Origin of the sequence: Bacillus sp. FJAT-29790 (genome assembly GCF_019039215.1) — a bacterium.
Classification (GTDB): Bacteria; Bacillota; Bacilli; order Bacillales; family Cytobacillaceae; genus Cytobacillus.
Window position 1 is genome coordinate 1843543 of sequence record NZ_JAHNZZ010000001.1, and the last position, 57671, is coordinate 1901213.

The 57671-nt window shown below is 39.6% G+C and carries 61 protein-coding genes (1 of these 61 running past the window's edge); 6 read left to right on the plus strand and 55 right to left on the minus strand.

Features of this window, described 5'->3' with window-relative positions; all coding sequences use genetic code 11:
* Positions 1–247 precede the first annotated feature (247 nt).
* The 11 genes from dinG to BGM26_RS08790 form a co-directional block, all read right to left on the minus strand.
* The gene (dinG, locus tag BGM26_RS08740; RefSeq protein ID WP_217039434.1) at positions 248–3052 is read right to left on the minus strand and encodes an ATP-dependent DNA helicase DinG; all 2805 of its coding nucleotides are present in this window, start codon (positions 3050–3052) and stop codon (positions 248–250) included.
* A 264-nt stretch (positions 3053–3316) separates the two neighbouring features.
* Positions 3317–3700 (minus strand): aspartate 1-decarboxylase, encoded by a 384-nt coding sequence (gene panD / locus BGM26_RS08745; RefSeq protein WP_217039435.1) that lies wholly within the window; start codon positions 3698–3700, stop codon positions 3317–3319.
* Between the two features lie 15 nt (positions 3701–3715).
* Positions 3716–4567, minus strand: coding sequence for a pantoate--beta-alanine ligase (panC, locus tag BGM26_RS08750; RefSeq protein ID WP_217039437.1), 852 nt, complete (start codon positions 4565–4567; stop codon positions 3716–3718).
* On the minus strand, positions 4564–5400 hold the full coding sequence (gene panB / locus BGM26_RS08755) for a 3-methyl-2-oxobutanoate hydroxymethyltransferase (RefSeq protein WP_217039438.1): 837 nt from the start codon (positions 5398–5400) through the stop codon (positions 4564–4566). Before panB ends, panC begins: the two co-directional genes overlap by 4 nt.
* 315 nt (positions 5401–5715) lie before the next feature.
* Positions 5716–6699: a biotin--[acetyl-CoA-carboxylase] ligase gene (locus BGM26_RS08760; protein WP_217039439.1), complete on the minus strand. Its 984-nt coding sequence runs from the start codon at positions 6697–6699 to the stop codon at positions 5716–5718.
* Entirely contained in the window at positions 6684–7883 is a 1200-nt protein-coding gene (locus BGM26_RS08765; protein WP_217039441.1) for a CCA tRNA nucleotidyltransferase, read from the minus strand. The genes BGM26_RS08760 and BGM26_RS08765 overlap by 16 nt, the downstream gene beginning before the upstream one ends.
* On the minus strand, positions 7880–9025 hold the full coding sequence (gene bshA / locus BGM26_RS08770; protein ID WP_217039443.1) for an N-acetyl-alpha-D-glucosaminyl L-malate synthase BshA: 1146 nt from the start codon (positions 9023–9025) through the stop codon (positions 7880–7882). The genes BGM26_RS08765 and bshA overlap by 4 nt, the downstream gene beginning before the upstream one ends.
* Positions 9022–9738, minus strand: coding sequence for a bacillithiol biosynthesis deacetylase BshB1 (gene bshB1 / locus BGM26_RS08775; RefSeq protein WP_217040717.1), 717 nt, complete (start codon positions 9736–9738; stop codon positions 9022–9024). The genes bshA and bshB1 overlap by 4 nt, the downstream gene beginning before the upstream one ends.
* Positions 9725–10150, minus strand: coding sequence for a methylglyoxal synthase (gene mgsA, locus BGM26_RS08780; protein WP_217039446.1), 426 nt, complete (start codon positions 10148–10150; stop codon positions 9725–9727). Before mgsA ends, bshB1 begins: the two co-directional genes overlap by 14 nt.
* Positions 10151–10164: 14 nt before the next feature.
* Positions 10165–10965: a 4-hydroxy-tetrahydrodipicolinate reductase gene (gene dapB / locus BGM26_RS08785; protein WP_217039448.1), complete on the minus strand. Its 801-nt coding sequence runs from the start codon at positions 10963–10965 to the stop codon at positions 10165–10167.
* A 13-nt stretch (positions 10966–10978) separates the two neighbouring features.
* Positions 10979–11308: a nucleotide pyrophosphohydrolase gene (locus BGM26_RS08790; protein WP_217039450.1), complete on the minus strand. Its 330-nt coding sequence runs from the start codon at positions 11306–11308 to the stop codon at positions 10979–10981.
* Positions 11309–11682: 374 nt separating this feature from the next.
* Between BGM26_RS08790 and BGM26_RS08795 the strand changes: the two genes are divergently transcribed.
* Positions 11683–12555, plus strand: coding sequence for a YitT family protein (locus BGM26_RS08795; protein ID WP_217039451.1), 873 nt, complete (start codon positions 11683–11685; stop codon positions 12553–12555).
* An 84-nt stretch (positions 12556–12639) separates the two neighbouring features.
* Here BGM26_RS08795 and BGM26_RS08800 read toward each other — a convergent pair whose 3' ends face one another.
* The 30 genes from BGM26_RS08800 to BGM26_RS08945 all read right to left on the minus strand — a co-directional run bounded on the left by BGM26_RS08800 (position 12640) and on the right by BGM26_RS08945 (position 41647).
* Positions 12640–13320 carry a zinc metallopeptidase gene (locus BGM26_RS08800; RefSeq protein WP_217039453.1) on the minus strand — a complete coding sequence of 227 codons (681 nt, stop codon included), beginning with the start codon at positions 13318–13320 and terminating at the stop codon, positions 12640–12642.
* 76 nt (positions 13321–13396) lie between these two features.
* On the minus strand, positions 13397–14191 hold the full coding sequence (gene ypjB, locus BGM26_RS08805; RefSeq protein WP_217039454.1) for a sporulation protein YpjB: 795 nt from the start codon (positions 14189–14191) through the stop codon (positions 13397–13399).
* A gap of 342 nt (positions 14192–14533) precedes the next feature.
* Positions 14534–15124, minus strand: a complete 591-nt coding sequence (gene lhaT / locus BGM26_RS08810; RefSeq protein ID WP_217039455.1) for a lipoprotein heptaprenylglyceryl N-acetyltransferase LhaT — start codon at positions 15122–15124, stop codon at positions 14534–14536.
* A gap of 139 nt (positions 15125–15263) precedes the next feature.
* On the minus strand, positions 15264–16031 hold the full coding sequence (locus tag BGM26_RS08815) for a menaquinol-cytochrome c reductase cytochrome b/c subunit (RefSeq protein WP_217039456.1): 768 nt from the start codon (positions 16029–16031) through the stop codon (positions 15264–15266).
* A gap of 48 nt (positions 16032–16079) precedes the next feature.
* The gene (qcrB, locus tag BGM26_RS08820; protein ID WP_217039457.1) at positions 16080–16754 is read right to left on the minus strand and encodes a menaquinol-cytochrome c reductase cytochrome b subunit; all 675 of its coding nucleotides are present in this window, start codon (positions 16752–16754) and stop codon (positions 16080–16082) included.
* Between the two features lie 3 nt (positions 16755–16757).
* Entirely contained in the window at positions 16758–17264 is a 507-nt protein-coding gene (locus BGM26_RS08825) for a Rieske (2Fe-2S) protein (protein ID WP_217039458.1), read from the minus strand.
* Positions 17265–17413: 149 nt separating this feature from the next.
* Complete coding sequence (locus BGM26_RS08830; protein WP_217039460.1) at positions 17414–17878, minus strand: YpiF family protein; 465 nt, start codon at positions 17876–17878, stop codon at positions 17414–17416.
* 127 nt (positions 17879–18005) lie between these two features.
* Positions 18006–18551 (minus strand): ReoY family proteolytic degradation factor, encoded by a 546-nt coding sequence (locus BGM26_RS08835; RefSeq protein WP_217039462.1) that lies wholly within the window; start codon positions 18549–18551, stop codon positions 18006–18008.
* Between the two features lie 180 nt (positions 18552–18731).
* On the minus strand, positions 18732–19988 hold the full coding sequence (locus BGM26_RS08840) for a tetratricopeptide repeat protein (protein WP_217039464.1): 1257 nt from the start codon (positions 19986–19988) through the stop codon (positions 18732–18734).
* A 26-nt stretch (positions 19989–20014) separates the two neighbouring features.
* Positions 20015–20914: a hypothetical protein gene (locus BGM26_RS08845; protein WP_217039465.1), complete on the minus strand. Its 900-nt coding sequence runs from the start codon at positions 20912–20914 to the stop codon at positions 20015–20017.
* A gap of 234 nt (positions 20915–21148) precedes the next feature.
* Positions 21149–22438: a 3-phosphoshikimate 1-carboxyvinyltransferase gene (gene aroA, locus BGM26_RS08850; protein WP_217039466.1), complete on the minus strand. Its 1290-nt coding sequence runs from the start codon at positions 22436–22438 to the stop codon at positions 21149–21151.
* Between the two features lie 325 nt (positions 22439–22763).
* The gene (locus BGM26_RS08855; RefSeq protein ID WP_217039467.1) at positions 22764–23870 is read right to left on the minus strand and encodes a prephenate dehydrogenase; all 1107 of its coding nucleotides are present in this window, start codon (positions 23868–23870) and stop codon (positions 22764–22766) included.
* Between the two features lie 261 nt (positions 23871–24131).
* Positions 24132–25232: a histidinol-phosphate transaminase gene (hisC, locus tag BGM26_RS08860; protein WP_217039468.1), complete on the minus strand. Its 1101-nt coding sequence runs from the start codon at positions 25230–25232 to the stop codon at positions 24132–24134.
* 300 nt (positions 25233–25532) lie between these two features.
* Positions 25533–25910, minus strand: a complete 378-nt coding sequence (gene aroH / locus BGM26_RS08865; protein WP_217039469.1) for a chorismate mutase — start codon at positions 25908–25910, stop codon at positions 25533–25535.
* Between the two features lie 57 nt (positions 25911–25967).
* The gene (gene aroB / locus BGM26_RS08870; protein ID WP_217039471.1) at positions 25968–27053 is read right to left on the minus strand and encodes a 3-dehydroquinate synthase; all 1086 of its coding nucleotides are present in this window, start codon (positions 27051–27053) and stop codon (positions 25968–25970) included.
* A complete protein-coding gene (aroC, locus tag BGM26_RS08875) occupies positions 27053–28225 on the minus strand; it encodes a chorismate synthase (protein ID WP_217039474.1) in 1173 nt (390 codons plus the stop codon). The genes aroB and aroC overlap by 1 nt, the downstream gene beginning before the upstream one ends.
* A 471-nt stretch (positions 28226–28696) precedes the next feature.
* Complete coding sequence (locus BGM26_RS08880; RefSeq protein WP_217039475.1) at positions 28697–29470, minus strand: CheR family methyltransferase; 774 nt, start codon at positions 29468–29470, stop codon at positions 28697–28699.
* Positions 29471–29656: 186 nt separating this feature from the next.
* Positions 29657–30103, minus strand: coding sequence for a nucleoside-diphosphate kinase (gene ndk / locus BGM26_RS08885; protein ID WP_217039476.1), 447 nt, complete (start codon positions 30101–30103; stop codon positions 29657–29659).
* Between the two features lie 190 nt (positions 30104–30293).
* Positions 30294–31256: a heptaprenyl diphosphate synthase component II gene (gene hepT, locus BGM26_RS08890; protein WP_217039477.1), complete on the minus strand. Its 963-nt coding sequence runs from the start codon at positions 31254–31256 to the stop codon at positions 30294–30296.
* An 82-nt stretch (positions 31257–31338) separates the two neighbouring features.
* Positions 31339–32046, minus strand: coding sequence for a demethylmenaquinone methyltransferase (locus BGM26_RS08895; protein WP_217039478.1), 708 nt, complete (start codon positions 32044–32046; stop codon positions 31339–31341).
* Positions 32047–32051: 5 nt separating this feature from the next.
* On the minus strand, positions 32052–32864 hold the full coding sequence (locus tag BGM26_RS08900) for a heptaprenyl diphosphate synthase component 1 (RefSeq protein WP_254119163.1): 813 nt from the start codon (positions 32862–32864) through the stop codon (positions 32052–32054).
* A 255-nt stretch (positions 32865–33119) separates the two neighbouring features.
* Positions 33120–33338 (minus strand): trp RNA-binding attenuation protein MtrB, encoded by a 219-nt coding sequence (gene mtrB / locus BGM26_RS08905; RefSeq protein ID WP_254119489.1) that lies wholly within the window; start codon positions 33336–33338, stop codon positions 33120–33122.
* A gap of 232 nt (positions 33339–33570) precedes the next feature.
* Positions 33571–34137, minus strand: a complete 567-nt coding sequence (folE, locus tag BGM26_RS08910) for a GTP cyclohydrolase I FolE (RefSeq protein ID WP_217039481.1) — start codon at positions 34135–34137, stop codon at positions 33571–33573.
* A 189-nt stretch (positions 34138–34326) separates the two neighbouring features.
* Entirely contained in the window at positions 34327–34599 is a 273-nt protein-coding gene (locus BGM26_RS08915; protein ID WP_217039482.1) for an HU family DNA-binding protein, read from the minus strand.
* Positions 34600–34994: 395 nt separating this feature from the next.
* Positions 34995–36473: a stage IV sporulation protein A gene (gene spoIVA / locus BGM26_RS08920; RefSeq protein ID WP_217039483.1), complete on the minus strand. Its 1479-nt coding sequence runs from the start codon at positions 36471–36473 to the stop codon at positions 34995–34997.
* A gap of 494 nt (positions 36474–36967) precedes the next feature.
* On the minus strand, positions 36968–37681 hold the full coding sequence (locus BGM26_RS08925; RefSeq protein WP_217039484.1) for a hypothetical protein: 714 nt from the start codon (positions 37679–37681) through the stop codon (positions 36968–36970).
* 32 nt (positions 37682–37713) lie between these two features.
* Positions 37714–37914, minus strand: a complete 201-nt coding sequence (locus BGM26_RS08930) for a DUF2768 domain-containing protein (RefSeq protein WP_217039485.1) — start codon at positions 37912–37914, stop codon at positions 37714–37716.
* 323 nt (positions 37915–38237) lie between these two features.
* Positions 38238–39308, minus strand: coding sequence for an NAD(P)H-dependent glycerol-3-phosphate dehydrogenase (locus BGM26_RS08935; RefSeq protein WP_217039486.1), 1071 nt, complete (start codon positions 39306–39308; stop codon positions 38238–38240).
* Between the two features lie 118 nt (positions 39309–39426).
* Positions 39427–40737 (minus strand): ribosome biogenesis GTPase Der, encoded by a 1311-nt coding sequence (gene der, locus BGM26_RS08940; protein WP_217039487.1) that lies wholly within the window; start codon positions 40735–40737, stop codon positions 39427–39429.
* Positions 40738–41035: 298 nt separating this feature from the next.
* Positions 41036–41647, minus strand: coding sequence for a YphA family membrane protein (locus tag BGM26_RS08945; protein ID WP_254119166.1), 612 nt, complete (start codon positions 41645–41647; stop codon positions 41036–41038).
* 107 nt (positions 41648–41754) lie between these two features.
* On the opposite strand from BGM26_RS08945, the gene BGM26_RS08950 reads away from it, so the two are divergent.
* The gene (locus BGM26_RS08950) at positions 41755–41892 is read left to right on the plus strand and encodes a YpzI family protein (RefSeq protein WP_217039488.1); all 138 of its coding nucleotides are present in this window, start codon (positions 41755–41757) and stop codon (positions 41890–41892) included.
* Positions 41893–41961: 69 nt separating this feature from the next.
* Here BGM26_RS08950 and fni read toward each other — a convergent pair whose 3' ends face one another.
* From fni to prsW, 9 genes are all read right to left on the minus strand, one after another.
* Complete coding sequence (gene fni / locus BGM26_RS08955; RefSeq protein ID WP_217039489.1) at positions 41962–43020, minus strand: type 2 isopentenyl-diphosphate Delta-isomerase; 1059 nt, start codon at positions 43018–43020, stop codon at positions 41962–41964.
* Between the two features lie 12 nt (positions 43021–43032).
* Positions 43033–44172 carry a 30S ribosomal protein S1 gene (rpsA, locus tag BGM26_RS08960; RefSeq protein WP_217039490.1) on the minus strand — a complete coding sequence of 380 codons (1140 nt, stop codon included), beginning with the start codon at positions 44170–44172 and terminating at the stop codon, positions 43033–43035.
* A gap of 207 nt (positions 44173–44379) precedes the next feature.
* On the minus strand, positions 44380–44967 hold the full coding sequence (locus BGM26_RS08965; RefSeq protein ID WP_483297775.1) for a lysophospholipid acyltransferase family protein: 588 nt from the start codon (positions 44965–44967) through the stop codon (positions 44380–44382).
* Positions 44964–45638, minus strand: a complete 675-nt coding sequence (gene cmk / locus BGM26_RS08970; RefSeq protein WP_217039492.1) for a (d)CMP kinase — start codon at positions 45636–45638, stop codon at positions 44964–44966. The genes BGM26_RS08965 and cmk overlap by 4 nt, the downstream gene beginning before the upstream one ends.
* Before the next feature lie 131 nt (positions 45639–45769).
* Complete coding sequence (locus BGM26_RS08975) at positions 45770–45949, minus strand: YpfB family protein (protein ID WP_217039493.1); 180 nt, start codon at positions 45947–45949, stop codon at positions 45770–45772.
* Between the two features lie 69 nt (positions 45950–46018).
* Positions 46019–46675: a flagellar brake protein gene (locus BGM26_RS08980; RefSeq protein WP_217039494.1), complete on the minus strand. Its 657-nt coding sequence runs from the start codon at positions 46673–46675 to the stop codon at positions 46019–46021.
* Positions 46676–46926: 251 nt separating this feature from the next.
* Positions 46927–48276 carry a germination protein YpeB gene (gene ypeB / locus BGM26_RS08985; RefSeq protein ID WP_217039495.1) on the minus strand — a complete coding sequence of 450 codons (1350 nt, stop codon included), beginning with the start codon at positions 48274–48276 and terminating at the stop codon, positions 46927–46929.
* Between the two features lie 14 nt (positions 48277–48290).
* Positions 48291–49133, minus strand: coding sequence for a spore cortex-lytic enzyme (gene sleB / locus BGM26_RS08990; protein ID WP_217039496.1), 843 nt, complete (start codon positions 49131–49133; stop codon positions 48291–48293).
* Positions 49134–49268: 135 nt separating this feature from the next.
* A complete protein-coding gene (gene prsW, locus BGM26_RS08995) occupies positions 49269–49940 on the minus strand; it encodes a glutamic-type intramembrane protease PrsW (protein WP_217039497.1) in 672 nt (223 codons plus the stop codon).
* A 146-nt stretch (positions 49941–50086) separates the two neighbouring features.
* On the opposite strand from prsW, the gene BGM26_RS09000 reads away from it, so the two are divergent.
* Positions 50087–51064: an asparaginase gene (locus tag BGM26_RS09000; protein WP_217039498.1), complete on the plus strand. Its 978-nt coding sequence runs from the start codon at positions 50087–50089 to the stop codon at positions 51062–51064.
* Between the two features lie 91 nt (positions 51065–51155).
* On the opposite strand, the gene BGM26_RS09005 is transcribed toward BGM26_RS09000, so the two are convergent.
* From BGM26_RS09005 to BGM26_RS09025, 5 genes are all read right to left on the minus strand, one after another.
* Entirely contained in the window at positions 51156–52136 is a 981-nt protein-coding gene (locus BGM26_RS09005) for a YpdA family putative bacillithiol disulfide reductase (protein WP_217039499.1), read from the minus strand.
* Between the two features lie 375 nt (positions 52137–52511).
* Positions 52512–53789 carry a Glu/Leu/Phe/Val family dehydrogenase gene (locus BGM26_RS09010; protein WP_217039500.1) on the minus strand — a complete coding sequence of 426 codons (1278 nt, stop codon included), beginning with the start codon at positions 53787–53789 and terminating at the stop codon, positions 52512–52514.
* Positions 53790–54296: 507 nt separating this feature from the next.
* On the minus strand, positions 54297–54875 hold the full coding sequence (locus BGM26_RS09015; RefSeq protein ID WP_217039501.1) for a genetic competence negative regulator: 579 nt from the start codon (positions 54873–54875) through the stop codon (positions 54297–54299).
* A gap of 265 nt (positions 54876–55140) precedes the next feature.
* The gene (locus tag BGM26_RS09020; RefSeq protein ID WP_217039502.1) at positions 55141–55911 is read right to left on the minus strand and encodes a metallophosphoesterase; all 771 of its coding nucleotides are present in this window, start codon (positions 55909–55911) and stop codon (positions 55141–55143) included.
* An 18-nt stretch (positions 55912–55929) separates the two neighbouring features.
* The gene (locus BGM26_RS09025; RefSeq protein WP_217039503.1) at positions 55930–56322 is read right to left on the minus strand and encodes a hypothetical protein; all 393 of its coding nucleotides are present in this window, start codon (positions 56320–56322) and stop codon (positions 55930–55932) included.
* A 153-nt stretch (positions 56323–56475) separates the two neighbouring features.
* Between BGM26_RS09025 and BGM26_RS09030 the strand changes: the two genes are divergently transcribed.
* From BGM26_RS09030 to BGM26_RS09040, 3 genes are all read left to right on the plus strand, one after another.
* Complete coding sequence (locus tag BGM26_RS09030; protein ID WP_217039504.1) at positions 56476–56706, plus strand: spore coat associated protein CotJA; 231 nt, start codon at positions 56476–56478, stop codon at positions 56704–56706.
* A complete protein-coding gene (locus BGM26_RS09035; RefSeq protein ID WP_217039505.1) occupies positions 56703–56963 on the plus strand; it encodes a spore coat protein CotJB in 261 nt (86 codons plus the stop codon). The genes BGM26_RS09030 and BGM26_RS09035 overlap by 4 nt, the downstream gene beginning before the upstream one ends.
* Positions 56964–57130: 167 nt before the next feature.
* Positions 57131–57671, plus strand: the 5' portion of a protein-coding gene (locus BGM26_RS09040; protein ID WP_217039506.1) for a manganese catalase family protein. Its footprint extends 29 nt past the window's final position; only the first 541 of its 570 coding nucleotides appear in the window; its start codon is at positions 57131–57133; its stop codon lies beyond the right edge, outside the window.

Here is a 57671-nt window from a genome sequence, read left to right on the forward strand (position 1 = left end):
AGTTGATTTCCGCTCCAGGAGCTCGCTTTCCGCGGGGCGGGCGGTGAGCCTCCTCGGCGCTCAGCGCCTGTGGGGTCTCACCTGTCCCGCTACTCCCGCAGGACATTGAATAAGCTTCCTTGAATTATCAACGCACGAAGGAAATGCGATAGCATTTTCGAGGATCTCGCACCTTCCGCTCCAAACAATTTTATCCAAAACCCATTTAAAAACAACAATCATTTAGAAAACAGCCTCTATATAAAGTTTAAAGCCACTTATTTATTAGGTCGACCATTTCATCAATTTTGCTTTTTTCCACTGGGATTGATGGAATTGATTCTAAAAAGGCCTTCCCGTATTTTGTCGTCACCATCCTGCGATCAAAAACAAAAATAAAACCCCGGTCGTTTTTCGTTCTGATTAATCTACCGAAGCCTTGTTTAAAACGAATGACCGCTTCAGGCAAGGAATAATCTGAGAATGGATTTCCCCCATTCTCCTTTATTTGGCTGCATTTCGCCTCTGTCAAAGGTTCATCTGGGGGTGAAAACGGCAATCTGACAATAATTAAGCATGTCAAATCTTCTCCTGGAATATCTACACCTTCCCAAAAGCTGCTTGTGCCAAGTAAAATCGCTTTTTCAAAACGCTGAAAATTCCTTGTTAATCTAGAACGGCTTCCGCTCGATATCCCTTGGGCGATGATGGCGAAATCGTGAAGAAATCCGGACTCTTTAATGAGATCATACGTTTTTCGGAGCATTTCATGGGAGGTAAATAAAATCAGCATCCTCCCTTTTGTTGCTTCCGCGATTGTGATGATATGTTCGCTGATCGAAGCGACGTATTCTTCCAATGGAACGGCGTTTACTTCTGGCAAATCTTCCGGAATAATCAACTTTACTTGTTCCTTGTAATTAAAAGGAGATTGGATTTTCTGGGTCGAACATTCTGACGTTTGCAGTCCAAGCTCATTGAGCATATAGCTGAACGAATTTTTTACGGATAAGGTAGCAGATGTAATGATCGCACTTTCCTTTTTCTTGAAAAAATGCTCCTTTAAATAATCTGCAACTGCAACCGGCTGTGCATAAACAGTCGTCGCATTTTGCATCGATCTTACATCCATTTCAATCCACGAGACAAACCCATCTTCAGGTCGCAAAAATATATTTCTAATAATGACAATGATGTCTTTTAAATCCTCAAGCAATGAAAAGAGTTCTTCCATAAAAGATTTTTCACGGGCTGTTAATGATTCCTGAACCTTCCCAATCAAATCTAACCTTTTACTTATTGCTTGAATGAAATCTTTCAAAAGGAACATAAACCGTTCCGCACCTGTTTCAACCGCTCGCCATTCGGCGCTTGATTCCGCTGCTGTGAAACGGCAGCTTACACGGTTAAATCCCTTTTTCGATTTCGATTTCTTTTTGGCATACATCCCGATAACTTTGAACAGTTCGTCCATTTCGTATAAAAGCTCTGTCATCATTTGATTGACTTCAAATGAATGAAGCAAGTCATTTCCGTCGAGCCCGTCTTTTTCTAATATATGCTCCAGTTTGTAAAGCAATTGTTTTTGCTCGATCAGTCCAATTTGGCCAAGAATGAAACGAATCGTTACATAATCAAAAGTATAGCCAAAATGTTTGCCTGACACTTTCACGAAATGATGGCCTTCATCGATCACAACATGGCTATAGTCTGGCAATATTTTATTTTCGGCAACGAGATCGGTTAATAAAAAAGAATGGTTGGTGATAATGATGTCAGCCTTTGAAGCTTCTTTTCTCGTTCGCAAATAAAAATCTCTTGAAAGCCATGCTTTATTTTGCCGAAAGGCCGTCTCATCATTTTTAACTTTATTCCAATAAATCATGCCACCGCTCGACAAATTTAACTCGTCAATGTCTCCTGTACTCGTTTCTGTAAGCCAAACAAGGATTTGCATTTTCGACAAAATGGTATCGTAATTATCATCTTGATCTTTTAATGTCTGCTCAAACTTAGCCAGGCTTAAATAATGACTTCTACCCTTCAGCAATACAGCTTTCACCGGAAAGGGAAGCATTTTTTGCAGTTTTGGCATATCATTGGATAGCAATTGTTCCTGCAGCTGTGTCGTATAAGTACTAATCACCACTGTTTGCCCATTTTCTTTACTGAATAATGCGGCCGGAATTAAATAAGCTAACGATTTGCCGACACCCGTGCCAGCTTCAATCATCGCATGCCTCTTTTCGTTGAAAGCATGATAAACAGAGTCCATCATCATAAATTGACCTGATCTGATTTCAAAGGAGGTAAAGGACTTTTTAAAAAGAGCAGTTTTTTCGGATTCGTCAATCGGATAATCCATTTTTTCTTTATTGGAAATTAATTCGTCTTGAATAAGTGCTTTTTTCAATGTAATGCCACGATGAATTTCGAGAAAATCAGGAATCGTTTCAATTGTCGCTTCTTTTTTTAAAATAATATTGTCGATGAGTTGTGCTAAATCACTTTTCAAGCCGCCTGAAAGCTTCTGAAGCTGTTGAACTGTATTCAGAGGCAATCGTTCAAGACGCGCCAAAAGAAGCAATAACAGCTCTGCAGTCACATATGCATCACTATCTGCCTGATGCGGGCGTTCATGGTTTAGCCCTTCCCTTAAAGCCAATTCCGATAATTGAAAGCTGTCTGCTGTTGGCATCAGTGCTCTCGACATTTCAACTGTATCTAAAATTGGGCCGTAAAAGCCGTTATATCCTGCCTCAATTAATTCTTCCTGTAAAAATAAAAGATCAAAAAGGACGTTATGTGCGACAAAATAACCGCCATCTAATAAGGTTAAAACTTTCGGCGCTATTTCAGAAAATATTGGCGCATCCTTTACCATATCATCATTTAAACCCGTTAATTCCTCAATAAAAGGTGGAATAGGCTGACCAGGATTGACAAAAGAAGAATATTCTTCAACTATTTTTCCATTTTCAATCACTGCAGCAGCAAACTGTATTATTTTATCACCCTTTTTCGGGGCGTTTCCAGTTGTTTCTAAATCGATCACAACATATTTATTACTCATGCTACACACCTCTAACATTCAGTCAATCAAACGGTATCATAAAAACGGAAAAAGAAAAAGGCATACAGCTTCCTAATCATTAATTTTCTTCGACTTACGGGCACTTTCCCGATTCTATCGAGCACTTTATGAGCGGTCCTTGCTCATGCGAGGCGGTTGATCACCTCACAATTAAGCTTACCTGAACAATTCCTTACACATAATAAAAGGCCTGACCGGTTCTATATCCGGTCGGCCTAAAGATCTTGGTTCAATCATATTCGCTTAAAAGATTGTTCTTTCCGGCTCTTTATCAACCATTTCTTTAATTTTATTGTTTTCATCCATAATGGCCACCCTCGGTTGATGGTTCACTACGTTTTCCTCTGGAATCATCGCATACGAAATGATAATGACAATATCCCCTTCTTGCACAAGTCGAGCAGCTGCACCGTTCACACAGATAACGCCACTTCCTCGTTCCCCTGAGATGATATACGTTTCAAATCTTGCTCCGTTGTTGTTGTTGACAATTTGGACCTTTTCATTTGGAACCATCCCAACAGCATCAAGGATATTCGCATCAATTGTAATGCTTCCTACATAATTTAAATTAGCTTCAGTTATGACAGCACGGTGAATTTTGCCGTTCATCATGGTGCGAAACATGATAGTCCCCCTCAATCAATTATCAATAGTGATGATCAAATTATCAATTAGCCTTGCCTTTGAAAATTTCACCGCTAAGGCAACAATAATCGTTCCCTCTAATCTAGCTATTTCTTTTAAGCTTGGATAGGAATAGATTTCAACGTAATCAATGATCCCATCGGTCTTTTCTTCGATAAGCGTTTTGATAAAAGCGATGATTGTTTTCGGATTTTTTTCCCCTTCTTCGATCATTGCCTTTGCTTCATTCAGGCTTTGATATAGGACAGGCGCCTGTTCTCGTTCTTTCTTGTTCAAGTTTACATTTCTTGAGCTTTTCGCAAGGCCATCATGTTCTCGAACCGTTTCAACCGGAACGATTTCTAAAGGGAAGTTAAGATCCTTTACAAGGCCGTCGATGACAGCGATTTGCTGTGCATCTTTCATCCCAAAATATGCTTTCGTAGGCTGAACAATATTAAAAAGTTTTGTCACTACTGTTGCAACGCCATCAAAATGCCCTGGGCGAGATTTTCCGCATAATACTTCCGTTCTATCTTCAACTTTAATAATGACTGAAGAAGGCCCTTGATACATTTCCTCTACTGTTGGAAAAAATACCATGTCAACATTTTGCTGTTCTGCAAGCTTCTGATCACGTTCGAAGTCACGCGGATACGAACTAAGGTCTTCTTTCGGGCCAAATTGAAGAGGATTGACGAATATGCTTACGACAACAAGATCGTTTTCTTCTCTTGCTTTTTTCATCAGTGTCAAATGACCTTCATGCAAAAAGCCCATTGTCGGAACAAAACCGATTGATTTTCCTGCTTTTTTTTCCTGCTGGATCGTTGTTTGCATTTCATTAATCGTGGTAATAATTTTCATGCTTTTCCTCCATATAAACTAAGAAGTTCTTCTTCTTTCATTGAAAAGCTATGCTGGTCTTCTGGAAAATTCCCTTTTTTCACTTCTGAAATATAATTGTTTATTCCTTGTTCAATGATGTCATCCACGTTAGCAAATGATTTGACAAACTTTGGTACCCGATCAACCCCATAAGTAAGGATATCATGATAGACAAGTACTTGTCCGTCTGTATTTGCTCCGGCACCGATACCGATCGTTGGGATCGTTAATGAGGATGAAAGTTCCTTGGCTAGTTGCTTTGGTACGCATTCGAGCACAATTGCACAAGCCCCTGCTTGTTCACATTTTTTCGCATCCGCCAATAACTTCCCAGCCGCCGCGGCATTTTTCCCTTGGACTTTATACCCTCCTAATACACCAACTGATTGCGGTGTAAGACCAAGATGAGCTACGACCGGGATTCCTGCTTTCGTTAAAGCTTCGATGTGATAAATCACTTCATCTGCGCCTTCAACTTTAACAGCATGTGCACCTGTTTCCTGAATGAGCTTCGCACCATTTATAAGCGTATCCCGGACAGATAAATGATAGCTCATAAATGGCATGTCGATGACAATAAATGTCTCTTTTGCTCCCCTTCTAACTGCCTTCCCATGGTGAATCATGTCATCCATCGTTACTGGAATGGTGGAATCATAGCCTAAAACGACCATTCCGAGAGAATCACCGACCAAAATCATGTCTACCTCTGATTTTTCAGCCTGTTTTGCACTAGGATAATCATAGGCCGTTAACATTACAATTTTCTCACCATTTTGTTTCATTCTCAAAAAATCCGTCGTTTGCTTCATCTTAAGTCCTCCCTTTTTTAAACGAAATAACTGAACACACCGGTTTTCTTCATCTTGTGTAGGTTATGCCGTCTACGTTCTTTTTAGGAAGAGGAGATAAAACATTCACAAATAAATAAAAAATCCTTCTGAAGGCAGAAGGATTCTGAATTTTAGCTCATTGTTGTGTCTCATCCCTCTGTCCCGGTCCAAAAATGGATCTAGGCAGATTATCATAAATTTATAAAATTCATAAAGGTGCAGTTCAACAAGAGGATACTGCCCAACAAAAGTATAACAAATATTTAATCCGATTGACTACATAAACTTTTTTACTTATGATTCAAGCTCTATATCAGCTGAATAGACATGGTGGATCTTACCCGATGGGTCCTCAATCATCAGAACCCCGTCTTCTGTTATTCCCAATGCTTTTCCGTAAATGCTACCTGTTAAAGTTCTTGCCGTAATATTTTTTCCGATGCTGACCGCATAACTTTCCCATAGAAGCTTGATTGGATAAAATCCTTTTTCTAGATAAAGCAGATACAACTGCTCTAATTTATGAAGAAGCATCTTAATCACTTCGGCCCGCTGAAGCTTTTCCCCTATTTCAATCGATAGTGAAGTTGCAATCGCTTTTAGTTCTTCCGGAAAGTCATCCTGCTGCTGATTCACATTCATGCCTAACCCAATAATGATGGATATGATCCGATCGGCATCAGCCTGAAGCTCCGTTAAGATGCCGGTTACCTTTTTCCCGTTTAACAAAATATCATTTGGCCATTTAATTTGCGGTGAAAGGGCAGTTAATTCTTCAATTGCTTGAACAACCGCGACTGCAGCGATAAGAGTAAGCTGGGGGGCTTTTGGAGGCGGAATATTTGGCCGTAGAATCACACTCATCCATATACCCGTAAATTTAGGCGAATGCCATGGACGATCCATTCTACCCCTGCCTGATAGTTGCTCTTCCGCAATAACGATCGTACCTTCCGGTGAATCTTCATTTACGAGGTGATGAGCAATTTTTTGCGTCGAATCCACACTTTCCTCGTAATGAATATGTCTGCCCAAAAACGCAGTCTTCAATCCGAGCCTAATTTCGTCTGCAGTCACTCGTTCAGGAGTACTGATAATCCGATACCCTTTTCTCCTTACAGCTTCAAGCTCAAAACCATCCTTCCGCAATTCTTCGATATGCTTCCAGACAGCTGTCCTTGAACAGCCGATGACATCAGCTAAATGCTGTCCGGATAGATAATCATCGGTATGGTTTGTAAAAGCATCAAGCAATTTCTTTCTCAGCTCTGATTGCACCTTATCAGCCACTCCCTTATCGATTCTTTACGATTGCTAATTTCTCTAGTAATAACTGCGTTTTCGGCCATTTCCAGTTTCTCTCTTATCCATGGACCAGGTTTCATTTGAAACCACTCCTGCAAATCAGTTCCTGTTACCTGCAGCTCACTACGCTGTTTAATGGGCAGGAATTCAAACATGGCTGATACATGATTTAATTCGTGATTAGCATTTTGGTTTTGCAAGACATTATAGAGTCTTTCCGTGCCTTTCGCTGTTTCGATACCTGCCTGAAATAGGGCACTGGCAGTCCAATCAGCTTTCAGCCTAAAGTCTAGCCCGATTAATATGGAAATAATCTTCTTTATTTTTTTTATAGGAAGTTTCCATTCTTTTAAAAATGGCTCTACTTCGCTTCGTTCCAATCCAAACACATGAATAAGAAATACCCACATTTCTACAACCGTCAGCTGGCAGCAGTTAAACTGAACAGAGCGATGTAAACCGTCTAAATAAGGAGCCATACCTGGCAAAAATTTATACAGCCCTGTGTCAGCAAGTGATTGAAGCGCGTTGATCCGATTTTTCCCCATTAATAACTTTTCAAATTCGATCAGCTTTCTTTCCACTGCAATTTTTTCAAGTAAATACCCTGAGGAAACTAAAGCATCCCAAGTTTGGGTTTCAATTTCAAAACCCAGTTGGCTATAAAATCTTACAGCCCGCATCATTCTTAAAGCATCTTCATTAAAACGATCCTCCGGCTTACCGACTGTTTTAATTATTTTTTCCTTAATCGATTGCCTGCCATGAAACGGATCTGTGAACCGCCCGGTTTTATCCATGGCAATCGCATTCATCGTAAAATCCCTTCGCTGCAAGTCTTCCCGTAAAGATCGAATAAACTGAACTTCTGACGGTCTTCTAAAGTCCATATATTCCGATTCCGTTCGAAAGGTTGTAACCTCGTATGGGGTTCCGTTGAAGAGAACGACAATCGTTCCATGTTCGATCCCGACATCGACCGTTTTTGGAAAGATCGCTTTTATTTCTTGAGGTGTAGCTGAAGTTGCAATATCAACATCAGCTATTTCCTCACCAAGTAGACAATCCCTGACAGAGCCGCCGACAAAATAAGCCTCATAGCCCGCATCCTCAATTTTTGTTAACAGAGGGATGGCTTTCAGAAATGGCTCTTTCATATTACCTCCCCATTCTTTAGGAGACCGTAGTAAATATCTTCATATTGTTCAACGATGATTTCCGCTCGAAACTTATTATAGGCTGTCGAAATTGCCTCCTTTGAAAACCTTTTGTGCAGAGTTACATCGGTCAGCAAAGAAATCCCTTTCTCCGCAATCGCTGGAATGTCACCTAGCTCACATAAAAATCCGTTTATTCCATTTGTGATTACCTCTGGAATCCCGCCGACATTTGTCCCAATGCAAGGGACGCCGCAGGCCATCGCTTCGAGTGCCACGAGACCAAAGCTTTCTTTTTCCGAAAGCAACAGCATGAGATCGCTAATGGAGTAGAGTTCTTCAAGATTATCCTGTTTACCAAGAAATCTCACCTTATCACTAATCCCTAAATGACTAACTAGACTACAAATAACAGTCATTTCAGGGCCGTCACCGACTAAAAGAAGCTTTGCTGGAACCTGTTCAGCAATTCGCACAAAGGCTTTGACAACATCCTTCACCCTTTTAACCCCACGGAAATTAGAAACATGGATGACAACCTTTTCCCCTTCGTTAATTCCGAGTTCTTTTCGCAGGTAGGAAGAGTTGGTTAATCGATATACCCGTTCGTCAATGAAATTATAAACGACCTCTATCTGTTTTTCTGGTTTTATCAATTCATATGTTTCCTCAATTAATGATTTTGAAACAGCCGTCACAGCATCTGATTTTTCGATGCCGAACCGGATAGCACCCGAAAGAGAGGGATCATGGCCAAGAATCGTAATATCTGTCCCATGGAGGGTTGTAACGATTTTGAAATCTTTTCCGCTCATTTGTTTAGCTAAAATGGCACAAACCGCATGCGGAATGGCGTAATGAACATGAAGGATGTCAAGATTTTCACGGTTGATCACCTCAGCCATCTTACTTGCAAGCGCAATATCATAAGGCGAATATTGAAAAACCGAATATTGATTTACCTCGACTTGATGGTAAAAAATATTAGTGTACATTTTATTCAATCGAAAAGGAAGGCTTGAGGAAATAAAATGAATTTCATGACCCTTCTCTGCGAGCATTTTACCTAATTCAGTTGCAATTGCTCCCGATCCCCCGATGGTCGGGTAACATGTAATACCAATTTTTAATTTTGCATTCATATTTCTTCTCCAAATAAATCAAGATTCATAATGAGGGGGTTCTTCGCTTTAAAACCTTCCGCATATGTAACACCTGCTTGTTTGCCGAATAAACTTTCCCGTGCCTGAATCGTTTCAATATAGCCGTTGACTAATGGCGTATCGAAGCTTTCGGCACTTTTTGTAAACTGGCTTTTATAAGCCTGCAAACTAGCTATTTTTTTATCCATGGTTGCTGAGACATCAATGACGAAATCAGGCTCATGAAACCCATTAATCATATAAAAATAGATATTTTTAACCCGGTGAGGAAGCAGATTATCCTCAGTTTGGTAGTTTTTAATGCCTGCCGAAAAAACAGCTTCCTCAACGAGGCGTGCACACCCGCCATGATCTGGATGGCGATCCTTAAAATAAGGGGCAAAAATAAGACTTGGCCGGTATTTTCGAATGATTGATACGATTTCTTTTATGTATTCCTGATTGATAAAAAGTCCTCGATCAGGCAAATTAAGCGTTTCTCTCATTTCTACGCCTAATATTTCAGCAGCATCCATTGCTTCTTTTTTCCGCATTTCAACGGTTCCATTTGAGGATAATTCAGCTTTAGTTAAATCACAAATGCCAATTTTCTTACCGAAGGCTGCATATTTTGCAATGGTCGCACCCATCCCAATTTCTACGTCATCTGCATGGGCACCGAATGCAAGGATATCAAGATTATTTTTGGCCATCCTCATCACCGCTTCTCCCATTCACAATTGTTCTCCATGATAAATCTCCACGTTCCAGCCCTTTGATGAGAATTTCTGCTGTACCCATATTCGTAGCTAATGGAACGGAATAAACATCACATAGACGTATTAACGCAGAAATATCAGGCTCATGTGGCTGAGCAGTCAATGGATCCCTGAAAAAAATAACGATATCCATTTTATTATTCGCAACTAATGCACCAATTTCTTGATCCCCTCCAAATGGACCGGATTGAAATCGGTGAACATTTAAGCCTGTTTCTTGCATGATTCGTGAGCCGGTTGTTCCGGTAGCAAAAAGACGATGTTCGGCTAACACCCCTTTATAGGCAGTTGCAAAGCCAACAATATCATCCTTTTTCTGATCGTGAGCAATCAATGCGATGTTCATTATATCATCACCTTCTATTCGATTATTTTTTCAAGCCCATACACTAATGAATCAATCTTCATTACTGTATCGACCGCAAGTTTGACTCCCGACATAAATGATGCACGGTTATACGAGTCATGGCGAATGGTCAATGTTTGTCCTTCAGAGCCAAACATCACCTGCTGATGGGCGATCAAACCGGGCAATCTTACGGAATGGATATGCATGCCATCATAGTTTGCCCCTCTAGCACCTGCGATTGTTTCCTTTTCGTCTGGATGACCTTGCGCTTTCTCATGTCTTACTTCTGCGATCATCTCTGCTGTTTTCACAGCTGTTCCAGACGGCGCATCTAGCTTTTGATCATGATGCAATTCAATAATTTCCACATCATGGAAATACTTACCTGTTAATTGAGCAAATTTCATCATTAAGACTGCACCTAGCGCAAAGTTTGGTGCAATAATACAACCAAGTCTCTTTTCTTCACATAATAATTCAAGTTCCTTTAAATCTTCTTTAGAAAATCCAGTCGTTCCGACAACGGGTCTGACGCCATATTCCAAGGCAGTTTTCGTATGTAACATCCCAAATTCTGGGGTCGTCAAGTCTATTAATACGTCGGTCTTCGTTTTCTGAAAACATTCTGACATATCTGTGAAAACAGGGATATCTAATCCGTGAAAGCCTTCTGAATCACTGAGAAGCCCACCTCCATTTTTATGGTCGACAACAGCAATTAAATGATAATTTTCTAAACTATGTACTAGCTGAACCGCTTCTCTGCCCATACGTCCGCGTGGGCCGGCTATAACAATATTTACTTTTTCCATCTGATTTTCTCCTTTACTCCTCTATTCTCGTCCAACGATCTTTGTCACGGGTATTAAATTTATTCATGACAAGATTATGTGCTTCCTCTAAGTCAATGTTTAGTGCGTTCGCAAAGCAGATGAGCACAAACAGCATATCGCCAAGCTCCTCTTCAATCGCTTTTTCTGCTTCCATCGTTTTCTTCGGTTTTTCCCCAAATTGATGATTAACTTCCCTAGCTAGCTCACCCAATTCTTCCGTCATTCTAGCTAGCATGGCAAGCGGGCTGAAATACCCTTCCTTGAATTGACCTATGTATGAATCTACTTCTGTTTGAAGCTCTTTCATCGTTTTACCCTTCACGCAATGATCCACCTTTTCTTAAAATACGGCTCTGTCAGAGAATGTTGTTGAGAGATCCGCGCCATTCCGCGTAGCAATTTTCCTTGTGCTTGAAAGGATAATCGCCCCGCTATCATTCAACACTATGAATTGAAAAGCCAAAAACGAAAAATGAAGACTATATAGTTTTTCTCCTTTCATGTTAGCTAAACAAATTGTGTTTTACAAATATTTTTTCCTTGAAGGATGAATACCCATTACTTCTTTGACTTTATCGCAGATTAACGGGCAGTAAAACCCCCACTGAGTGAAGTTTCACTTTATTGCTCTTAGATTTGGTATCTTATATAATTATATACGCTTTGAAGGGAAAATTCAGGAAGAGGAGGAACTTTATGCGATTAGGCTTAAAATTTAAAAATACTTTCTTTATCATTTTTGGAGCAGCCATTTTTTCGTTCGGACTCGTCCATTTTAATATGCAAAATAACTTATCGGAAGGCGGATTTACCGGGATTACATTACTTTTATATTTTCTCTTTAAATGGGACCCATCCTATACAAATTTATTGTTAAATATTCCGCTTTTCATTATCGGATGGAAATTACTCGGAAAAAATGCGTTTTTATATACACTCATTGGAACGGTTAGCGTGTCTGTTTTTTTATGGATTTTTCAGCGCAATCAAATTTATATGCCGCTTAATGAAGATTTAACGTTAGCCTCTCTGTTTGCAGGGGTTTCGATTGGAATCGGTCTCGGGATCATTTTCCGCTACGGCGGCACAACGGGTGGTGTCGATATCATCGCTCGGTTAGCACAAAAATATGCCGGGGTCAGCATGGGAAAAACAATGTTCCTTTTCGATGCGTCTGTCATCACCGTTTCGTTAATTTTCTATTTATCCTACAAAGAGGCGATGTATACACTCGTCGCTGTTTTTGTCGGAGCCCGGGTGATTGATTTCATGCAGGAAGGTGCGTATGCCGCAAGAGGAGCAATGATCATCTCTGAGTTAAACGAAGAAATCGCCACTAAAATTATGAACGAGATGGATCGAGGCGTAACTGTCTTAAAGGGGCATGGATCTTTTACAAAGAAAGAAAGGGAAGTGCTTTATTGTGTGGTTGGAAAAAATGAAATTGTCCGCTTAAAAAATGTAATAACTTCCGTTGATCCACATGCATTTGTCTCTGTCAGCGTAGTCCATGATGTCCTTGGCGAAGGCTTTACCTTGGATGAAAATAAGAAACCTCTTGAGCATTAAATAAGTGTTTGAAAACGGAAAACTGCTAAAATTTAAATTTAACATCTTCCATCGAAAGAAAAAAACCAGCCGCCGTGGCTGGTTTTAATCTTGTCTTTGCATGCCCGTGTAAATAAGAATAAGGCGAAGCAGTTCCATTACCGCGACTGCTGCCGCTGCAACATATGTCAATGCCGCTGCATTCAAGACTTTTTTTGTTTCCCTCTCTTCATCGTTTCGGATTACTCCTAGAGAAACAACCTCGTCCATCGCCCGGCTTGATGCGTTGAACTCAACCGGAAGCGTGACGAGCTGAAATACGACAGCTGCTGCCATAAAGATAATTCCTAATAATACGAATTTACTCATTCCTGCAAGGAAACCGATCATTATCAGTATCCAGGAAAAATTAGAGCCTATGTTCGCGACTGGGACAAGTGAATGGCGGAGGCGTAAAAACGCATAATCCTGCTGATCCTGAATGGCATGTCCCACCTCATGGGCTGCAATTGCTGCCGCTGCAACAGAATGGCCATGGTAGTTATCTGTTGACAAGCGAACCGTCTTCGTTCGAGGATCATAATGATCTGATAAATGGCCTCGCGTCTCTTCTATCCCTACTTCATATAAACCATTCGAATCTAATATTCTTCTAGCTACTTCAGCACCTCTCATCTGTGATGAAGCAGGAACTTGTGAGTACTTTTTATATGCTCCTTTAACTTTCATCTGTGCCCAAAGGGGAACTAAAATGATGATGGCAAAATAAATAAGAAATCCTCCCATTTTGCATCTCCTTTTCAAGCATAATTCTTGGTAAATTGTATTTATACTCTCATTGTATTTTTTCCGAATATTACTGTCAATCTTTATGCTCTCTCGAATGGTCCTTCACTTTCTCTTGAGCTCCTTTATACTTTCTCCATCCTACATAGGATAATGTAAGTATAATAATGCTGCCAGTCGAAATGATTACCCACCAAAGAGAAGGATCTGCCTCATCTTCAGCCATATCATCAAAAATCAGCTGTAAATCAGCCTCTAATGCTTCAAGTTCTTGCTTGCTTGATGCTTCAGTTAATACTTTAGGGCGATATTGATCAATAAACTGAATCCTTGCATCCAATTGTTGGAGTCTTTCAGCTTTCACATTTATTTTCATACTTGGGTAGATCATGTCATATAAAGACAAGAACGTATTGAAATTCGTATGAAAATGCTCACTATTTCCAACGTATGCCGCTTCCTTCACATCAGCAACAACTGTCATAACCGTTGATTCCATTTCTGTCCAAAGTGGCTGATATGGAGATGTGATCGCATCCATGACAAGTCTAAACTTAGTGACCCGATTTATTTTTTCATTATGATTCATTGTCGCATTGGCGGTAGCTTGTACAGCTTCATCATGCGAAAGTGTCACAATTCGCAATTCATCTGTTGTAAAAGGCCTCTCTGTGCCAGAAACCGAAACAAATTGGTCAGAAAAATAATCCAATAGCCTTTTTGCATCTTCGTACCTATGGAGCTTCACCATTCGAAGCGCTTCATCTGATAATTGATCTAATCTATCAACAGGTGAGGTTTCATCTGCAATTACTGATACAGGCATTAGAAGAAATATCATTACGGCCATAATAATAAACCTTGCTTTCATTCTTGTCCCCCCTCAAATTACTATTAAATATGTATGAGGAAGCGGACAAGGTTAGACCAGAAAGTCTATCAACTATAGCAATTTCAAATGGTAAAATGGAACTTTTTTTAATTGGCTGTTTTCGTAAACCTTGTTGCTTTTTCAAATTGATTTTATATAAAAATCTGAGTTGATTGGAGCGGAGGGCACTTGACTCCTACGGGAAATAGAGGGAACGGGAGACCCCACAGGCGGTAACGCCGAGGAGGCTCCCGGCCCTCCCCGTGGAAAGCAAGTGCCCGCAGCGGAAATCAACGGGCTAAATTTAAGGCTAAAAACAACAATATATGCGAAAACAGTCTTTTAAATATTAAGTTTGAATCGATCTTTTCTAATGCATAAATAGTAGCCGATTCCTAAAGAAACAATACTCAGCCAAAATGTAAAATATCCGATTTGTGGGATATATAAATCTAAAATGGGATAACGCGGCAACATAAAAAACACATAGTCAATTACATCATTATGTAACGTCCAGATGCCTGCAACGACAAGATGCCAGACTTTCATCCGGTAAAATGGTGCATAAAGCACTCCTTGTACAGCCATAGCCCCATGGGAGAATATGAGCATGAGCGCAATTGGATCAAGGTCACCTGCCACTCGATATACTAATAAGTTCATGACAACTGCCCATATCCCATACTTAAATAAAGTAACGATAGCTAAAGCCTCAAAAAGCGGCCAGTTCGTCCTCAGCACAAACGCAATTAATACAAATACAAAAAATAAACTTGCCGTCGGACTATCTGGCACAAATGGCAAGAAGATTGCTGGAGTATCAACGAGCTGCCACTTATACCAATAGTATCCATAAATTGTGCCCGCAATATTGATGACTAAGAGAAGCCACAACACCGCTCGGTTAGCTAAAATAGGATAAATCCACCTCATAATTGTCCTCTTCTCTTTTTTTGTAAATATATCCTTCATTATTTTACCATAAAGATACGATCGAAAAATGTCAATTTTATTTAGAACCTGTGATTGCGTACAAAAAAGCTGACGAAAATACGTCAGCTTTTTATATTGATTATTTACTTGTAAGGGTTGAGATAAACTCAGCTAGTTTGTCCAACTCTTCATCAGTACCTTTGAACATACCAGGTGGCATCGCACCTTTACCGTTATGAGCAATATCTTTCACTTCGTCCGGAGTTAATCCAGTATCAATCAAGGCAGGTGAACCAGCTCCACCTTGAAGCTCTCCTCCATGACAAGATAAGCAAGAATTTGCTTCGAGAATTTTGTAGCCTTCAGCTTCTGTATCAATATCAACTTTGGCGACAATTTTCCCTTGGTTTGCAGCAGCTTCCCAATCATGATAAGCCACTGATTCCCATGTTAAGTATGTGATCCCAGCAATGGCTAATAGCATAAAGCCTGTTGCTAACGGGCGCTTGGACGGGCGACGTTCAGGTCCACGGTCAATAAATGGAGCCAATAATAATCCTCCGAAAGCTAGTCCCGGGATAATAAAAGCACCTACAGCATTATATGGGCCAGATGCGTAAGAATATTTAAGCAATTGGTATAAGAATAAGAAATACCAGTCTGGCAGCGGAATATATGCCGTATCACTCGGATCAGCTATTTTTTCAAGTGGAGGCTCATGTGCAATTGTCAAACATAAAAAACCGACTAGGAAAACGGCTCCAACCATCCATTCCTTTAAAAGGAAGTTAGGCCAGAACGCCTCTGTTTTCCCTGGATATTCCGAATAATCCTTCGGAATGTTCGGTGTACGTTCGGCAGGAATACGAGAGTCTCCTACGAATTTCATACCTTTTCCACGATGCATTGGGCGATTCCCCCTCCTTTATCAAAAAAATCATATGTTCAAAATATTTTACAATGGTCCGGAAATACCTTGTTTACGGATCATTATGAAGTGAGCAGCCATTAAGCCAAACAGAGCTGCTGGTAAGAAAAATACATGAATCGCGAAGAAACGAGTAATGGTTTGTGCACCGACAATATCCGCATCTCCAGCAATTAACATTTTTAAATAATCCCCAATTAACGGAGTAGATTCAATAATTTGCATTGTAACTTTTGTAGCAAAAAGGGCTTTCATATCCCAAGGCAATAAGTAACCAGTCAGACCAAGTGCAAGCATGACGAAGAAAATAAGCACACCGACAACCCAGTTTAATTCACGTGGCTTCTTGTAAGCTCCTTGGAAGAAAACGCGTAACGTATGTAGGAACATCATTACGATTACTAAACTAGCACCCCAGTGATGCATGCCGCGGACAATTTGTCCAAATGCAACATGGTTTTGTAAGTAATACACGGATTCCCATGCATTTTTAATATCCGGAACATAATACATCGTTAAGAACATTCCAGATAAGATTTGAATAACGGTAACAAAGAACGTTAAACCGCCGAAGCAGTATACGAAAGCAGAAAAGTGATGTGCAGGGTTAACATGCTCAGGCACTTCATGATCTGCAATATCGCGCCACATAGGCGTAATATCTAAACGTTCATCTACCCAATCATAAATTTTGTTTAACAATGATTACGCCTCCTTTCGCGGCTCAGCTTTACCTAAATATAGGAAGCCGTCTACTTCTTTGTAAGGATATACATCTAACGGTGCAAATGGCGGAGTTCCCGGGACATTCGTACCATCTTTCGTATAAAGTCCTCCATGACATGGACAGAAGAAATGGTTTTGGTTTGCTTTGTCTGTATCCCAGTCCACTACGCAGCCTAAGTGTTTACAAACCGGCGATAAGGCAACAATTTCTCCTTTGTCATCCTTGTACACCCATGCAGTACCTGTGACTTCAGATGAATACCAAGCATCTTGCTGCTCAAATTTAAAGTCAACTCGTGTTGGTACATCTGTAACATCAGCAACTTTTTGAGACGTTGGAATAAAATCACTTTCAGCTTTAGCTTGCAATACCGGGTCAACAGCAAATCGAACCATTGGCATTAACATACCTGCGGCCATGAAACCGCCTACACCTGTAAGAGTATAGTTTAGGAATTGACGTCTAGAAACACGATTTTCGCTCATACTTTTCCCCCCTCTATTATGAAGTTAAGTCCAACGGACAGAATTCAACACAATATAAAACTAGGACATAACCATGATATATCAATCTTTATTGAAGGTCAATATAATCTGTGTCTAAAACATGTCAAGTGTGTGACTATTATATGTTCTTAATCGGCAGATTGCCATTTTTGCATAAACAGAGTCAACAGCTGCTTTACTTGATCGTCTAGAATAGAAGCTCTAGAGCTTTCTTCTATATGCTCGAGAGGCAAGGACGGCATCCAGATAAGATCCCCTTCCAGCTCACTTTCAACTGCCTTCCAGCCGCTATCTGATGTAATATAGAATACGTGTTTAAATTCTTTTGCAAATAATTCCGACTCCCATGCCCGAATATCACTGACAAGCTTGTCCTCATTTGTTGATTTTAAATAGGTGTATCCAGGCAGCATCAGCAGCCTTCCTCTAAACTGCCTTTCGAGCTGGACACTTAATAAAGTGATAAACTCAGACATCGCAGCCGTTTGTTTAATATCATCTCCTAGTGAAACGGGGAGCAATGGGATTGCAACTGTATCTACATATTCCTTCGACTTAATGAACATACCAATATCCTGAGAATTCCATTTCATGTGTGCTTCACTCCATTATCCATTTTTACCATTTTCATCATATCACTATAATTGTACAGCTACAAAAGGAAAATTAATTAATTTATTGCTAAAAAACAAAAAGCCTGCTAACAGATAGCAAGCGAATTTAATGCTTTTTCAGTCTTTTTAGTTGTTCCGTTAAAAGCAAAAAGGTTTTCTCGTCCTGATTATCTAATGCTTCATCTATTTTCCGCAAAAGATTTTCTCTTTGAAACTTCTCCAAACTGCCAACAAGGAACCTTTCAGCAATCAGACTATCTTTCTCACTAATTTGGAGACTTTTTGGCATAAACGGATTTTCTTCAAGTACGGCTACATACTGATGAGCCTTGTTCGATGCATGGAAGTTTAACTGAATGAAAATATCTTCATCGCGGTTCAGCCTTATGTCATGAAATGATTTCTCAGCATCTGTCGTCATCACATTCTCCTTATAAAAGCGAAACGGGACTTCGTCCACACAATGAGTAGACATGATTAAACCTTTTGGACAATATTGTGCCTGTTCAACAAAATGGACTTTTTCCATTAGCTGGTCATGGCTCATTAAGTAATTCAAGATCCAGACGCATTCTCGCCTTTTTAATTGATAATGATTAAGAAACCAGCGAATAAAATCTTTCTTCTCGTTGACAGATACAGGGGCTGACATGTTAGATTCCCTCCTCTGCTGTATTGAAAAACGCTAAGCGTTTTTCTTGAAGTGAGAGGTGAGAGGTAAGATTGGAGAAATCGGCAAAGCAGCCGATTTATTTATCTATTCGTTTCGTTCCAAATCTGAACCTTCAACCTCAATTTTCTTTTTTATCAAAAATATCAAGTTGTCTATTCATCATTCTGAAAGCCTTTGTAAAACATCCTGATATTCGATATTACTTGGATCCATTATTATTAGCTTATTAAATATTTCGGCAGCTTCAGCTCTTTTTCCTTCTTCTATTAAAAAATATCCATAATCCGAAAGAAATTCTGGCTGTTCCTTAAAGAAAGTATATGCGGATTGATATTTGTTTAATGCCTGGGAAAATTCTTCAAGCTGCTGATAAGCAATCGCTGCATCCCAGAGGATTCGTGGTTCTTCTTCCTCAAAATCATTCAGCAAGCCGGCGATATCTAAAACATCTTCATATCTTTCCTGCTTGAGAAATAATTTAGTTAAAGTTACGGCAGCTTCAGTAAATTCAGGATCAAGCGCAAGCGCCTCCCTCATTAATTGTTCCGCTTCGTCTTCCTTACCCATTTTAAGTGCAAGCTTCCCGCCGTAAAAATAGAGGTCTTTATTGAATTCATCCTGCTGTATGCCCATTTTGACTGCATGGGAGCTGTTTTCTAGCTCATTTTCGAGCTCATACGCTCTAGCAAGATTCAAATATAAAGAATGGTATTCCGGGTCAAGCTCTTTAAGCTCATTAAATTTTTCAATTGCCGTTCTGTTAAAGCCTGCTTGGAGTGCAGTAAATGCGTAGCTGAAAAGGGTGTTAATTTCGATCTTATCATCGAGTGCCTTTTCATAATACGCCATTGCTTCTTCAAAGGCCCCGCCTACACTAAGGACTTCTGCCATTCTTTGATTTACATTTATACCAGCTATAACATCATCCGTTCTTAAAACTTTTTCATATGCCTTTGTCGCCTCTAAAAACTTTCCTTGCTCAGCGTATAGCTCGCCAAGTGCAAAATCAATAATGACCTCATTTGGCAAGATGCCTTTCGCCTTTAACAGCTTTTGTTCGCTTACTTCGTACAGCCCTTCCATTTGATAAAGGTCTGCTAATAATAAAAGGGATTGGGGGTAACTTGGATCATCGTCATTTATCCGCTCCAGAACGAGTATCGCTTCATCCTCTTTCCCAAGGTCGATATGGGTTTCAGCTAAGAGAACGAGGAGCTCGCCCTCTTCAGGATAAGATTCAAGCAGTCTTTCAAACAATGCTTTTGCTTCTTCAATAAACCCAAATTGGAACAGTTCTTCTCCAAGTACGAACCTTTCCTCGTGAGAACCATTTAATAATATTTGTTTATAATGTTGTATTGCTTCTTCATGCCGGCCATTTTCTAAAAGCGACATGATATTGTTCACTTTATCCATTGTAATTTTCCTTTCGGGACTAATTCTTATGTCGTAAAGAATGATGGGATATTTATTTTAACATGCTCGCCAAAGCCCGGGCGAAAAACCACATGATCACAAGCTCTAATGACTTCGCCTTTATGAACAGTAACAACAAGCTTATGTCTATGATAATGAAACAGATCGGGTTCTTCAATATTTATGATTTCCCCGCTCTTCATGTAGAGATTATACGATAATTCACGGCCCTGCTGTATACTTGATTTAAGCGGAAAGATGCCTATTTTAGATAATACAGGATATGGGATTGGTTCATTTTCTTTTATTTCATCTTTAACAGACGGAATTTTTTCTTCTCCCATTACTTTCTTCCATTCCGTTTTTGCTTGTTTCTCTTCTCTTTCGTTCATGCTCGAAAAAATCGGAATAAGGGGACTGTTATAAGGAAAAATTGCTTCCCGAATCCATCCCCAAGGAATATTATATAGCTCGTTCGCATTCTTAATCTCGACAAAGACAGCAGGAACTTTTTCTCGTTTGCATTTTCTTAAGAAAGATGGAGTCAATGTACGAATGGGAACCCGTACTCCAATAATATAATCGATCGGACTATTTAACAATTGCGTCTTTACCCGTTTGATTTCCTTTTCCATCGCATATTCATGACCGACAGAAGCCATTGTCAGAAAGGCAATGCATCCTTTAAGGATAAATTCATCAATAAAAAACTTTTTCATTTCTTGAAATGACTTTTCAAATGGAAAATTTTTATTCAAAAGAATTGGTGCAGGGGCCATTATAAATGGATCTGCGTCCATCTTCATAAACCGGTACCGATTAAAAATTGGTTTTATTGCTGTAATTTTTCCGTTATCAATCAGGAGTGATACTTTGTTAATTTCCTGGTCCTTTAAGATATTGGCATTTTCAATAATATAAGTCATAATACCCCCCTCTTTAACGGTCTTATGACAAGCTATGTAATTTCCCGATAAATATGACAAAAAAACCTATTAAGAGCTGAATGCAGGCTCTTAATAGGTTTTAAAATTAGGCTATTTTCGTAAGCTTTGTTGCTATTTAACCAAAATGAGGTGTAGTTGATTTCCGCTCCAATCACTCTCATACATTACCTATTTAAAAACAACAATCATTTAGAAAACAGCCTATAATTATTATTAAGTAAGGCTTTTTAGGTGAGCAAAGAATGAAGGATATGAGATATAGATCGCTTGCTCATTTTCAAGTAAAACCTCGTTCTTGCTGATCGCAGCAGCTATGGCAAGCATCATCCCTATTCGGTGATCTCCATAACTTGAGACAGTGCCGCCGCCTGATAACGACGTCCTTCCTTTAATGATCATGCCATCATCTGTTGCCCTAATATCAGCACCGAGTTTAGTCAGCTCTGCGACGACTGTGTCGATTCGGTTTGTTTCTTTCACTTTCAATTCCTGTGCATCTTTAATGACCGTCTCCCCTTCAGCCTGTGTGGCTAAAAGAGCAATGACAGGTATTTCATCTATTAGTCTAGGAATCATTTCACCATCAATCGTGATCCCCTTAAGAGCGGACGTCTTAATCACGATATCACCAACAGGTTCAAAAGAATTCTCTTCATGCGGAATAATCGTTAAATCAGCACCCATTTCCTTCATGACATCAATGATCCCTGTTCTTGTCGGATTTAAACCGACATTTTTTAAAATGATTTCACTGTTAGGCACAATCGCACCTGCAACTAAAAAGAAAGCTGCTGATGAAATATCTCCAGGAACTTGTACATGAGTACCAGTTAATTGCTGGCCCCCCTTTATTCGGACTGTCCGTCCGTCAATCTCGATATCCCCGCCAAACTGCTTAATCATTCTTTCCGTATGATCTCTCGTCTTTTCCGGTTCTATGACAGTGGTGGTCCCAGTTGCCTGTAAGCCTGCAAACAGGATCGATGATTTTACCTGTGCACTTGCTACAGGCATCTCATACTCGATCCCTACTAGGTTCCCCCCCTGAATGGATAACGGCGTCAATTCACCGTTCTTTCTGCCCTGGATGACAGCCCCCATCGAACGGAGTGGCTTTGTTACTCTTGTCATCGGTCTTTTTCCAATGGATTCGTCTCCGATTAAAACCGAATGGAGTGGACGTCCTGCTAAAATTCCTGCTAATAATCGGATCGTCGTTCCCGAGTTCCCTACATCTAGTATTTCCGAAGGTTCTTGGAGACCCTCTAATCCATTCCCATAAATAACGACCTTATCATCCTGCTGTTCAATCGATACACCTAGTTTCTTAAAACATGCAATCGTATTTAAACAGTCTTCTCCCAATAGAAAGTTTGTAACTGTTGTCTTTCCTTCTGCTAGCGCTCCAAACATTATCGAGCGATGGGATATCGATTTATCACCAGGGATATAAATTTCACCCCTCAAGCCGTGAATATTTGTTTGAAGTTTGATTGGCTCCATAATAATCACCCTTTTTTAGCTGATTTATTCTCTTTTCTCTTGGCTGTTTTCGCATGTATTGTTGTTCTTGCATTAAAGTTTGTCCGTTGATTTCCGCTGCGGGCACTTTCTTTCCGCGGGAGTCAAGTACCCTCCGCTCCAATTAACTCAGATTATTTTAAAAAGTCACATTATAAAAGCACCAAACTTTACGAAAACAGCCTTTATCCTTTAATCCCATTGTCAAAATCAAATTCAACTTGGCGTATTTGCCCCATAAAAAAATTAGATACCTATTTGCATTGTCTCGCCACTAATATCGTGTAAAGACTTCTGCTGAATCTGGTTATAGACCAATGGTTGTTTCATAACTTGTGTGGTTGTGAATGCACAAAGCGGCCCGGTCTCTGTCTTCTTCCGTTTGGAAGCTAATCACAAGAATCCCGTATATCTCCACGCGCGTTTCCCGAATGCGAATATTTGTAATACTAATTTCCTCTTTAGCAAGAAGGCCGGTAATTTCCGAAATTACCCCCGGATAGTCAGGGACATCAACAAATAAATCGTAAAAGGCCGGGATGGCTCCTCTTTGTTTTTGCGGCAATTCATCCCTGAATTGCTTCGCCCGATAGAAATAGTCAAAAATCTCTTCACTATTTTCTGATTCAAGCATGCCTGCGACTTTACCCATTTCTTCTTGCCAGTTCGCTAACAGATGTAACAATACTTCTTTATTATGTAGTAAAATGTCCCTCCACATTTCGGGACTGCTTGAAGCAATTCTCGTGACGTCACGAAAACCGCCGGCCGCGAGCCTCGGAATAAGCTTCTGTGTTTCACTCGATTTTTCCGCCTGATGAACAAGGGAAGCAGCAATTACATGGGGAAAATGACTAATAACTCCTGTCAGATAATCATGTTCGTCAGGAGTCATTTTTAAAAATCTTGCTTTTGTCCCTGCTAGCCATTCTTGCAATTGATGGATTTGTTCCTCATGAATATGTTCTTCAGGTGTCAATAAATAGAAGGCATTTTCAAATAAAATAGATTTTGCAGCAGCAACGCCGCTTTTATGAGAGCCTGCCATTGGATGACCGCCGATAAAGGTAATTCCTTTTTGTTTCAGATTCCCAGCGATTTGGACAATTTCCTTTTTCGTACTGCCAGCGTCTGAAATAATAACTTCTTTTTTAAGGTTTGCATGTTCCAGGATCCCTAGAATCCTTTCTGACTCTTTGACCGGAGTAGCAATTAAAATTAAATCAGCCCTCTGGGCTCCTTCTTCGATAGAATCTGCCGTTTCATCAACAACGCCAAGCATTTTCGCCAGTCTTGTTTGCTTTTCATTTACATCATAACCAATAATAATGGCATCTTCATGCGTTTTCTTTATACATAATGCCAGTGAGCCCCCAATTAAGCCTAACCCAATGACAAATACTCGGCCTTCCATTAGCTCACCGCCTTCTAAAAATGACTTCAGAGGCTTTGCAGGCCTCTGAAGGTAGTTTATTTAAAGGCTTTGTTAACCAATGTTGTAGATAGACACGCGGGATCGATTTACCTTCCGAGAAGCGGCTGTTGCTCCGCAAAAAAGGTTCTCTACAGGAAAAATCGTCCCGCTGGTCTTCTTTTATCAACATTAATTATAACTGTGCCTATTTAAATATTGCATAATGACCATTGAAATACTCTAAATATACGATGCATAAGCTTAAGAATTATTCGCTTTTTCGACTAAATATTGTCCCATTAGCTTAATCACGCCTTCATTTTGTTCCGCAGATCCGACTGTAACCCGTACAGATGTGGGGAAGCCAAGAGCTTTACCTGAGCGGACGATGTATCCACGCTCAAGCAAGTATTGAAACACTTCATTTCCGTCGGCATTAAAATCGATTAATAAGAAATTTCCTTGTGAAGGATAATACTTTAGCTTTTTATCCTCGCAAAAGCGATAAAATTGTTCAAGACCTTCTCTATTTTTCTGCTTGCAATCCGCGATAAATGATTGGTCTTCGATTGCAGCAATTGCTGCGGCCTGTGCAAATCGATTGACATTAAACGGTTCCCTTGCCGGTTCCAAAGCACGAATGATTTGTGGATGGCTAATCCCATATCCAACTCGCAGACTAGCTAATCCATAGATCTTCGAAAATGTCCGGAGAATAATTATATTTTGATACTGGCTTAATAAATTCAGAGATTCACAAAGATCGTCAGCTACCACATATTCATAATAAGCCTCATCAAGAACAACTAATACGTCTTGAGGCACTTTTTCCAAAAACGATTGCAAGTGATTTTCCGGGATATAGACACCTGTCGGATTATTCGGATTACAAATCCAGACGACGGCCGTGTTCTCATCTATTGCTTTAAGCATCCCTTCTAGGTCGTGTTCACCATTAATTAAAGGAACTTCTCTGATTTCTGCACCTTCAATCACAGCATTGTGCTTATACTGCGGAAATGTAGGTGATGCCATAACTGTATTCGTCCCCGGTCCTAATAGCGATCTTGAAATGACTTGAATAATTTCATCTGAACCGTTTCCGAATATCAATTGTTCTTCATTTGTCTTTAGAAAGCCTGATAAAGCAGTACGCAGATCTGCAGCATAGCCATCAGGGTATAATGGAAAAAAGGAAAGAGGCTGGTTTAATTTCCCCGGGACCCTTTCCGAGCATCCAAATGGATTTTCATTGGAGGCAAGCTTGGTAATCTTTTCAAGTCCATATTGCTTTTTCACTTCATCAATTGATTTCCCCGGCTGGTAAGGAGTTAAACGAAGTAATTGCTCTTTCCATTTCATATTTATCCACCTTCTCTAACTTTTTCGTTATTTCTATTGGCTCTTTTCGCATATTTTGTTGTTATTGACTTTCAAAGTTTACCCGTTGATTTCCGCTGCGGACACTTGCTTCCGCGGGGAGGGACGGGAGCCTCCTCGGCGTTACCGCCTGTGGGGTCTCCCGCTTCCCTCTATTTCCCGCTGGAGTCAAGTACCCTCCGCTCCAATCAACTCAGATAGATAGTCACACTAATAAAGTAAAGATACCTAATCACTATTCGTATCGGGAATTCTGCTGCATAAAGTTAAAAGCTAGGAAGATCATTTGGAGTTAACTTCCGTTTTCAAATCAGGTCTTAGGCTTGTAGCTCCCCCTAGATAAATATGGCTTACTTCTTGCTGAGATAAATTTGTGTTCACATGCATCATCACCCGAATGCATTTTGATAAAGAGGATTGGACAGGAATTTCAGTCATACACATGACAGGTACAAACGTCCACCCCTCGATTAAACGCATTGCTTTCGCAGGAAAGGCTGCAGTAATATCCTCCGTCACGGAAATGAAGACAGAAGCAACTGTATCAGCTTCGATTGCATTTTCATCAATCATTCTCCTAAGCAATATCTCTGTTGCTTCGATAATTTCCGTTTCATTGTCTTCTTTAACGGTGATGGCTCCTCTTACCCCTCGAATCACTTGAATTCCCTCCTTAGAAAAGCGCTGAAGTTAGACATTTATCTAACTCCATAAAATTTATATATTTTCACCTTGAAATTTTCCTAGTTCAATCAATAGCTCTTCATCAGAAAATTCATATAGAACCGGTTCTCCAATATGCTTTAATAATACAAAACGGATTTTTTGCCCAATCGATTTTTTATCCTGTTTCATTCGTTCCAATAATTTTTCATTTGCCAGTTCTTTCGGAATGCTGATTTCATATCCTAAACGGGATAGCCATTCTTTAAACTCCTCGATCGCAAACGGAAGATCGTATATCTTTTTGCTTAATTCCAAAGCAAATAACATTCCGACAGCAACTGCTTCCCCATGTGTACAGTTACCATAGCCCATTTCCGCTTCGATCGCATGACCAAGCGTATGCCCGAAATTCAAAAAGGCTCGGACTCCCGTCTCCTTTTCATCTTGTGAGACAAAAGCACCCTTTATTTCAATCCCCTTTGTTAAGGCAATGTTTAATTCTTGTTCCGTTATCTCATCAAGCGAATGTATATGTTCTCTTAACCATATGTAAAATAGCGGATCTTTAATCAGTCCATGCTTAATGACCTCAGCAAAGCCTGATCTCTTTTCGCTTAACGGAAGCGAAGCAAGGAAATTTAAATCATAAAATACCGCATCAGGCTGGTGGAAGGCACCGATCATATTTTTTCCTAAAGGATGATTGATGGCTACCTTTCCTCCTACAGCACTGTCATGGGCTAAAATCGTCGTTGGAACTTGAATGAATGGAATGCCCCTCATATAAGTTGCTGCGACAAACCCGCCCAAATCACCGACAGCACCCCCGCCAAATGAAAGCAGGACAGATTTTCTGTCCAGCTTCTCTTCCAAGCAAAAGCTTAAGCATCGATAATACACATCAAATGTTTTCGCCTTTTCCCCACTAGGAACAATACATGATTTCACATCAAATTCAGATAAAACGTTTTGAATGGCAGGAAGATAGTGGCTTGCTACCGTTTCATCCGTGATGAGTATGATGTTTGTTAAAGAAGGGTAATTTCCTTTAATAAAAGAAGTTAATTGATTAATTACACCGGCACCAATGTAGACTGGATATGTTTTCGAGTTCGTCTGTATGGAAACCTCTTTCATTAGAATTCCCTCGCAAACTCTCTTTGCTTGTCAACTGCTTCTTTTAAAGCTTCAAATCGGTCTGAGTAGAATTGATCAACGATAGCAGCGGCCAATTCCCATGCAACTACGTTTTCGGCTACGACTGCTGCCGCAGGAACTGCACAGCTGTCAGACCGTTCGATGCTCGCTGAAAACGGTTCTTTTGTTTCAATATCAACACTTTGAAGCGGCTTATACAATGTTGGAATCGGCTTCATTACACCTCTCACAACGATTGGCATGCCCGTAGTCATTCCACCTTCGAAGCCGCCCAAACGATTCGTTTTTCGTGAATACCCATGTTCCTTACTCCATGTAATTTCATCATGTACCTCACTGCCTGGCTTCCTCGCAGCCTCAAAACCGATACCGATTTCGACACCTTTAAATGCATTAATACTCATAATTCCACTTGCCAATTTTGCATCAAGCTTGCGATCATAATGCACATAACTTCCTACACCAGGAGGCATGCCCTCAATAATAACCTCAACAACACCACCGATTGAATCACCGTTTTCTTTTGCTTCATCAATCGCATTCATCATTTTCAGTTCCGCATCAGAATCAAGACAACGGACAGGTGAGTTTTCAGTTATTTCTCTTAATTGCCCAAGGGATTCATATTCATTTACTGAAGACTTGATTCCGCCAATTTCAACAACATGGGAAGCCACTTCAATGCCAAGTGATGCTAATAATTTTTTGGCGACAGCACCTGCGGCTACTCTAACAGTTGTTTCTCTTGCGGAGGAACGTTCAAGGACATTCCGCATATCTCTATGCCCATATTTAATCGCACCATTTAAATCTGCATGACCTGGACGAGGACGCGTGATCCTTCTTTTCATTTCTTCTTCTTCTTCCGGAGCGATAGGATCTTGCCCCATGATCTTCGTCCAGTGCTTCCAGTCATTATTTTCAACGACAAGCGCAACCGGGGAACCGAGTGTATACCCATGCCTAACCCCGCCGGTAATTTGCACTGTATCTTTCTCAATTTGCATTCTTCTTCCTCTGCCGTGACCCTTTTGGCGTCTAGCCAATTCATCATTTATGTCTGTATCAAGCAGCGGCAAGCCTGCAGGCAACCCTTCAATAATCGTTGTTAGCTGCGGCCCATGTGATTCACCAGATGTTAAATATCTCAAAATTCTTTCCCCCTTCAACGCTTTAAAGGATTATGTTCCAATATAACATATTGAAAACAATAAATATAGTAATAAAATAAAATAATTCCTATAATATTTTTACTATTTGCATTTTAACATGAAAAAGAGCATTACTCCAATGAAACAAGAAAAGCGCTGGAGCTATACAGTTATCTAACTCGAAAAAAGTTATACTTACTTATAATTTAAGGCTGTTTTCGTAAACTTTGTTGTTATCGGGAATAAACAATGCCCGTTCCTTTCCGCTACAGGCACTTGCTTTCCGCGGGGAGGAAGTCGAGCCTCCTCGACGTTCCGTCTGCGGGGTCTCGACTTTTCCTCTATCTCCCGCAGGAGTCAAGTGCCTTCCGCTCCAATCCACTCACCGTTTTCAATGTTGATAAAAGCAACAATCTTTTAGAAAATAGCCTAATTTAAAAAGGAGTCCGGATTTCTCCAGACTCTCTTCCATTATTTTTTCCTATAAAAAAAAGTATCTTCTGTTTCAAAATCATATTTACCAGGGCTAAAGATTTGCTCAGTGCTGCCGACAAAAAAGATCCCGTCGGATTTTAATGCGCCGCTAAACTTATAATATAATTCTTCTTTCGCCTCTTCGGTAAAATATATGAGTACATTGCGGCAGATGATTAAATCAAATGGCCCGCCAAATGGGTCTGCCAATAGATTTTGCTTTCGGAATGTCACTGTTTTTTTCACATCTTCTGATACCCTATATAAACTGCCATCGCTCGTAAAATACTTTCTCTTCATGTCCTCTGGCACTTCGTTTAATGATCTTTCGGGATAGACGCCCACTTTCGCTCGTGCAATGACATTCTCGTCTATATCAGTTGCTGTAATTTGCACCTGGGATAATGGCATAAACCTCGACATCACCATCGCAATTGTATATGGCTCCTCCCCTGTCGAACAGGCTGCACTCCAGATTTTTAGGCGTTTATTCCGTTCCAGCAATTTCGGAAGTATTTTTTTTTCAAGGACTTCCCATCGTTTCGCATTTCGGTAAAATTCCGAAACATTGATTGTCATTCGATCTAAAAATTCATTTAAGAGCACTTTATCCTTGCTGATTGCATTGAAAAAATCATTGAATGATCGAAAACCCTTTTTCTCATATAGCGATAAAAGTCTTCGTTTCATTTGTGCTTCTTTATAAAGGGAAAGATCAATCCCAGTTTTCTTTTTAATATTTGCAACAAAATCTTGATAATCCCTAGACATTCATCCTTCTCCCCTGTTATTTGCTTAGTTCTATGTATAATCTTAAGTATATCGAAAAAAAATGTTAGTGTACCACTTTTTAGGTCAAAAGAATTATTTTTCCGGCTGTTTTCATTTTTTGTTCAAACTTTGTATCCGGTTACAAAAAAAGCACCCGCAGGTAGCGAGTGCTTTTTTTGAATTGGATTAGTTAATCCATTCATTCATTAATTTAGAGTACTCAACAAGTTCATCTTGTTTAAAGAATAAACCGATTTCGCGTTCAGCACTTGCAGGTGAATCAGAACCGTGGATAATATTCTTTCCAACAGTTGCAGCAAAGTCCCCGCGAATTGTTCCTGGTGCTGCATCTTTAGGGTTTGTGGCACCCATCATTTGACGCGCGGTAGCGATTACATTCTCGCCTTCCCAAACCATCGCAAAAACAGGTCCTGAAGTAATAAAGTCAACTAATTCGCCAAAGAATGGACGCTCTTTATGCTCGCCGTAATGCTGCTCTGCAAGCTCTGTAGAAATGCTCATAAGCTTTCCGCCAACAAGTTGGAAACCTTTCTTTTCGAACTTGGCAACAATTTCGCCAATTAAATTCCGTTGAACGCCGTCAGGCTTAACCATTAAAAATGTTTTTTCCATGAATTCCACTCCTAAAGCTTATGTATAGGGATTACCTCTGAAGATGATCCATGAAAATATTAACATTGTTTTGACAATTTAGCAACTTAGAATCAACTTTATACAAAACTTGTTTTTAAACAACAATCATTTAAAATACAGCCTATAAAAAAGCTTCAGCCCCTAATAAGAAGCTGAAGAGAATATACGATTAAAATTTCCGCTTACCAATAAACTTCGCAATATCCCTCAGCGTTTTCTTTGCCCGATTTTGCGGAAGTTCATTTAATATCGCAAGTGCCTTGTTTAAATAGTTATCACTAACACGCAGAGATTTTTCAATCGCATCTGAATCCTTGATCAAGGAGATAATCTGTTCAATTTCGGCTCGTTCTGTATTTTCATGGACCTTCATAATCTTTTGCCGTATCTTTGCATCTTCCATTGCAAATAAGACTGGAAGCGTGATATTACCTTGGAGTAGGTCATCTCCCGCCGGTTTGCCTAATTCCTTCTCCGTCCCGGTAAAATCAAGGACATCATCAATAATTTGATAAGACATCCCTACGTAATACCCAAATTGAAAAAGTTTTTTATGGACTTTTTCGTCTACATCGGCGGCAATTGCACCAAGCTGGCAGCTGACTGCAATCAAGATGGCGGTCTTCCTTTTAATTCTTCGAAAATAATCACGTACGTTTTGTTCGAAATTATACTTATCCTTAATTTGCTCGATTTCGCCAATACATAGTTCAACTAATGTGTTGGCCAAAATTTGATGGGCATATGGCTTTTCGATATTCGTCATCAGCTCAAGTGCACGCGCAAAAATATAATCTCCTGTGTACATGGCAATCCGATTATCCCATTTCGCCTTGATTGTTGGTTTTCCGCGGCGCAGCTCGGCATCATCAATGACATCATCATGCACAAGCGATGCCATATGTATGAGTTCAAGTGAAACGGCTACATCCTTGATCATTTGAATGTCGTAATTGCCGAATTTCCCAGCAAGCAAAACAAAAACAGGGCGGATTCTTTTTCCCCCGGCTTGTAGTAAGTGCAAAGAAGCTTGATGTAATAAAGGAGACTCTGCTTGTACGGTCTCCTCAAGCGCTTGCTCAATATTATTTAAATCTGAACTTAAAAATGAATACATCATTTTCAGTTTCATGTCCATACTCACCCAGCTTTTAAATCCTGTCTGCAGCTTCCACATACCCGCCTATGATGAAAAAAGCATTCAGAAAAAAGTTTTATTTTTCTTTATTGCCTATATGAACCGCTGCTACTCCGCCGCTGTACGATTTGTATGTCACAGGGGCAAATCCAGCTTTCTCAAACATGCCAGCAAGCTCTACCATATCTGGGAAGTCTCTTGCAGACTCTTGTAACCAGGAATACTCTTTAAAACTTTTTGCAAATATCTTTCCGAATAGCGGCATAATAAATCGGAAATAGAAGTAATAAGCTTGTTTGTAACCGAACATCGTAGGCTGGGATGTTTCAAGACAAACAGCCATACCTCCCGGTTTAACAACGCGGTGCATCTCTTTCAACACTTGCATATAATCTGGGACATTCCGGAGCCCAAAGCCAATCGTAACATAATCAAATGAGTTATCAGGAAAAGGGAGTTCCATCGCATTTCCATGTACAAGCTTGACTTGCTTTAGCTTCTGGTCTGTTACTTTTTGTTCTCCGATCTTCAGCATGTTTTTGCTGAAATCTAGACCAATTACTTCACCTTCAGCACCAACCGCCTCTGCCATGGCAATGGTCCAATCCGCCGTACCGCAGCACACATCTAGTGCTTTAGATCCTTTTTGGACATTCATTCGTTTCATTGTGTCCCTGCGCCATTTTAAATGCTGCTGAAAACTGATAACAGAATTCATTTTGTCATAGTTCCCATATATTTTCTCGAAAACATGATGGACCCGTTCTTCTTTTGATTGCTGCATGCTTCTTACCCTTCTTCCACAAATGTATTTGCCACTGGCTGCTGCTGATTAATGATCGCTTTGATCCTTTGTTCCAACAGTTCGTTAATGAAAGGGAGCTTCGTCAAACATTTTTGAGTTACATGCTTAGAAAAGTCGATATACCTGTTAAAGATGATGAGCAAATACTTTTGTTGTTCACTCGATAATTCCTTGTTTATTTGCCCGCTTTTTGGGAAAGTTATTTTCTTAAGCGCTTCAAAAACGACTGATTGCTCACCTTGTAAAAACAGTTTCTTTTCAAGCATTAACCGTTTGATGAATAAAAGATTTGAAGCTAATTCACTCCAATCGGCGTCGTGCAAATACGAAGTCATTTTATCAAAGAGGGAAGACTCAATCTTTTTCACATCGTGCATTAATCGTTCTACGCTTTCCGGTGCTTTTTGGTAAACGGAAATCTTGTGTTCGTTCACTTCTTTAATCCCTTTAGCCAACGAACGAATCATCGCAATATCATCAATTCCAGAAAGTATTTTATAATATAAGCCGCTATAATACACACCCGCCAATACGGTTAGCTGCCTTGATTTGAGATGATCTGATTCTAACTTTTGATTCGAAACAAGTTCATGGGTATCAAGGGCAATTTGAATCAGCATTGTTGTTATGCAATAGTTCTTCGCTTTATTTTCAGGAAGGTTAAGTCCATCAATAATCGAAATAAGCAACAGAAGCTTATCCTCATCAATAACAGGAGATTCAATATACTTGAGTAAATAAGGGTGCAGGATCTTTTCCTCGATTTGCTCCTTAACATCTGCTAATTTTATCTTCATGTCTTGCATGCAATCACCCTTGTTTCCCCTAAGTTTTCTTCGTTATTTTGCATTAACCATCTGCACTTCTCATTTAGTCGATATTATGTATTTATTTTTAAAATCAGCGTTATAATGCGCCTTTTATTTTGATTTAATTAAATGCACTCACCTATACAATAAGGCAGAGACAATTATATCATAACTTACATTTGCATGACAGGAGAATTTAGGAAACGCAGGCAGCTACATTTTGTCATCAATGTCACCCACAACCTATTTTTTTGTTTCGCTTTCTACTTCGCCATAGCAGGTTAGAATTTTAGCATTCCCTCTAATTTTTATGGCGGAAGTATGCTCAGTGAATTGAGCAATCATCACTTCTCCTTGATCCAGCTTTTCGGAGTGATGGAATCTTGTATCCGTTCCCCTTGTCAGTCCGATGACATTGACCCCGTCTTCTTTCGCTTTAATGACAATATATTCATTTCCCATTTGCGTTCTTTTCTCCATAAAAAACACCTTTTCCCTTTAGTATTAATCAAATTCGCCTTGCCGTATTTGCGCCCAGATTTTTACCTTAGCTAGCTCGATAAATTCCTTTGAAAAATCCGAGGCATCCACCGGAGGCTTAACTTTATTCAGCCGTGATTTAAACCCCCATTGAATTGGATACTTGCTTGCATTCAACTCGTCACTATATCGTTTAGACTTCTGCTGAATAAAGTTAATATTTGATCAGTGAAAGAACCTCCGCACGGGCTCTTGCATCCGTTGCTAGAATCCCTCTGACTGCTGATGTAATCGTCTTGGATCCAGGTTTTTTTACACCGCGCATCGTCATACACATATGCTCAGCCTCAACCACTACCATCACTCCATGCGGATCAAGTTTTTCTAATATAGCATCAGCCACAGTAGATGTAATACGTTCTTGCAACTGTGGCCTTCTGGCAACAGCTTCAACTGCTCTAGCCAGTTTACTTAATCCTGTTACTTTCCCATTTTTCGGAATGTATGCCACATGGGCTTTCCCGAAAAAGGGCACAAGATGATGCTCACACATTGAATAAAATGGAATATCTTTCACCAAAACTAGTTCTTCGTGATCCTCACCAAAGACGGTATCAAAATATTCTTTTGGATCTTGATCTAGCCCTTGGAAAACTTCCTCATACATTTTTGCTACACGTTTTGGCGTATCAAGTAATCCTTCACGTGTTGGGTCTTCTCCGATCGCTTCTAATATTAAACGTACCGCATCTTCAATCTGCGCACGATTTACTTTTGACATTATGGTTCCTCCTCAAAATCAAGTCACTGTATGTAATCTAATAACTCCATATTAGCATAATAATTTCAACTGGCAAAATACTATTACAATCGTAATAAGCATTCGTTCAAAGTTTATTAGTAACAGAAAAAAACCGCGAAACATTCGCGGTTTTCAGCTCAAGCTTAAGCTTTAAGCACGTATATGTACTTATTTAACTGCGTCTTTAAGCGCTTTACCTGGTTTGAAAGCAGGAACTTTGCTTGCAGCGATTTCGATTTCTTCACCTGTTTGTGGGTTGCGTCCTTTACGTGCAGCACGCTCACGAACCTCAAAGTTTCCGAAACCAATTAATTGTACTTTATCACCGTTTTTCAAAGCTTCTAAGATCGTATCAAAAACAGCATCAACTGCTTTTGTAGCATCCTTTTTAGAAAGCTCACTGCTTTCCGCAACTGCGTTAATTAGTTCTGTTTTGTTCATGTCTTTCACCTCCTCCCAAAATAGTCTAAAACCCAATAAATAAAGAATTCTTACTTTCATTAGTAAACAAAATTTCTGAATTCTATACGTTGTAACGGATTTTTGTTGATCATGCCCAATAATAAAGCAAAAACGAAAAAAATTCAATCCATTTTTACGAAAAAATCCTTTAATAATAAGGGTTTGAGCTGTTTCAACGGTAATTCTGTTAAAAGATTATCACAATCATTTACCGTTATCAAGAATATTTCACGATTTAATGGGAATCTTTTCTTAAACTTGTTCTTTTTGTACAAATTCACATGTATTTTGCGAAATTTCTTAAGAATAAGAATTTGTAAATCCATAATTACTAATAAAGACAAAAAGAAAAAAGACCCCAATTGGAGTCCCGTTTACAAAATAATGGCGATTAATCCACCCGAGCCTTCGTTAATAATTCTTTCCAAAGTCTCTTTTAATTTATATCTTGCATTTTCAGGCATCATTGAAAGTTTCGCCTGGATTCCTTCTCTAACAATCGAGCTTAAACTGCGCCCAAATATATCAGAATTCCAAATCGATAGCGGGTCATCCTCGAAATCCTGCATTAAATAACGCACAAGCTCCTCACTTTGTTTTTCGGTTCCGATAATAGGTGAAAACTCAGATTCTACATCCACTTTAATCATATGAATGGATGGCGCAACCGCTCTTAACCTGACACCAAATCGGGAACCATGGCGTGTGATTTCAGGCTCATCAAGACTCATATCGGCCAAGGACGGAGCAGCAATTCCATAGCCTGTTTGTTTAACCATTTTTAACGCATCTGAGATTTGATCATACTCCGCTTTTGCATGAGCAAAATCCTGCATTAGCTCGAGTAAGTGGTCTTTGCCGCGTATTTCTACACCAACAATTTCTTTTAAAACCTCATCATAGAGATCATCTGGAGCCATCAAGTCGATTTCCGCAATCCCCTGGCCCATTTCAATTCCAGCCAGGCCCGCCCGGTCAATGAATTCATAATCACTGAATTGATGAACAACGCGGTCAACATCTCTTAGCCTTTTTATATCTTTAACCGTTTCTTTCACTGCATCCTGATAGCTTTCCCTCAGCCAATGGTCTTCACGCAGAACCATGACCCAGCTTGGAAGATTTACATTCACTTCAAGCACCGGAAATTCATAAAGCGCTTCACGCATAACATTCAATACATCGGATTCACGCATTCCTTCAACACTCATGGCCAATACAGGAATGTCGTATTTTTCAGTAAGTTCATTTCTGAGTTTTTCAGTGTTAGGATGATGGGGCTGTACGCTATTTATGATCATAATGAATGGTTTCCCAACCTCTTTTAGTTCATCGATCACTCTCGCTTCAGCTTCAAGGTAATTGGTCCTTGGGATTTCTCCAATCGTGCCATCAGTAGTAACAACTACTCCGATTGTAGAATGCTCTTGAATCACTTTTCTTGTCCCAATTTCCGCAGCTTCATGGAATGGGATAGGTTCCTCATACCAAGGTGTATTAATCATTCTTGGACCATTTTCGTCCTCATACCCTTTTGCGCCAGGAACCGTATAGCCAACACAATCAACTAAACGAATGTTAACGTCTAGGCCTTCACCCACATGGACAGTGGCGGCCTGGTTCGGCACAAATTTAGGCTCAGTCGTCATAATTGTCTTTCCGGCAGCACTTTGAGGGAGTTCATCCTGGGTGCGGGCACGCTCAGCTTCATTATTCATATTTGGCAAAACAACAAGCTCCATGAATTTTTTTATAAAGGTTGATTTACCGGTACGCACTGCTCCAACTACTCCAAAATAGATATCTCCGCCCGTTCTCTCGGCGATATCTTTAAAAATATCTACCTTTTCCAAGTGAATCCCCTCCTAAAATCTGTGGGATAATATTATCCTATCAATTAAGCATGGACACTATATGTTTATGATGTTGTCCTATCTTGTTATGACAGTTTTTAAAAATAATTACCCCTAATATAAAAAATTTTTTTCACATTCTCCCTTTATTTCTTTTCATTCACTATTTTTTGACGAAAAAGAGGTGCAGTTGATTTCCACTCCAGGATGCTCAACGAACCGCGGGGCGGGCGGTGAGCCTTCTCAAGCTATAAGCCGTTGGGGTCTCACCTGTCCCACTGCTCCCGCAGAACACTGAATTTACATCCTTGAACCTTCCCACGCACGAAGAAAATGCGCTAGCATTTTCGAGGAGTCTCGCACCTTCCGCTCCAATCAACGTCATACAAAACCTATTTAAAAACAACAATCATTTAGAAAACAGCCTTAGTTAAAAAAACACCAAGAAAAAAAACCCTTCTCCTACAATATATTTTGCAGAAGAAGGGTTATGACTATTTCACCAAAAAGATTGGCTCTTTTGTCGTTGAATCAATTGTATATGGCAATGAATAAGAAGGAACAAACGCAGAATCTTCAACAAGAATCCCTCGAATATCCTCACCTGGTTCATAATTAGACTCTTGCTTTTGGAAGGCTCGGAATAAATCACTGCGATAATCAACATATAGTTCAGCGTCTCCTGTAATGACGAACGGGAGATTCTGACCGCTATATGGGCTAAGGGCAACCGGTTCTTCTTTGTAGCCTAATTTTTTATAATCCAATGTAAAAACATGTTCTGCGATTTGTTCTTTAAAAGGAGGATACTTTTGTGATTTTATCCTCATTTTTATCTCACGGATTGTTTCCGCTATTCGCAAATCAAATATTTTTACTTTTGGAGTCGTTTCAGCATCGACAAGGACATATTGAAAAATCCCACCGGATTCGTATGCATTCCCCGGCGGATCGGCCATATAGGTAGGGACAATTTTTTTGAAGTCAACAGGATATTTTTGATAGATCGGTGTTGTTTGGCTCTTCGTTTTGATTGGAAGAAGTCCTCCATTATCCTTTTGATATTGATCCACCGCAGATTGAACAGCTTGGATCTGATCATTATAGGGAATTTGATTTTGTGATAATTTTGCCTGTGGATACATACATCCAGTTAAAACAGGAATGAATATAAGCAGTAAAGACAGCAGCTGTAACCCTTTTTTCATTATAATCAACCCTTTTAGTATATGTATTTCGATTATTCACTTGTTGGACCGCTAAATACAACTAGAACAATAATAATTCCGGACACAAACATGAGAATATACGCAATGAGAGCAGTTAAAAACTTTAAAACACCACTTAATTTAAAGCGGCTTAAATAAATCATAATAATAGACAGGAACATGAATCCCATTGAGGCTAGTGATACCCACATTTTCATTAGAGATGGTGACATCATTTCAACTCCTTTTTCCGAGATGTATTATATCATATCGCCAGTACGATTGAAAAAAAATCTACTTTCTTATCAATATTCCTTTTATTGAATACAGTGGTTTATTTAAAAAGGCTGTTTATAAACAACAATCATTTAGTAAACAACCTTTAAAAACAAAGCTTTTTCACACCAAAAAAGGCCGAGTTAAAGAAGGGGCAGTCTTTAACTCAGGCCATGTGACTAAATAATCCAACACCCTGTTCAATTCACCAGTTTGCTTCGTTGCATTGTATGCAGGAAGTTTCGGTGTCGCATCCTCGAATGCCTATATTTCGAAAATATTAATGATTATCTGTGTTCTCTACATTTAACGCATCATCGAGAACGTTAGTCAGATCCTCCATCTCGTGTTTCTTGCCACGCGCCATAAGAAGGTCAACGGCATCTATTGCGTTTACATTATTAAAAAGCACATCATAAAGTACATCTGTGATCGGCATATTCACATCATATTTTTTTGCCAGTTGTTTGGCAGCCTTTGTTGTTCGAACACCTTCGACAACCATCCCCATATTATCGAGAACCTCTTGAAGATTATGACCTTTACCAAGTAAATTACCCGCTCGCCAGTTCCGGGAATGGACGCTTGTACATGTGACAATTAAGTCTCCTATTCCAGTTAAACCTGAAAAAGTTAGGGGGCTTGCACCCATTTTCATACCTAAACGTGCAATTTCGGCTAAACCTCTTGTAATCAATGCCGCTTTGGCGTTATCACCATAACCTAGCCCATCTGTAATGCCTGCAGCTAATGCGATGATATTTTTTAATGCTCCCCCTATTTCAACACCAACGATGTCAGGATTCGTATATACCCTGAAGTTATGGTTAATAAATAGATCTTGGATTTTGCCTGCCTCTTCCATATTCTCCGAAGATACCGTAACCGTTGTTGGGTGCCGCAAACTAACTTCTTCTGCATGGCTCGGTCCAGAAAGAACGACAACACTTTTTAATAGATGAGCTTGCATTTCTTCTTCAATCATTTCAGAAATCCGTAGCAATGTGTCTGGTTCAATCCCTTTGCTAACTGTCACGATCGTCAACGGTTCAGTACGGATAGCATTTATTTTGCCAATCACTTCACGGATCGCTTTCGTTGGGACGGCAAGAATAATCGTATCAACTCCTGATAAAGCTTCTTCCAAAGACGAGTAGCCAATAATTCCTTCTGGCAGCTGGATATCAGGCAAATATTTTTTATTCGTATGAAATGTATTCATTTCATTTATTTGTTCTAGGTTATGCCCCCAGAGCTTAACGTCATGCTTATTATCAGCCAAAACTAGCGCTAATGCTGTCCCCCAGCTGCCGGCTCCTATTACAGCAATGCTTTCCCTCTTTCGCTCCAAAAGATCACTACCTTTAAATTAATATTTGTTCAGTTCAAGCGTCTGAGACACCTGATAAAGGCGATATGCGCTTTTCTTTGTCTAGCTACAGCGCCTAAGGGCGCTGTAGCTTTTCTGGTTATTTTCTTTCCCTTGCAAATATCTTAATAGGTGTGCCTTCAAAGCCGAAAGCATCTCTAATTCTATTTTCCAAGAAGCGCACATATGAAAAATGCATTAATTCTGGATCATTTACAAACACGACAAAGGTTGGCGGCTTTACAGCTACCTGTGTGGTGTAGTAAATTCTCAGGCGCTTTCCTTTATCTGTCGGAGTGGGATTCATTGCAACAGCATCCATAATGACATCATTGAGCACACTTGTTTCGACTCGAAGCGCATGGTTTTCACTAGCTGTGTTAATCATTGGTATAAGCGTGTGAATCCGTTTTTTTGTTTTGGCAGAAAGGAACACAATCGGTGCATAATCAAGGAACAGAAAATGTTCGCGGATGGTCTGTTCAAATGCTTTCATCGTCTTTTCATCTTTCTCTACAGCATCCCATTTATTCACAACAATCACTACAGCCCTGCCCGCTTCATGAGCATATCCGGCAATTTTTTTGTCATGCTCAATAATCCCTTCCTCGCCATCGATGACAACGAGGACAACATCAGAACGCTCAATCGCCCTTAATGCGCGAAGTACACTGTATTTTTCAGTTGTTTCGTAAACCTTTCCTTTTTTACGCATTCCAGCTGTATCAATAATGACATACTTATCGCCATTATACGTAAGTTGGGAGTCAATTGCGTCCCGAGTCGTACCGGCGATATTACTTACGATTACCCGGTCTTCTCCGAGAATCGCATTTACTAGAGATGATTTTCCGACATTCGGGCGGCCAATTAGGGAAAATTTAATAATATCGTCGTCATAGTCTTTTTGCCCGTGTTTAGGAAAGTGTTTTGCCGCCTCATCAAGCAAATCGCCTAATCCAAGACCATGAGATCCTGAGATTGGAAACGGTTCGCCAAATCCGAGAGTATAGAAATCATAAATTTGATCTCTCATTTCCGGATTATCAATTTTATTAACGGCAAGAACAACAGGCTTCTTAGCCTTGTAGAGTATTTTTGCCACTTCTTCGTCAGCCGCAGTGACCCCTTCTCTTCCATTCGTTAAAAAAACAATGACATCTGCTTCATCGATGGCAATTTCAGCCTGTTGCCGGATTTGCTCTAGGAAAGGCTCGTCTCCAATATCAATTCCACCAGTATCAATAATATTAAAATCATAAGTTAACCATTCTGCTGAACTGTATATTCGATCCCTTGTAACACCAGGAATATCTTCGACAATCGAAATCCGCTGTCCGACAATTCTATTAAATATAGTTGATTTTCCAACGTTTGGACGTCCGACAATAGCCACAACCGGTTTTGCCATGAACATCACCCTTTCTTCCTAAAGGTGAGAAGCCATTAGTGAAAAAGGTGGAAATCGAAGAGTTAGCCGATTTCTTTACCTGTCTCAACTGGAATCTCCCTTATTAATTTAAATACATTTCATCTGTAAACGTACGCTTAATCATACGATCAAATAAACCCTTCTTTGTGAGATAGAAGGGTCTAACTTATTTATCTTATCAAAGTAGATCATTCCTCGCAATGAAAAACTTGGGAGTTCATTGATCGGTTCGCAATTTCAAACCTTCCTTTAGTCTAAATGTAGGTAACTTTATCTGTTAAGATAATTTTTGTTTCTCTCTTTCGATTTGATTATAATGTTTCTCATAGTATGCAGCAAGAAATTCCACCCCGTTCCATATAGTAAGCATGATAGTTGAAAGTGCAGCAGCATCGAAAAAAGCAAAGGAGCCGACTAAATAAGGAAATGAGTATTTACTTAGGATAAGTGCATAAAGAAGATCACCTTGAATCGAACCTAATAAAACGATCAAAATCCGATTTAACCTATTTTCCTGCAGCATAACGGTTAAAAAAACTAATAGGAAAGCTAGCATCCCATTTCGCGGAAAAACAAGCCATACCGGATCAAATAATTCAAATAAAAGAAAACATACATAGGCAAGCATAATAATAAAAGAACATAGGATAAAATAGACTGCCTTTAGTCTTTCAAGCTTGGCAGTAAACATGAATAAAGTCCCTGCTAAAAAAAGACCGGCAACCGATATTTTCATACCAAAAACAGAAATCACATGTGGTGATAAAATAATGATCAAAAGGAGCCATAGCGAAAGCTTTATTCGGCTCGCCTCACTTCTTTTCATAAAAAAGGTGGCAATAATCCAAAAAGTCCAAGCAACCCAATAAAATGTTAAACCCTCCATCATTATCCACCTCCTATTATTTCCATTATGGCTCATATCCATGTACTTTAATCTTTTTTGAATAAACTTTCAGTCTCGTTCCATCTTAAGGATAGGGAGGTGTTTTTAAGATGGGAAAAGATCGTCAAGAAAGAAAGTTGAAGCAAAGTAAAAGGGTAGAATCCGACCGGGATCAGGCACTTCATTATGATGGAGCTACGAAATTGCAAAGTCCGGAGGAAGCTAGAGATTTGAATGATAATAAGTAGTTTTTCTTGGAGTTTTTCAGTGTAAATCTTCATAGAAAAAGCTCTCGCTTACTAAAGCGAGAGCTTTTCTTAATGGATATTCCTTTGACTAAATCTTTTTGTATCAATATTTCTTTCATTCAGCCAATGATGAGTTTTACCCGATATGATGATAGGGGCTTGTTGAAGCTCCCTGATGGTTCTCGCACCAAGCGCCGTCATCATTATGGTCAATTCATTATGGGTAATCTGAATCTCATCGATTAATGCTTTAATTCCCTCTTCAATCAGAATTTTAAGGAAATAACCCGCGACTCCAACTGCATCTGCACCAAGGGCAATGGCTTTTGCCATATCAAGGCTTGTTTGAATTCCACCCGATCCAATGATAGAAGTTTTACTGCCCCCGTTTTTAGCCTCAACAATTGAAATCGATGACGGGATGCCCCATTCATTAAAAAAGGCAAGGGAGTTTGCTCGTCTTTCGTTTTCAATTCGCGCAAAATTAGTTCCGCCGAATCCACCGACATCGACAGCTGAAACACCAATTGATTGCAGCATGGAAGCGGTTTCTTTGTTCACACCAAAGCCGACTTCCTTGACGATAATCGGAACACCCACGGATCTCACAATCTCTTCAATCCGCGAAAGGGTTGAACGAAAATCCCGATCTCCTTCAGGCATTGTCAATTCCTGGACAACATTTAAGTGAATTTGCAGGGCATTTGCTTCAATCATGTCAATGGCAGCTTTCGCCTGATCGACTGTCGCTTCACTACCTATATTCCCAATCACAATTCCATTCGGATACTCTTTGCGGACAACTTGATAGGATTCCCTTTCCGCTGGATCCTTAAGTGCCGACATTTGCGAACCAACTGAAATAGCCACTCCCGTTTGCTTCGCAGCTATTGCAAGATCTCGGTTAATTTGTAATGTCCTTTCCCCACCGCCGCCGGTCATGGCATTGATAAAAACTGGCGAACTTAAGTGAAGTTCGCCAATTTTTGTAATCAACTCCGCCTGATCGATTGAAGCATCAGGCAAGCTCTGGTGGATAAAGGTAATATCATCAAATCCGGCAAGCCTGGCTTGACCAGTTGAAAGGGCTAAATTTATATGATCCCATTTCCGTATTGATCTAGACACAATATATCACCATTATTTTTTCAAATTCTTTAACTGGTCGCCAATCATTTCACCTAGCTGGAATCCTTTTGATTCCTCTGGAAGTTCATAATCGGTTAAATAATCTTGTTCTTTTTCTTGAAGTTCTTTTAAGCTAAGAGACAAACGCTGATCCCGCTCGTTAACTTCAAGAACCTTCACTTGAACTTCTTGGCCTTCCTTCAATACTTCATTTGGAGTTCCAATATGTTTATGAGAAATTTGCGAGATATGAACAAGTCCTTCCACCCCAGGGAATAACTCAATGAATGCACCATATGAAACAAGTCTTTTGACTACTCCATCAAGTACGCTTCCTTTTGGTGCTTTTTCAGCAATATTAGCCCATGGTCCTGGGAGCGTATCTTTAATTGATAATGAAATTCGCTCATTATCACGGTCTACTCTTAAGACCTTCACTTTAACCTTTTGGCCCTCTTCAACGACATCCGAAGGTTTTTCCACATGTTCGTAAGAGAGCTGAGAAATGTGCACAAGTCCGTCAATCCCGCCGATATCAACAAATGCACCAAAATCTGTGATTCTTTGCACGGTTCCATCTAGTACATCACCTAGCTGCAGCGAGTCAAGAATCTGATGCTTTTGTTTTCCTTTTTCCTCTTCAATTACGGCACGATGAGAAAGAATCAAACGATTTTTTCCTTTCTCTAGTTCAACAATTTTAAATGTTAATGTCTTTCCTTTATAATCGGAAAAATCTTCGACAAAGTATGCTTCAACAAGTGATGCCGGTACAAAACCGCGAACGCCCAAATCAACTACTAATCCGCCTTTAACAACATCTTTAATCTCAGCTTCGAAGATTTCCCCTTCATTAAATTTCTTCTCAAGGTTTGCCCACGACTTCTCCGCATCCAATTTGCGCTTAGACAAGATCAAAGCTTCCTCTTCTACTTTAAGAATTTCAAGTTCAAGCTCGTCACCTTCTGCGACAACATCGCTAGCCTTCTCAACATGGAGGCTTGATAATTCACTAATCGGAATAATTCCATCTAACTTGCTGTCATTAATATTAATGATGACTTGCTTCTCTTCAACCTTCGTTACCTGACCAGTGACTTGATCGCCAACCTCAAAACTTCTCACTTCCACTTGATTCATCTCTTCTGACATATGTATTCCTCCTAATCCATTGCATCCTGATATTTAAGTGAAACTTCTTCAGTTATGATGTCAATCCTTCACTTTTCCTTCTTCGTGCTATGATGTTTTAATGTGGGGGTTTTACTGCCAATAAATATGCGATAAGTTTTCTGAAAGTATAAAAAATGCCTTTTTATTAACTTCTTACAAACGCCTTCATTTGTCAAGCAAGAAGGTCTAGCGATACTCATTTATCAGTTTCCGAATTTCACCCATAATAAATTCAGTCGTTTCTTCTGCAGAAGCTTTCCTTTCCCGAAGGTCCTTCATATCGATTGGCTTCCCATAAACCACCTTTAATCTTTTAAAGGCTTTATAAGGGCCGATTATCGCACAAGGAACAATGGCAGCATCCGTCCGGAGGGCGAAGAAGCCGGCACCAGCTAAACCTTTTCCTAACTCGCCTGTTTTGCTTCTAGTCCCTTCAGGAAAAAGTCCTAAAACATGGCCTTCTTTTAAGACGGCAAGTCCTTTTCGTAATGCTTCCCTGTCGCTCATCCCCCGCTTAACAGGAAAAGCATTTAAATGCGGCAGGAGCTTTCCTAGTAACGGAACTTTAAACAACTCTTCTTTCGACATAAAGTGAACAGGCCGGGGGGCGGTAATCCCTACGACTGGCGGATCGAGATTATCGATGTGATTCGAGCATAATAATACGCCGCCATCTTTCGGAATATGCTCTTTTCCAATTACATCAAATCTGTAAACCGGTTTTAATACACCAAAAACAAGTGATCTTACAAACGAATAAACCGTCAAATTCATCCGATCCTTTCATTAGCCAGTACCATTATTTTTTCAACAACCTGCTCGATAGATAGTGAGGTTGTATCCATTTCAAAAGCGTCCTCTGCTTTCTTTAATGGCGCGACTTCCCGCTCTGAATCCAGTTTATCTCGAAGTGAGATTTCTTCTTTTAATTTTACTAAGTCAGATGGAAATCCTTTTTGAAGATTTTCAGTATGCCTGCGTGCCGCTCGTTCTTCAACTGAAGCGAGCAAGAAAATTTTCACTTCCGCATTAGGTAAAACGTGGGTGCCAATATCTCTGCCATCCATAACCACTCCGCCATTTTCCGCAAAGCTTCGTTGTCTTGCGACCATTTCTTCTCTAACTTGTTTATGCTTTGCGACAATGGATACGGAATTCGTTACTTCTGCTGATCTAATTTCATTTGTAACATCATGCCCGTCCAAATAAATTAATTGTCCCGCTTCACCAGGAAGTAATTTAATCGATGTATGATTTAATATCGTCATCAATTCAGCTTCATCTTCCAGATTAATTTTCTTACTTATGGCTTTAAACGTTAATGCCCTATACATAGCCCCTGTATCTATGTAAATATATGAAAATTTTTCGGCCACGATTTTTGCAACTGTACTTTTACCAGCTGCGGCGGGGCCATCGATTGCAATTGAGATCCTTTTATTCATATTGCCTCCTGTAATAACTAAACCTTTATAATTTCTTGTCCCCTTTATTTTAACATATGATTGCCCAAATCACCGTATTAAAACTTAGGTTTATCCTTGAAAAATAAAAAAACAGGCAAACATATGCCTGCTCATTGCCTCCTGAATGTCTCGAGCAATTCGGTGAAATTATTATCTGTCACTCCTTCATACTGGCTAAGCTGCTTAAGTTCAGGAAAAACATTTAATTTATGAAAAAATAATTGGGTAATCACCAAAAACAAAAATTGGACAATCACTATTTTCAGTAAAATTCTTTCAAATGTTTTCATTCTTATCGCTCCAACATGATTACTATGTTCCTATTATGGGAGCTTGGCTGATCAATTATTCTTTGCTTACTAAATTTCTAATCCTTTTTTCTTTAATGCAAGTTGTCTATCAAAGCAGAAACGCAGTAATAATTGCCTGTCATTCGGAGTCATATCAATGAATTGCACTGAAACAATTGACTGTGATTCATTCATTTCAGCAACTCTTACAACCTTACTTTTCAATTTTAAATAATAGGTTTCTCCATTTTGCTTAGGCAGCACAAACCAGCTATTGATCACCATATTTGATTTTAGCGGGGTTTGTTTTTTGCAAATAATTGCGGCCCCCCCTGCACTAATATCATCTGTTATTGTCACAAAAGGCGGAAATTCATCATGGTTGGATTGCACCGCTACATCCACCGCTGTTTCAATCCGGACAAATTGGCGCCGTTGAATTTTAATAAGGCCTTCAAACCCGGGGTAGGATAGAATAATCATCGGAATCTTTGCTTTGACCTTGCTAAGTACTTCACATTCAAATAAATAGACGGACCCATCTCCCGCAACAAAAGTTCCTTTCAATTGGGTTCCATCGATAAGAAACACTGTTCTTCCTGTATCCAAATTAATCGGATAATCTATGTATAATTTGCTTCCTTCTTTTTCTGTAAGTTTACATTTATATTTTTCAACCTTGTCTGAATAAGGTTCTAAAATGAGTACATCACCAATATTAATCATGCTGAGCACATTCCCTTTCAAAAGGATAATCTTGTCATTTTATTATGACACGTCCAGAAAGGTTTGTACATCATTTCTAGTGGTGAGAGTATAAGATTGGAGGATTTTGGCGAATTAGCCGATTTCCTTTTTTATCTTGGCTGTTTTCGCATATATTGTTGTTTTAGCTATGTCTTAATAAATAGTTTACATATATCAACATTAATCAATAATTTAGCCAATAAATAAGGAAAAGCCAAATGGCTTTCCCTTCACACAACACCCTCAAATATCGGCTCTGCATTTTTCAGTTTTTCAACCTTTTCTTCATGTCCATTTTCAGCATTTATATAAATGCGATACGTATCATCTCCTAGCACACCAAAAAACTCGTAGCAAAGAACCTCGTGATTAAGATCATTATCGATAATCGCTAATCCTTCTTCCATGATTTTCACTTGAAGATTGATTTTTTTCCGTGCGTCTTCGCGTGAGATGACCGGTTTCGGAATATCTCTTTTATGGTTTGATTGCAAATAATCGCCCGCTGATAAGCCAATCATTTGCCCATTATCCAAGGCAACTTTCACTTTTATCGCATCTGGGTATATTCTGATGTTATCTTGACGCGAAACAAACGTAAATACACCGATATTGTCGTATTGAGCACTATCGAATAAATCAAGCTCTTTAAATCCATTTTCCTTCAAAAAACGAATCGCTTTGTTACTTGCCTCGTTTAGACTGATGGATTGCTTTTTAACGTCACGTGAAAGAATATACCAAATGGGATATCCGCCTATCTTAGTTATATCCATACTAGCTTCTTGTTTTGTTTTTTTATCTTGAATGGTAACGCTAAAGAAACCATATTTAGAACCATTCCCATTTTCCGTGATATTAAGATTCACATTATTTCCGAGGGCCGCATATTTTTTTGCCTCATTAACCGCCTCTTCTTCGGTAATTGTTTTTCCTTGTAAATATTTAAAGTCTGTATCTTTTTTCTCATTACTTACAAATGTAGGCCCAAAATCCGTTTCTCCATACCCTTCAACCGTTTTGTCAACAGTTTTAAACCCATCGATAATCGTATTATCTGTTGCTTCTTTCCCCGAAGCAAGCGCCATCTCCACGTCCATCCAGCGCAGATTATTCTTAAGCGACAGCTGCTGAACTTTACGCAATTCCTGTTGAATCCCCTCTGCCTGCGTATATAACGTCTTTAATGATTGATATTCTTTATCTGATAGCGGCTCTTTATCAAGATCCCTTACAGCCGTCCTATAACTAAATTCCCCGATTCTAGAAAGGAACTCTTCTGTCTTGTTAAAAGGCAATAACCCTAATGGGAGCTGACCTACATTTGAATGGGCCTCGGATGTGAGTCTCCAAACCTCTGCCAAAGCCGGGGAAAGCGATGCCCTTGAATTCATTGCCAATGTGGATCCGATTTTATCATGCAGTACATCAACATGATAGGTTAAATCATGAAAAGCTCTTTGATAATTATTTTCTGCATTTATTAAAATTGCATTTTTTTCGCGATGTTCTTGGTAACCCCAGAAAGCCGTCCCTGCCACGCCTAATGTTAGTACTCCAATCAGTATTCCTCTAAGCAATATTCTTCACCCCTCTATTTACAGAAAATATGTTTGCCAATTTGCTTAATTTGCGGGCGTGACCAAATCCATCCGCTTGTTGCCGTTGCCGGATTGAAATAATATAGTGCATTTCCTGTTGGATCCCAGCCATTTATCGCATCCAGTACGGCTTCTTTCGCTCTTTCATTCGGCGTTAGCCAAATTTGCCCGTCAGCTACTGCTGTAAACGCCCGCGGTTCAAAAATCACGCCAGCTACAGTATTCGGGAAACTCGAACTATTTACCCGGTTTAAAATCACAGCAGCTACTGCAACTTGACCCGTATAAGGCTCTCCTCTTGATTCACCGTACACAGCATTGGCCATCAACTGAATATCATTCTGCGTAAAACCGCTTGGCATGTTGGCTGCTGTTGGTTTTTGCTTTGCAGGTGCTTTGGGCTTCGCTTTTGGGGCTCCCTTTGTACCCGCTGAAGGCTTCACCTGCTTTTCTAGAGAAACGCCGCCATAATGGGTAAATTTATTCCCTTTTTTCATCTGCTCTTTAACAAATTGCTTGTTGTAATTTGATGCCTTCACAAGTTTATTCTTCGTATCCTGCCCTGCGATTCCGTCAATTGGCAATCCATATTCATATTGGAAATTTCTCAAAGCCCAGTATGTGCCCCATCCGAATACGCCATCAATTTTCCCATTATAAAAGCTGAGATATTGAAGCCTGGATTGCAGCTCAATCACATCATCCCCTACTGCTCCTTTCTGGATGACTTGGTTTGTAAAAGCGCTCGCCTTTTCCTCATTCCCGCTCATCGGAAAAAATAGCACACAAACAGAAATGATGAGAAATACTTTCGTAACCAACAAGTTCTTTTTCATGGATTGAAACCTCCAAAGTAAATCTTTTTTAACATTAACTCTATATTTTGTATTGGCTGGTTTTTTTATGCAATTTCTCTCCGGTAATTTTGAATAACAACAAAAAAACTCCTCATTCTAACGAATGAAGAGTTTTTAGAAATTAAGCTGATTTTCAAAATGCTGTGCGCTTAATGCCCGTGCCATTTTCACTTTTCTAAGGCCTAGCCACCAGAGAAAAATCATGAATGGAAACATATATAACAGCCATTTTTCTTGAGTGAGTAAAATGAAATCATATGTGCCATGAAGAACGAATGGAAGGAACAGCGAGAATAGAATCCATTTGTATTTAACGTTTGCTGCGAATTTCCCTTTACCAATATAATAACCCATAATCACGCCAAATAATGCATGACTAGATACAGGAAGCAGTGCTCTCCCGATTGCATGTTCCATCCCATGAGCAATAAGATAAAAAATATTCTCTGCCGTTGCAAAGCCTAACGAAACAGAAGCACCATATACAATCCCATCATAGGGCTCATCAAATTCAACATGCTGATAGACTAAATAAAATAATATAAACCATTTAAAGAATTCCTCTAGCATACCCGAAACGAGAAACGCAGTAATAAAACTAGATCGAAGCATATTTTCAGTTTCAAGCACATACTGAATAAACATGATCGGAAATACAAGCAGCGCACCGAACAAAAAAGTTTTAAACACCATATAAACTGGCTCAGAGCCATATTGATCTTTTAAATAAAAGTAGCTTAATAGAGCAAGTCCTGGGGCAATCCCCGCAGATAATATTCCAAGCATGAGCTGCCCTCTTTTCAAACTGTTTGTTTCATCGTAACATGAGTTGTGGAGAAAGAAAATGCGTTTTTCTTGATCTAGAAAAAGAAAACATTTTCCTATATAATTAATAGGTGGTAAATATCAGAAAATTCGGAGGATTAAACGCGATGGATAAGAAAAAAATTCTTATTATACATACTGGCGGAACAATATCAATGAGTGAAGATGCATCGACTGGAGCTGTGAAACCAACGGAAAGTAACCCGCTAACTGAAAAAACAAAAGAATTATTGTCACTTGCTGAAATAGTCATTGAGGAACCATTCCACCTTCCTTCCCCTCATATTACACCTAATGAAATGTATGAGCTTAAGGAAATTATTGAGAGATATTCGGAATCACAAGAGATCTCAGGCGTTGTCATTACACATGGTACAGATACATTAGAGGAAACTGCCTATTTCCTTCAACTTACTATCCGCGCCTCCCTGCCAGTTGTCGTTACAGGGGCGATGCGTTCAAGCAATGAAATCGGGGCTGACGGCCTTTATAATTTAATCTCATCGATAAGGGTTGCTTCCTGTGATGATGCGAAGAATAAAGGGGTTCTTGTTGTCCTCAATGATGAGATTCACACCGCGGAAAACGTGACAAAAACACATACAAGTAATGTTTCCACCTTTCAGAGTCCACAATATGGGCCAATTGGAATCGTCACAAAAAGGGGTGTTTTTTTCCATCACGTTCCTACAAACTATGAATACTACCAAATTAACGATGTGTCAAAGCGTGTTGCCTTAATCAAAGCTCACGCCGGAATGGATTCAACTCTGCTATTTGCAATTAGAGATTTACAATATCACGGGGTCGTTATTGAAGCTCTTGGGCAAGGAAATCTGCCTCCAGCTACAGTCGAAGGGATTACGGCGCTTGTTGAAAAAAACATCCCTGTTGTCATCGTTTCCCGCTGCTTTAACGGCATTGCTCAGGACGTATATAGCTATGAAGGTGGAGGAAAACATTTAAAAGACTTAGGCGTCATTTTTTCAAATGGTTTAAATGGGCAAAAGGCGAGAATCAAACTCCTTATTGGCTTGGCAAGTACAAATAACACCAAAGAAATCGAAGAAATGTTTCAGGTCTAGGTTCTAAGACTAGAGGGGAAAATGGGAGAAATCGGCGAGTTAGCCGATTTCTTTTATATTATAAATTAACACAATCCCTGCAGACATTTTATTATTGCTTACATTCATTTTCTCTTTTTTTTATCGTTTCGGCGATTTGTCCCCCATGGAAGCGGCCGTTTTCGATGAAAATCTCGTTTGCATTGTTTCCTGCGGCGATCACGCCCGCAATAAAAATTCCTTCGACATTGGTTTCCATCGTTTCATCATCAAATATTGGCCTACCGGACTCGGCATCAATCTTGATGCCCATCCCCTTTAGAAAACTATGATCAGGATGATAGCCTGTCATGGCAAAAACAAAATCGTTTTTAATCTCGAACAATTCTTCATTTTTCGTGTAGACAACTTTGTCATTATGAATTTCTTTAAGGTGGGAATTAAACTCCATCTTAATGACGTCACTTCTTACTAAAGAGTCAAATTCGGGTAGTATCCATGGTTTTATACTCGGAGAATATTCGCTGCCACGATAAATGACTGTAACCCTAGCACCAGCCTTTACTAATTCTAGTGCAGCATCAACGCTTGAATTCTTCCCGCCTACAACGACAACATCCTTCTCAAAATATGGATGACCTTCTTTAAAATAATGAAAAACTTTCGATAAATCCTCACCAGGCACATTCATAAAGTTAGGATGATCATAATAACCTGTTGCAACGATGACATGACTAGTAACATATTGATCCTTATCGGTCGTGATGATAAATTCATTATCCGCTTGTTTCGTCACCTTTATTACCTTTTCATATGCATTTATCTTTATGTTTTTCCTTTTTACGACTTCCCGGTAATAGGAAAGAGCTTCGTTTCTTCTCGGTTTATAGTCGACAGTAATAAAAGGTATGTCCCCAATTTCCAATTTCTCACTCGTACTAAAAAAGGTTTGGTGTGTAGGGTAATGATAAATCGCATTGACAATATTGCCTTTTTCAATCACAAGCGGTTTTTTACCGATATCCTGAAGTGAGATCGCAGCCGCTAAACCACAAGGACCCCCACCAACAATTACCGCATCTTCTCTTCTCAATTTATTCACCTTCAAAAATGATTTTATAAAACAAATACTGTTTTCGTAAACTTTGTTGCCATTTAACCAAAAAAAGGTCTAGTTGATTTCCGCTCCAGGATGCTCGCTTTCCGCGGGGCGGGCGGTGAGCCTCCTCAAGCATTAAGCCTGTGGGGTCTCACCTGTCCCGCTGCTCCCGCAGGACATTGAATAAGCATCCGTGAATTAACACCGCACGAAAAAATGCGGATGCATTTTGAGGATCTCGCACCTTCCGCTCTAATCAACGTCATTCAAGTCCTATTTAAAAACAACATTCATTTAGAAAACAGCCAAAACAAAAAATCCCCTATCACTCATGATAGGAGATTCCCCAAAAAAATTCAATTCATGTACTTAAACCCAGCCGCGGAATCTAGATGCTTCAGCCATTTTTCGAACACCGACCATATAAGCAGCTAGACGCATATCTACACGGCGTGAATGGGCTGTTTCATAAATATTCGCGAAAGATTGAATCATAACCTTTTCCAGCTTCTCCGCAATTTCTTCCTCAGACCAATAATACCCCTGATTGTTTTGTACCCATTCAAAATAAGAAACAGTTACTCCGCCTGCAGATGCAAGCACATCTGGTACAAGCAAAATTCCACGTTCAGTTAGAATTTGAGTTGCTTCTAATGTTGTTGGACCATTTGCCGCTTCCACGACAATGCTTGCTTTTATGTTATGGGCATTTTCTTCTGTAATTTGGTTTTCAATTGCAGCTGGAACTAAAATATCACAATCTAATTCCAAAAGCTCTTTGTTTGTAATTGTATCATTAAATAGATTCGTTACCGTACCAAAGCTGTCGCGGCGGTCCAGTAAATAATCAATATCAAGTCCATCAGGATCGTGTAGAGCACCATAAGCATCGGAAATACCAATCACTTTTGCTCCAGCATCATGTAGAAATTTAGATAAGAAGCTTCCCGCGTTTCCAAATCCTTGGACAACGACTCGTGCACCTTTTAACTCGATGCCTCGTTTTTTGGCAGCTTCATTAATACAGATTGTTACCCCTTTAGCTGTCGCTGATTCACGGCCATGGGAACCACCTAATACGATTGGCTTTCCAGTAATAAATCCAGGTGAATTAAACTCATCCATTCTGCTGTACTCATCCATCATCCAAGCCATAATTTGTGAATTTGTAAACACATCCGGTGCAGGAATATCCTTTGTCGGGCCAACAATTTGACTAATCGCACGTACATACCCACGACTTAATGCTTCTAATTCACGGAAGGACATATTTCGCGGATCACAGATAATCCCGCCTTTACCTCCACCATATGGAAGATCAACAATCCCACACTTTAAACTCATCCAAATAGAAAGTGCCTTGACTTCCTTTTCCGTTACATTTGGATGAAAACGAATTCCACCTTTTGTTGGACCGACTGCATCATTATGCTGAGCCCGGTAGCCAGTAAAGACTTTCACAGTGCCATCATCCATGCGGATAGGAATTTTAACTGTCATCATTCGAAGCGGCTCTTTTAACAGCTCGTACACTTCATCCGAATATCCTAGCTTTTCCAATGCCTTGTGAATGACAGTTTGTGTTGACTTTAACACGTCAAGCTTGTCTTCTTTATTTGTCTGTTCAGTACCGTTATCGGCTACCATTTGTAACCCTCCTAGAAATATCACTTTCATTTGTTGTCGCTTTCATGACATAGTATACACCTTTGTTTAATTTATGCAAGATAAAAAGACGACTTTTCCGCATTTTTTGATAACTTTATGTAAACGCTCCCAGCCCTAATGTTATAAGTATTTTTTAACAAAACCATCTAAGAAAAACATCGAATAGAGGATTAAAACCATAGTGTCAGACCCCACAATAAAAATATATTCTATATCGGATTTTTGAGCGGGGTCAGATCCTATTGAGTTCTCAACTTTACTACTTGGATTTGTTAATGACTACTGTTGATAAATATAAATTAGCTGGGCGAATTTGCCTGGACGACAAAAACGCCACGTCCTCGAAAAAGAAATTCACTTTTTCTTCGTGCGATGTTATTGCTACCGAAGCTTTCCTTGTCCTGTACGTCGAAGGGAGCCTTTTTTGTGAATGCAAAACCCGACTCTCGGAAGGTAAATCGAACCCTCGACTAGACCACAAGCCTACTACTTAAAAAAACGCACGAGCTTTTCAACTGCTTGATCTTTTATGATTTCATTTCCGTATTCTTGCAAAATATGAATACTTACCATCGATGGATTCCCGAATTCAGCCAAGATAGCGACTATCCTGTTTGAGTCTTCCTTATCACTTTTTGAAAGATGGAAATAGTAATGATCCTTAAAGGAATAAAGGCTGCCGTTTGTAATATTGATGATCGCAAGGCGTTTGGCGAGTTGGATGGCATCTTCAAATTCTTGAAGTTTAAAGAGGATTTCTTCACTGCCCTCGATCGTCACTTGCATTTCGATAAATCCGTCATCAAGCTGATCCTCATCTTCCTGTTCATCCATTGTTACAATCATAATCATACCCTGGGCCTGCATAGAAAAAATTTCTACTGCTACAGAGCCATGAATTTCCACGCCAAACTCGGTGCTTGCTTCCTCGAGCATGTCATGAAAAAGCTGGTGCCATTTCAAAGAGTCTTTCAAAACATCATCTTTAGTAAGTCCTCTTTCAGATAAATCATCCATCGTTAGAAAGATCTTGATCTTATTATAATTCAAACGTTCCAAGCGCATACTAATGCCCCCTGCCGTGAACCAACTCTTATGTTTAGTGTATGAAATAAACAATGGATGGTGAGTCGTCCAATTTTTTTAGTCTATGCACCATTTTTTCACAGACCATTGATACGCCCTCTTTAAATTAGGCTATATTCACATATTTAGTTGTTTTTTGGCTTTCAAAGTTTGCCCGTTGATCTCCGCTGCAATCAACTCAGATTGTTATATAAAGTCACACTAAAAAACAACAAAGGTACAAAAACAGCCTTAAATAATGACTTTACCCATTTTTCAGGATAATGAGATGGGTTTCTGCCTTTGCTCCGAGTCTTAATGGTAGGGCAGTTGTACCATAACCGTTACTTATCAATAATGTCGTATTCTCCAATGCTTTTATCGTCCCTTTTTCATATGGGCTATAGCCAAAAATATGAATTTGGCCGCCATGTGTATGACCGCTTAAAACGAGTCGGATTTGATGTTCTTTTTTTATTTTTCGGGTTATTTTCGGGTTATGGCTAACTAAAACTTTAAAACCGTTGTCGCCGGCATCCTCTAAAGCTAGATCAAGCCGGTCCCGCTTTTGGTTCAAATCATCCGTTCCCATTATTATGAAGCGATCACCCTCTGATGATTCAAAAGATATCGCGGTATTGTCTAGAATCTTGACACCTGTATCTAACAGCATGGCGTCCAATTCACGAAAATCTACTTCATAATCATTATTTCCCCATACAAAATAAACAGGACCAAGTGTTTTCAATTTCAACAGATTGTTTTTTACTCTTTCAAAAGGAACTCCTTTTTCCATTAAGTCCCCGCCAATGATTACCATATCGGCTTTCATGCCCTTTACTTCTTGAATAATTTTATCGGAGATGATTCTTTTATGTATATCTGATATAAAAAATATTTTTACTTCTCCTAAGCTTTTTGGCAAATCCGGGAAAAAAACTTCGCTTTGTATAACCCGATCAGCGTACGCTTCCTTCAACATAAACAAAAAAAGTCCAATTCCAAATAGTAAAGCGAATACAACAAAAAATACCATATTTCCTCCTGCCCTTAGTTACCTATCTTCAGCAATCTTAAGTTTCTTGAAATCTAAAGAAATAATACCATAAATGAAGGAAAAACAGAAAAAAACGACCGTCTCCCAAAAGCCGAGCTTAAATAAAACAAAAAAGCTAATCAAGATCAGGCAATTCATTAACAGTTTTAATTTACTTAATTTTCGAAAACAAAAGAAATTAACTGTTAGAATAATACCTTCACGGATGATTTCCGCATTTGTCAAAAAACCTACCACAAAAACCAGCATGGCAGCAAAAAACTCAAAAGGTTTTAAAACAACAGCAACGATCATATTCGATAACTCCGCAGGAAAAGAAATCGGAAACCAGATAATAAATAAATACCCGCAGAGAAATCCAGTTATTAATTGTAATATTTTTCTTAACAAATATATCCCTCCCCATACAAATTGTATGAGGGGATTTTCTTTTTTTTGCTCGATGGGATTAGATTATACCGGCAAAAATTATGCGAAATTCTAACATGAAAGAAGAAATGTAGTCATAAGATTGAATGACGCATTTTAAAGGAGGGATTTTGTATGTATACACATAAAAAAGCTTATTATCCCTATGTAAGCCCTTATGATCCTTGTCCACCAATAAAGGTGAAACACTATTCCACGCCTCCACACTTATATATGGGCTTTCAACCGCCAAATCTTCCTCAGTTCTCACCTATGGATGCATTAAGGGCCGGGACATTATGGAAAGCTTTCTACGATCCTTATTATGGTCCATACGAGAAGCCAAAAGGGGGACCATCTTCATGAAACAGCTTCCAGCCGAATACTACCAGTTATTAGAACAACTCCAGACAGTTGATTTTGTTTTAGTTGAACTCACATTATACCTTGATACCCACAACGGAGACGAAGAAGCCATTAAACAATTCAACCATTATGTAGGTGAACGCAGGAAAATAAAAAAGGCGATTGAAAGCAATTACGGTCCGCTTATGCAGTTTGGCCACAGCTATTCTGGCTCCCCGTGGAATTGGGACGACGCCCCTTGGCCATGGCAGGTTTAGATGTGAAAGGTTTGAAGAGTGACTGGGAGAAATCGGCGAGTTGCCGATTTCGTTAATTTCTATTTTAGGTACTTTAAAAGGTCTAAATTCTAATGAATAACGAAATGCGCCATATAATTTTGTTTTGCAAATCGAGGGGATAGACCAGAAGGAGGGGAAGATAAAGTATGTGGGTATATGAAAAGAAACTGCAATATCCCGTTCGTGTAGGCACATGTAATCCGAAGCTAGCGAAATTTTTAATAGAGCAGTACGGGGGAGCAGATGGCGAGCTTGCAGCTGCCCTAAGATACTTAAATCAGCGCTATTCAATACCGGACAGAGTCATCGGTCTTCTCACAGATATTGGAACGGAGGAATTCGCGCATCTAGAAATGATAGCTACAATGGTGTATAAGCTTACAAAGGACGCGACACCGGAACAGATGAAAGCAGCAGGGCTCGGTGGACATTACGCAGCCCACGAGAAAGCCCTATACTATGAAAGTGCTGCAGGTAATCCATTTACAGTAACGTATCTTCAAGCGAAAGGCGATCCGATTGCAGACCTATATGAAGATATTGCCGCAGAGGAAAAGGCACGGGCGACTTACCAGTGGATTATTAACATGAGTGATGATGTAGATATAAATGATAGCTTGAGATTTTTACGTGAGCGTGAAATTATTCATGCGCAACGCTTCCGTGAAGCAGTTGAGATTTTGAAAG

What these genes read in the sequence shown, in the direction of transcription:
- dinG (WP_217039434.1), bottom strand. Translation starts at nt 3,052, where the DNA reads ATGAGTAATAAATATGTTGTGATCGATTTAGAAACAACTGGAAACGCC.
- panD (WP_217039435.1), bottom strand. Translation starts at nt 3,700, where the DNA reads ATGTTTCGCACCATGATGAACGGCAAAATTCACCGTGCTGTCATAACT.
- panC (WP_217039437.1), bottom strand. Translation starts at nt 4,567, where the DNA reads ATGAAAATTATTACCACGATTAATGAAATGCAAACAACGATCCAGCAG.
- panB (WP_217039438.1), bottom strand. Translation starts at nt 5,400, where the DNA reads ATGAAGCAAACGACGGATTTTTTGAGAATGAAACAAAATGGTGAGAAA.
- BGM26_RS08765 (WP_217039441.1), bottom strand. Translation starts at nt 7,883, where the DNA reads ATGAAAGAGCCATTTCTGAAAGCCATCCCTCTGTTAACAAAAATTGAG.
- bshA (WP_217039443.1), bottom strand. Translation starts at nt 9,025, where the DNA reads ATGAATGCAAAATTAAAAATTGGTATTACATGTTACCCGACCATCGGG.
- bshB1 (WP_217040717.1), bottom strand. Translation starts at nt 9,738, where the DNA reads ATGGCCAAAAATAATCTTGATATCCTTGCATTCGGTGCCCATGCAGAT.
- mgsA (WP_217039446.1), bottom strand. Translation starts at nt 10,150, where the DNA reads ATGAACATCGCATTGATTGCTCACGATCAGAAAAAGGATGATATTGTT.
- dapB (WP_217039448.1), bottom strand. Translation starts at nt 10,965, where the DNA reads ATGGAAAAAGTAAATATTGTTATAGCCGGCCCACGCGGACGTATGGGC.
- BGM26_RS08795 (WP_217039451.1), top strand. Translation starts at nt 11,683, where the DNA reads ATGCGATTAGGCTTAAAATTTAAAAATACTTTCTTTATCATTTTTGGA.
- BGM26_RS08800 (WP_217039453.1), bottom strand. Translation starts at nt 13,320, where the DNA reads ATGGGAGGATTTCTTATTTATTTTGCCATCATCATTTTAGTTCCCCTT.
- ypjB (WP_217039454.1), bottom strand. Translation starts at nt 14,191, where the DNA reads ATGAAAGCAAGGTTTATTATTATGGCCGTAATGATATTTCTTCTAATG.
- lhaT (WP_217039455.1), bottom strand. Translation starts at nt 15,124, where the DNA reads ATGAGGTGGATTTATCCTATTTTAGCTAACCGAGCGGTGTTGTGGCTT.
- BGM26_RS08815 (WP_217039456.1), bottom strand. Translation starts at nt 16,031, where the DNA reads ATGCATCGTGGAAAAGGTATGAAATTCGTAGGAGACTCTCGTATTCCT.
- BGM26_RS08825 (WP_217039458.1), bottom strand. Translation starts at nt 17,264, where the DNA reads ATGAGCGAAAATCGTGTTTCTAGACGTCAATTCCTAAACTATACTCTT.
- BGM26_RS08830 (WP_217039460.1), bottom strand. Translation starts at nt 17,878, where the DNA reads ATGAAATGGAATTCTCAGGATATTGGTATGTTCATTAAGTCGAAGGAA.
- BGM26_RS08835 (WP_217039462.1), bottom strand. Translation starts at nt 18,551, where the DNA reads ATGTCAGCCCCTGTATCTGTCAACGAGAAGAAAGATTTTATTCGCTGG.
- BGM26_RS08840 (WP_217039464.1), bottom strand. Translation starts at nt 19,988, where the DNA reads ATGGATAAAGTGAACAATATCATGTCGCTTTTAGAAAATGGCCGGCAT.
- BGM26_RS08845 (WP_217039465.1), bottom strand. Translation starts at nt 20,914, where the DNA reads ATGACTTATATTATTGAAAATGCCAATATCTTAAAGGACCAGGAAATT.
- aroA (WP_217039466.1), bottom strand. Translation starts at nt 22,438, where the DNA reads ATGGAGCCAATCAAACTTCAAACAAATATTCACGGCTTGAGGGGTGAA.
- BGM26_RS08855 (WP_217039467.1), bottom strand. Translation starts at nt 23,870, where the DNA reads ATGGAAGGCCGAGTATTTGTCATTGGGTTAGGCTTAATTGGGGGCTCA.
- hisC (WP_217039468.1), bottom strand. Translation starts at nt 25,232, where the DNA reads ATGAAATGGAAAGAGCAATTACTTCGTTTAACTCCTTACCAGCCGGGG.
- aroB (WP_217039471.1), bottom strand. Translation starts at nt 27,053, where the DNA reads ATGAAAGAGGTTTCCATACAGACGAACTCGAAAACATATCCAGTCTAC.
- BGM26_RS08880 (WP_217039475.1), bottom strand. Translation starts at nt 29,470, where the DNA reads ATGTCTAGGGATTATCAAGATTTTGTTGCAAATATTAAAAAGAAAACT.
- ndk (WP_217039476.1), bottom strand. Translation starts at nt 30,103, where the DNA reads ATGGAAAAAACATTTTTAATGGTTAAGCCTGACGGCGTTCAACGGAAT.
- hepT (WP_217039477.1), bottom strand. Translation starts at nt 31,256, where the DNA reads ATGAAACTGAAAATGATGTATTCATTTTTAAGTTCAGATTTAAATAAT.
- BGM26_RS08895 (WP_217039478.1), bottom strand. Translation starts at nt 32,046, where the DNA reads ATGCAGCAATCAAAAGAAGAACGGGTCCATCATGTTTTCGAGAAAATA.
- BGM26_RS08900 (WP_254119163.1), bottom strand. Translation starts at nt 32,864, where the DNA reads ATGAAGATAAAATTAGCAGATGTTAAGGAGCAAATCGAGGAAAAGATC.
- mtrB (WP_254119489.1), bottom strand. Translation starts at nt 33,338, where the DNA reads ATGGGAAATGAATATATTGTCATTAAAGCGAAAGAAGACGGGGTCAAT.
- folE (WP_217039481.1), bottom strand. Translation starts at nt 34,137, where the DNA reads ATGTCAAAAGTAAATCGTGCGCAGATTGAAGATGCGGTACGTTTAATA.
- BGM26_RS08915 (WP_217039482.1), bottom strand. Translation starts at nt 34,599, where the DNA reads ATGAACAAAACAGAACTAATTAACGCAGTTGCGGAAAGCAGTGAGCTT.
- BGM26_RS08925 (WP_217039484.1), bottom strand. Translation starts at nt 37,681, where the DNA reads ATGAAAAAAGGGTTACAGCTGCTGTCTTTACTGCTTATATTCATTCCT.
- BGM26_RS08930 (WP_217039485.1), bottom strand. Translation starts at nt 37,914, where the DNA reads ATGTCACCATCTCTAATGAAAATGTGGGTATCACTAGCCTCAATGGGA.
- der (WP_217039487.1), bottom strand. Translation starts at nt 40,737, where the DNA reads ATGGCAAAACCGGTTGTGGCTATTGTCGGACGTCCAAACGTTGGAAAA.
- BGM26_RS08945 (WP_254119166.1), bottom strand. Translation starts at nt 41,647, where the DNA reads ATGATGGAGGGTTTAACATTTTATTGGGTTGCTTGGACTTTTTGGATT.
- BGM26_RS08950 (WP_217039488.1), top strand. Translation starts at nt 41,755, where the DNA reads ATGGGAAAAGATCGTCAAGAAAGAAAGTTGAAGCAAAGTAAAAGGGTA.
- rpsA (WP_217039490.1), bottom strand. Translation starts at nt 44,172, where the DNA reads ATGTCAGAAGAGATGAATCAAGTGGAAGTGAGAAGTTTTGAGGTTGGC.
- BGM26_RS08965 (WP_483297775.1), bottom strand. Translation starts at nt 44,967, where the DNA reads ATGAATTTGACGGTTTATTCGTTTGTAAGATCACTTGTTTTTGGTGTA.
- cmk (WP_217039492.1), bottom strand. Translation starts at nt 45,638, where the DNA reads ATGAATAAAAGGATCTCAATTGCAATCGATGGCCCCGCCGCAGCTGGT.
- BGM26_RS08975 (WP_217039493.1), bottom strand. Translation starts at nt 45,949, where the DNA reads ATGAAAACATTTGAAAGAATTTTACTGAAAATAGTGATTGTCCAATTT.
- BGM26_RS08980 (WP_217039494.1), bottom strand. Translation starts at nt 46,675, where the DNA reads ATGATTAATATTGGTGATGTACTCATTTTAGAACCTTATTCAGACAAG.
- sleB (WP_217039496.1), bottom strand. Translation starts at nt 49,133, where the DNA reads ATGAAAAAGAACTTGTTGGTTACGAAAGTATTTCTCATCATTTCTGTT.
- prsW (WP_217039497.1), bottom strand. Translation starts at nt 49,940, where the DNA reads ATGCTTGGAATATTATCTGCGGGGATTGCCCCAGGACTTGCTCTATTA.
- BGM26_RS09000 (WP_217039498.1), top strand. Translation starts at nt 50,087, where the DNA reads ATGGATAAGAAAAAAATTCTTATTATACATACTGGCGGAACAATATCA.
- BGM26_RS09010 (WP_217039500.1), bottom strand. Translation starts at nt 53,789, where the DNA reads ATGGTAGCCGATAACGGTACTGAACAGACAAATAAAGAAGACAAGCTT.
- BGM26_RS09015 (WP_217039501.1), bottom strand. Translation starts at nt 54,875, where the DNA reads ATGCGCTTGGAACGTTTGAATTATAATAAGATCAAGATCTTTCTAACG.
- BGM26_RS09020 (WP_217039502.1), bottom strand. Translation starts at nt 55,911, where the DNA reads ATGGTATTTTTTGTTGTATTCGCTTTACTATTTGGAATTGGACTTTTT.
- BGM26_RS09030 (WP_217039504.1), top strand. Translation starts at nt 56,476, where the DNA reads ATGTATACACATAAAAAAGCTTATTATCCCTATGTAAGCCCTTATGAT.
- BGM26_RS09035 (WP_217039505.1), top strand. Translation starts at nt 56,703, where the DNA reads ATGAAACAGCTTCCAGCCGAATACTACCAGTTATTAGAACAACTCCAG.